Source organism: Campylobacter concisus, assembly GCF_002913945.1.
Classification (GTDB): Bacteria; Campylobacterota; Campylobacteria; order Campylobacterales; family Campylobacteraceae; genus Campylobacter_A; species Campylobacter_A concisus_P.
The window spans coordinates 57672-115342 of the sequence record NZ_POZK01000038.1; the positions used below are offsets into that span (position 1 = coordinate 57672).

Here is a 57671-nt window from a genome sequence, read left to right on the forward strand (position 1 = left end):
GCATTTTTGCCTTTTGTAGCTAAAATTTTAGTCTCATTGCCATTGCTTTCGAGGCTAAAGTTTATATTTTGATTTTTTAAAAATCTTGAAATATTTTCTTTTGGGGCTAGTGCATTTACTAAAATTTCTAAGCTTTCGCCTTCACTTAAACTATCAAGTGCATTTTTTGTCATTATGACTGGTTTTGGACACTCTAAATTTCTACAATCAATTGTTGTCATGATTTTTCCTTTTGCAATTAGTATTTCAAACCTTGAAACTAGTTTGGATTATAGCCAAAAAAATATTAATTATTTTAAAAATTTTAATGTATAAATTTGAGATAAAAGAGAGCTTTGACCCCGCTTACTAGCAAGGTCAAAGTAAAGTTAATTATTTTAAATTTGTATAAGACTTTTCATAATCAGATACTGGAATTTTATTTTCTCTAACGAGCTCTTGATACCAGTAGTGATGAAGAACATAAACTTCTTCTTCCTCTTTATATCCAGTAATCATCGACCAAATAGCACCATGAATAGCAATAGCTGCCATATAAATATGAACTAAGAAAAATACTGCACATGCGATGCCAAGGCAATTATGGATAATTACACTGTATCTTAAAAGATCGATTTGTGTAAGACCAAACCAAGAAGCAACCGCTGGCTCTTTGAAGTCCGTAAAATACATAATCGCGCCAGTAATTATCATAACGATACCACCAGGGATAGCGATCCAGTACCATGCTTTTTGACCAGCATTAAATTTACCAGCTGGAACAGGTCTCTTTTTCTTTGATAAATAGCCACCAACTATCATCATCCATTTGATATCATAAATTGCTGGAAGCATTCTCTTTGTCCAGGTAAATAACATAGGAAGCACAGAAATAGCAAAGATCACAGTTGCTGTATCGTGCAAGTATCTACAGAAACGCACAAATGTTCCACCACCAAGCTCTGCACCCCACATAATGATGATACCAGTTGGCACTAAAATGATCCATGAGATCGCTGCCAAGCCATGAGCTATACGTATGATCAATGAAAAAGCAAATACCTTTTTACCATCATGACTAAAATGTTTTGGTCCAATGATTAAAAAGTGTAATGCAAATGCTCCAATAACAGCCAAAATGATAGAAAGTGCTGCTATTGCAAAGTAGTCATTACCTTGGATAAAAGTAAATATCGGACCCCAGCTATGCTCATAAGGCTTGATATTTTCTATCCTCTGTGCTGCCCAAATGGTGCTGTCAAATTGATTGACACCAGTTGATCCCTCAATGGCCATTGCCGCAACATACAATGTAAAAAGTAGAGTAAGAATTCTCGTCATTTTATTCCTTTATTTGCATAAAACTTAATGATTTGAGCTTTTAGTTAAATATGCTAAAATCACATAGTTATGCTGTTTTGATCGCTATTATATCAGAGCTAATCACAAGTAAACCTTAGTAAAAAAAATTACTAATAATTTAATAAAATATATTTAAGTTTTGTTAATTTTTTACTAGAATATACCTAAAAATTTATTATCTAAATTTTAAAAACAATTTTCAGTTATCTCAATTTTTTAGATAAAAATTCTTTCAAAATTTATATTTTCCCCTTTATTTCTTAAAAATTTAAACTAAAATATCAAAGTATTTTTGAAATTTCTATCCAAAAGGCAGAGCGATGAATCTATTTTGTCTTCTTTTTGATGATTACGAGACACTTGATCTCATGGGTCCTGTAGAGTTTTTAGCAAGAGTACCTGGAATAAATCTAAATTTTGTATCGTTTAATGGTAAAGCAATAAAAAGCAAGCAAGGCTTTGAAATAAAAACAAAAAAGCTGGTCAATTTACCAAACAATAGTATTTTGCTGGTACCTGGTGGTCAGGGCACAAGAATTTTAGTAAAAGACAACGAGTTTATATCACATCTTAAAGAGTGTATTTTGGCTTCAAATTTTTGCCTTAGTGTCTGCACTGGATCAGCTTTGCTAGCTCGCATTGGAGTACTCGATGGGCTAAAAGCCACATCAAATAAAAAGTCGTTTGAATGGGTAAAACAGTGCCGTGATGCCGTAAAATGGCAATCGCACGCCAGGTGGGTAAAAGATGATAAATTCTACACCGCTTCAGGCGTGGCTGCTGGCATTGATATGGCTCTTGGCTTCATAAGTGACCATTTTGGTAAAGAATTAGCTCAAAATATCGCAAATGAAACCGAATACAACTGGCAAAAGAGTGCAAAGATAGACAAATTTGCCAAAATTTATGGATACTAATCTGTAAAAATTTTATAGATATAAATACAAATGAGCTTTTAGTATTTAGCAGCCAGAAACTAGCCGCAACACCAGCTATTAGTTTCTACGCCTATACTCTTCGTAGTCTAGCTCTCTAATCATCTTTATCTCTCCATTTTCTTTTAAAAGCAGTAGATCTGGCAGTTTTATGCCGTTAAATGTCGTATTTTTTACGATAGTGTAGTGAATTTGATCTTCAAAGATGACGCGATCATCAATTTTTAGCTCACTATCAAATTTATACTCCGCATCGCCCGCTTCAAGCCCCACTATATCGCCAGCCAGGCAGGTATTACCGCCAAATCTATAAGCAAATTTACCATTTTTACTCTCACCTCTAACGGCTGGACGGTAAGGCATGAGCACGGTATCAGGCATGTGCGCCTCGGCCGAGGTGTCAAGGATAGCGATATCTTTTTCGTTATGCACGATGTCAAGCACGCTGCTTATCAAAAAGCCAGTCTGCCAGCCAACCGCCTCACCAGGCTCCAGATAGACCTCTACGCCGTACTTCTCGCGGAAGCGCCTAACTATCTTTATAAGCAGCTCCACGTCGTAATCAGCCCTCGTGATGTGATGTCCTCCGCCCATATTTATCCATTTCATCTTTGGGATAAACTCGCCAAATTTCTCCTCAAACGCCTCTAGCACGGTCTGCAAGCTACTCGCACTCTCCTCGCAAAGCGCGTGAAAATGAAGCCCCGTGATGCCATCAAGAAGCTCAGGCTTAAAATTTGCCCTTGTAATGCCAAGTCTGCTAAATTTACCGCATGGATTGTAGCTGTCAGTTGGGGCTAGCGAGACCTCTGGATTTACGCGAAGGCCGCAGATTATGCCGTTTTGCAGGGCAATACCCTTGAATTTTTGCCACTGCGCAAAAGAGTTAAATATAATGTGCTTTGAAATTTTTAAAATTTCATCAAAATCCTCCTCCTTAAAGGCTGGACTATAAGTATGAATCTCGCCTTTTACGTATTCGTTTGCAAATTTAGCCTCATGAAGCCCACTGCAAGTCGCACCATCAAGATAAGAGCCCACCATATCCATCACTCCGCTAAATGCAAAGCCCTTAAGTGCTACTAAAATTTTGGCTCCGCTTTGTTTTTTGACATATTTTAAAAGCTCCAAATTTTTACGTACTTTTGCCTCTTCGCAGACGTAGGCTGGGGTTTTTATTTTCTTTAAAATTTCGTTCATTTTCTTTCTCTTTTGTAAATTTTCAAATAAGTATATCTAAATTTATTTTTAAGTAAAATCACCAAAAATTTAAAGGATAAAATGTGGTAGAGATCGAATTTCTTGGGCCTATCGGAGTAGAGAATTTAAAGGTAGAGGCTAAAAATTTAGGCGAGGTAAAAGCGGCTTTAAGCCAGAAAGAAGAGCTTAAAAAATGGCTAAATATCTGTGCGGTTGCCGTAAATGACGAGATCGTAAGCGATATAAATTTTGCTCTAAAAGAAGGCGATAAAATTTCTATCTTGCCGCCAGTTTGTGGGGGTTAAGATGCAAATTTATAACGGATGCTTGGATGTTCAAAGCATCACAAACGAGTGGTATGATGCATTTAAGGATAAAAACTGCGGTGCACTCATCACTTTTGTTGGAATCGTAAGAGAAGAAGGTGGCATTTCAGCACTTAGCTTTGATATCTATGAGCCAATACTTAAAAAATGGCTAGATGCTTGGGAAGAGCGAGCCAAAAAAGAAAATGCCTACGTGCTCTTTGCTCACTCAAAAGGCGACGTGGCGGTGCATGCGAGCTCTTATGTAGCAGGCATTGTGAGCCCTCAAAGAAAGGTCGCGCTAAGACTCATAAACGAATTTGTCGAGGACTTTAAGGCAAATGCACCGATCTGGAAATACGACGTGATAAATGGCGAGAGAATTTATGCAAAAGAGCGTAGCCAGGCGATAAATGGTGCTGGAATTTTAGCTTAATAAGGAGATATGGTGATAACAAAAGAGAGTAAAAAAGATCTATTTTTAACATTGGCGTTTGGCGTTGGACTATTTATATTTAGCATTTTTGGCTACTTTTATTTAGCTCTTGGCACACCATCTCTTCTTGGTATCATTGTTGGTGCTCTTTCGGCATTTTTTTGTATTAGAAAAATTTTACAAAACAACTTTTTGCGTATTAATGATGATGGATTTATCATCACAAAAGGATCAAAAAGCATCAAATTTTACTTTAAAGATATTGATGAGATAGCCATTAGGAGCTTTGGCGATAAGAAAAAAGTGGAAACTTTAAGCGTAAAATTTAGAAAAAATCGTCTTGATAGAGATGCTTGCTTTGGTCTTGCTCAGCCTATTGGTGATGACATGATCATTATTTTTGATAAATACGAACTTTCAAAATTTACCATCTCAAAAGAGCTAAGAGATAGACTTAGTAAATTTAAAGCATAGCTTGTTCATACCCTATTTTACTACTTAAAACTTTATATTTTTTGGCAGCCCTGTAAAAAGTAAATAATTTAATATTCCTCCATTTTATATGGTTTCTAAAAATTAAAATTTTAATTTTTAAAATAATGATTTATATCAACTCTTATAAATAAATTTAGTATTAGAATTATGATAAAAAAAATCATAATTATATTTTAAAAGGAGTTTTTATGAGGCCCATTTTAAGCCTGGCAGTTTTTTCATCGCTGCTTTTAGCAAATGAAGCAAATTTAGACATTATAAAGCCTATTAGAGAATTTGCACCGCCACCAGTCATCACGCCAAACATTGCGCAAAGTGCCTTTGTGGAAAATCAATTTGACCGCACTCAAAGAAGCGAATATCCATTTGTTACAAATTTGCTTGACAACTCAGCGGATATGTTTCATATCTCAGCTGGAATGTATGGCAAAAGCTTTTACAACTCATCGCTTTTTAAATATCGCGGCGCAAATTTTTATACCATTTTAAATGCAAATTTCACCAAAGCAAATAATTATAAAGATGGAAGTGGCAAAAGATGGGACTATGGTTACAATAGGCAAGGCCAAAGCGCTATCTTAGGTTTCGTGCCAAATGATCTTAGCGAGCTTAGGCTTACGTTTTTAAGGGATAATATTGATAAAGATAAGCAGCCGGAGCACGAGATGGACGCTTTTAAAACGACAAGAAAAGTCGGCAAGCTAAATATTCGCTTGGGCGAAGAAGATCTATCAAACACACTAAATCTTGAGCTTGCTGTAAAAAAGGTTGAGCGAAAAGCTGACAACTTTCATCTAAGGGATGCTACTCCAAATGTGAAAGTGGATTTAAAAAGGAATATATTTGAAGCAAATTTAAAGTATGACGCTGACTTTGCAAGCTTTCACAATCAAATAGGCACTGGCTTTGAAAAAGATAAACATGACGGCAAAAGATACATGAAGCAAGGCAACAACTGGGTCTTTAACGGATACAGATTTGCTGATGTTAGAAATGATAAATTTATGCTTTTTGACACACTTGCTTATAAATTTAATGAAGCTAACGAGGCCTCGCTAGCTCTAAAATACGAAGAGCAAAGAAGTAAATTAAATGGCATCGACACTAAATTTTTTGTGCAAAATCCGATCGCACCTAATACCACTCGTAAATTAGTTCGCCAAATTTACGGTGAAGACGTAAGCGATAAGATCAAAAAAGACGCTTTTAGTGCAAGTTTGAAATATAAATTCACACCAAATGATAAGGATAGCTATTTTGCAAAACTTGAGAGCTTATCTCGCTTGCCAAGTAATATGGAGCGTTTTAATGCACTTTATGGTGCAGGCGATAAAGGCTGGATAGCAAATCCAAATTTAGAGCCAGAAAGGCACAATAGAGCAGTTCTTGGCTTTAAATTTGGCAGCGAGTTTTACAAAGAATACCTAAACTCGCTTCAAAACAAAGATGCATTTAGCTTTGGAGGACATTTCATCGCTGATAGCGTTAAAAATTTGATCATTTTTGATAGACGCCACTCAAAAGCTGCCATGCCTCTAATAAACAAAAACGCAGTCATCTCAAGAAACGTTGATGCAACGCTTTATAGTGTAAATTTCAATACAGAATATAGCTTTGCAAGGCACTTTGGCTTAAAAAGCTCACTTTACTACAACTACGGACAAAACAAAACTGATGGCAGGCCGCTTTATCAGATAAGGCCTTTTGAGGCAAATTTTGCATTTGACTACAAAGACTATGCAAGCTTTGGTAGCTACAACCTAGGTACTGCACTAAGGCTAGTTTCAAAGCAAACTAGAGGCGATTTTAGCAAGCAAAATGGTCTAGGTATCGACAAAAAAGAGGCCGCAAAAGGTTTTGGCTTACTTGATCTTTATGGCGGCGTAGAGTTTAAAAACAAAGTCGGCATAAGATTTGGCGTAGCAAATTTATTTGATAAAGATTATGCAGAATTTATCAGTGGTGATCACGTAGCAGCACTTGATCCAGTAGTCGTTCATGCCTCTGGCAGAACATTTTTTATTAGCTTTCACAGCAGTTTTTAAAGGAGAAAAAGATGTTAGATAGAAGAAAATTTTTAGGACTTAGCACAGCTTTAGGCGTTAGCGCATTTGCACCAAATTTATTTGCAAAAGAGAGCTTTACTATGTGGGGCGCACCAGCGATCCCAAGCGTTATCATGGCAGTTGCTGCGCTGCAAGGCGAGTTAAATAAAACTTATGATGTAAGCCTAAATATCTGGAAAACACCAGATCAGCTTCGTGCAGGCGTGGCTAGCGGAGACATTAAGGTTACGATGTCACCATCAAATGTCGCTGCAAATTTAAGAAATCAAGGGCTTGATTTTACTATGTTAAATTTACTAACCCTTGGCGTTATGAACGCTATGGTTAAGGATGAAAAGATCAAAAATTTAGAGGATTTTGTAGGCAAAAAGCTAGTAATGCCATTTCGAGGTGATATGCCTGATCTTGTCCTAAGGGCACTTTGCAAGAAGCTAGGCATAGATGTTAGCAAAATAGACATTACCTATACAGCAACGCCGCCTGAGGCTCTGCTTTTATTTTTACAAAAAGATTTTGACATTTTAATAGTCCCACAACCTCTTGGCGAAGCGACTATTTTGCGCGGTAAAAAAGCAGGCGTTAGCGTGCATTACTCAGTTGATTTTCCAAAAATTTGGGGCGAGAGCTTTGGTACAAAACCGATAATCCCAATGGCTGGCATTATCGTAGAAAGAGGCTTTTACGAGAAAAACTTAAGTCTATTTGACACGCTTCATAGCGATCTTAAAAATGCTCTTTCTTGGATTCTTGAAAACAAACAAAGTGCAGCAAAGATAGGCTCAAGCTACTTGCCAGCTCCAGAAGTAGCACTCGCAAATGCTTTTGACAAGGCAAATCTAACAGTAACAAAAGCAAATGAACTACAAAATGAGATCATGGCATTTTTTGAAGAAATTTATCAGTTTAATCCAAAATTTCTAGGCGGCAAGATGCCAGATAAAGGTCTATTTTTATGATACTAATTGATGGCATCAAAAAAGATCGCTCAAGCTTTTTAAAAATAATTGACTATTTTTGGGGCGGATTTAGCGGATTTGCCGTAGTTTTTTTGATCTTAGCTATTTGGCAAGTGGGAAGCGAGTTTAGCTCCCCACTCTTGCTTCCGCCACCAAAAGATGTATTTTTAAAAGCCTGTGAAATTTTAAAAGATTATAAAAACAGCGAGATAAATATAACGCTTTGCAGATCACTGATCGGAGTTTGCTCGGCAACATTTTTTGGTATATTTTTAGGGCTAATAGCAGGTAGTTTTAAAAGTTTTGCAGCCTTTTTAAAGCCTGTTATTACCTTGCTTTTGTCAATGCCACCAATTATTTGGATAGTACTTGCTATTTTTTGGTTTGGATTTGGAAATTTTAGCACCGTTTTTACTATCTTTATAACCGTTTTACCGCTTACTTTTGCAAGCTCAGCAGTTGCTATGAGTAGCGTAGATGAGGAGCTAAAAGAGATGTTTGACGCTTATAATCTAGGAATTTTAAAAAAGATAAGACACCTTTACATCCCGCATCTTACAAGCTACATAATAAGCTCTATTAGCGTAGCTGTCGCAATGGGCGTAAAGATAGTCATAATGGCTGAGCTACTTGGCGCAAATAACGGCATGGGAGCAAAGATAGCAAATGCAAGAGCGATGCTTGAAACAACCGAGGTAATGGCGTATGTTCTTTTAAGCATCACTCTTATCATGCTTTTTGAATATCTCATCATCGAGCCATTAAAAATAGCTTTGATGCCTTGGAGAAGATGATGCTTGAGCTTAAAAATGTAGAGTATGAAATTTTAAGAGATAAGGTCGTAAGGAATTTTAGTCTAAATGTAAAAGGTGGCGAGGTGGTGACGCTTTTTGGACCATCAGGATGTGGTAAGACGACGATACTTCGGCTTATTAGCGGACTAAATGAGCCTAGAAAAGGAAAAATTTTTAATAATTTTAAAAAGACTACATATTTTTTCCAAGAAAATCGCCTACTTACATGGAAAAATGCTCTTGAAAATGTGCTTTTAGTTATGGATAAACCAGATGTTAACGCTGTTTTAGAGCTTTTTAAAAAGGTTGGACTAAGTCAAAAGGACACTTTAAAATACCCAAGTGAGCTAAGCGGTGGCATGAGACAAAGGGTCGCTTTCGTAAGAGCGGTTGTAACAAAGCCTGATCTACTTTTGATGGATGAGCCTTTTTCTGGGCTTGATTATGATATGAAAGAAATTTTGATTGAGATTATTGGCCAAAGAGTAAGTGAAGGTATGAGCGTGGTTCTCGTTACACACGATAGAATGGAAGCTGTGAAGATGTCAAATAGAATTTATTTCTTATCAAGTAAAGGTGCAGTTATACAAAAAGAGCTTATTTTAGATGAGGCTTTTAAAAACCGTGATTTTGAATTTATTAGCAAAACAATAGATGAAAATTTTAAAGGGCAAATTTATTATGATTAACAACTTTTTTACATATCCTATGAGGATATTTTTTCTTACCAGTGCTGCCTGTGCTGTGCTGGGAGCTGCTATATTTTTTACACCAACTGATTTTGTGAGTTTGCATAAATTTATATTTTTACATCTTTTTTTAGCACTTGCCTATGCTGGATTTTTACTCACTGGGCTAACCGACTGGACAAATTTCAGTTCCTCACTAAAAGTCCACGCTTACATTTTATTTTCACTCTTTGCAACTAGCTTTATAGCTGCACTTTTTAGCTTATTTTTAGCACATTTTTTTATTACGCTTTTTTGGGCATATCTAGTGATGCTTTGCCTTTATATGATCTGGCGAGATAAAAATCTTGATCAATTTGGCGTGCTTGGATTTTTATTTGGTATTTTAGGTTTTGAAATCTACTATCTAATAAGTGGCAACGAAAAATTTTTAAATTTGCAAATTTATCTTCATATCATCGCCATCTTACTTATTTCATATCGTGTTAGCGTTGTGCTTGGCAAAGAAGCACTAAAGCGAGAAAAAGATATGGATGAGGCTATTTTTGTACCAAATTTTATCTATAAAAATATCGCTATTTGCATGACTTGTACATTTTTGCTTTTAAATATATTTTTTGAAGCAAGCATGGGTGTCTATTATGCTGCGATAGCTTGCGGAAGTGCGGTACTTGCAAAGCTTAAAGAGTGGCACTATAAAGAGCTTTTTAAACATAGTTTTGTGCTTTTATACTATTTTATGCAACTATTTTTAGCGGTTGGTTTTTTAGGCATCGGCTTTAGCGGTATTTTTGAGCTCCATCTTGAAACAAATTTTATGCATCTAATAGCGATAAATGCAGTAATTTTTAGCGTAATGCTTATATTTAATGTCGCAGGACTTCGTCACAGCGGACAAGAGCTTGAGTTTTTACGCCTTAGTAAGCTTGCTTTTATTTTAGTTCTTTTAGCTGGTGTTAGCAGAGGAATTTTGGCTTATTTTTGGAGTGGATTTTACATTCATTTACCAGCAACACTCATAGCAATCGCTTTTGTTTTTTGGCTCATAAATTTTTATGCAATCTTTAGGGATAACGATTTTAGCGATGATCCAGAGTAAGAAGATATTAAAAATTTATTCATTAATTAAAAAGAGTTTTTAAGTCTTTTTTGAAGTAAGTGGATATATAATTTGCGATATTTATTATCAATATTATAAAAAGGATTCTTTATGAATAAACTTACTTCTGTTGCTTTAGCAGCTTCATTTTTTACAGTTACAGCTCTTGCATTTAGCGTAGAAGGTGAACCAAAGGTAACATTTACTGGTTACAAGCTAGCAAATAAAACAGCCGTACCAGGTACTTTTAAAACGATAAATTTTAAAAGTCAAGAGAATGCAAATTTTGCTGATTTTTTAAAGAGCTTTGAATTTAAGCTAGAGCCAAAAGATATTGACACAAAGCTGCCTGACCGCGATAAAAGGATTGGCATTATTTTCGATGGCAAGGCAGTAGATGGTAAGATCATAGCAGTAAATGGCGACGATAAGGCTGGAGAAATGGATGTTGAGCTTAGCATAAATGGCAATTCAAAAATTTTTAAAACAAAATATGAAGTGCAAAATGGCAAGCTAGTAGCAAAATTTTCAGTTGATCTTGTAGATGATTTGAAGTTAAATGAGAGCTTTGATAAATTTGCCGCTGCTGCTAAACCATTTCACGGTGGAAAGAGCTATCCAGATGTAGATGTTGGATTTGAAGCAGTGATAAAATAACTTTCAATTTCGGTGCCAGTAAGTTAGCTTGCGCCGAAATTACCTCTTTATCCTCATTTCTTATTCTGTGATGCCAAAAAATCGAAGATGACGGATTTTTCATACAAAAAAGGTGGCAAGAATGCGAAATTTTATTTTAAAGATATCGATGAAATCGACATCCCCGAGATAGACGCCAAGCGCAGAATTAGTGTTTTTAATATAAAATTTAAAAAAGGTGGGCTAGCATACGACCTCATGCAGCCTACCGGCGATGATAATGCCGTGATATACGACAAATACGAGCTATCCAAGCACGAAGTTTTTAAAATTTAAAGCAGAAATTTGAGAAGTGTAATTAAAAATAATAAGGTTTAACAATGAAGGTATCTAAAGTGCGTATACAAGAATTTAAACGTTTTAAGGATTTAACTATTGATTTAGGAGATAGCCCAAAGAAAATCGTTGCTATTGTCGGCCCAAATGGTTGTGGTAAAAGTAGTGTATTGGACGCTTTTATTGCATTAGGCCCATCTTTTGGTGCACGTATAGGAACAGACCCATCCGGTAGTGTTAAGAATTATTTTTTTAGATCAAATAATAAAAATTTCTATGAACTAATTGATATAGATTTTGTTGTAGGTGGTATTGTTTATAGAAAGGATGAACTGCGTAATATAGAAAAATATAAAAATAGTCTAAATAGTCTATTTTCGTTTAGAAGCCCATATAGATATAACAATGATTTAAATATTAAAGAAATTAGAGCAGTCAGCCCAATAGAGGAAAATAGATATGGTGCTAGCTATTCCGTTAGCATTGATGAAAAAATAGAAGAAAACTATAGGGGACTGCTTGCATATTTTAATTCATATAGAGATGACAATGATTTAAAACCGTCTGAAGCTAGAAAACATGTTATAGACCAACTAAATAATTCAATTAAAAACTGTTTAGATTTAGAAATAGTTAGTATGGGAGAAGTTGAAGGTGGCAATGGCACTTTATTTTTCAAAAAGCCTGATTCTGATGTAAAATTTTCTTTCAATAGTTTATCTTCTGGCGAAAAAGAAGTAGTTGATATACTTTTAGATTTATTTTTGAGAAAAGAAAAATATAAAGGCTCTATTTATTTAATAGACGAGCCGGAGCTTCATATAAATACATGTATACAAAGAAATCTTATGAAAGAGATAAATAATCTAATAGATGATGAAGGTCAAATTTGGATAACAACGCACAGTATAGGTTTTTTAAGGGCCTTACAAACGGACTTTATAGGCGATAGTCAAATCATTAAATTTCATAAAAACATTAATCTATCCGATAAAATAGAACTAAAACCCATTGATAAAAACTATAATGAATGGAAAGAAATTTTTGAAACTGCCTTAGACGATTTAACAGGCTTAATTGCACCTAAAAGAATAATTTATTGCGAAGGGAGAGCAGAATTAAAAGATAGCTATGAAAAAGGATTGGATGCAAAGGTATTAAATAATATTTTCAATAAAAAATATCCAGATACTTTATTTGTATCAAGTGGTGGAAATACTGAGCTAGACTATAGAAGTAGAATAGCGATAGCCATACTTGGAAAAGTATTTAAGGACTTGGAAATTTGGGTATTTAAAGATAGGGATATAGCTTCAGGCGGCAATGTGAGTGAATTTGATAGGCAAGAATACCTTGATGGTCAAGAAAATAGCTTTAGAGTTATGAAAAGATGGGAAATAGAAAATTATTTATTTGATAAAGAGATTTTAAAGGCTTATTGCGACAAAAAGGGGTGCCAATTTGATGAGAGTAGGTATGATGCTGTAGTAACAGATGTAGTAAATAACAATGTGAAGGATAAGGGTGGAGAAATTAAAAAGTGTTGTGGCATAACGACGCCTATTAATATTGAAATCTTCAAAGAAAATTTATCAAATTTTATTTTACCAGACACTTTGGTTTATAAAGAGCTTGAAGACTGCATATTTAATAGAAAATAAAAGATGGTAAAGAATTTTACCATCTTGTTAGAATATTTCTTACTTTACTTCATACCTCTCGCCGGGTTTCATTTCGATTATCTCCCACGGCAATCCCTGTTTATTTAGCTCGTCCATGAAAGGCTTGGCGTCGAAATTTTCCATGTTAAAGACGCCTTTTCCACTCCAGATGCCTTTTGCAACCATCATTGAGCCGATCATCGCAGGTACGCCCGTCGTATAGCTCACCGCTTGCGCGCCCGTCTCGGCGAAGCAAGCCTCGTGGTCGCAGACGTTGTAGATATAGACCTGGCGCTCTTTGCCATCTTTTAGGCCGCGGATCACGCAGCCGATGTTGGTTTTACCCTTCGTGCGAGGGCCGAGGCTTGCAGGATCAGGCAACAAGGTCTTTAGAAACTGTATCGGCACGATTTTCACGCCGTTATGCTCGACCTCGTCTATGCGCAGCATCCCCACGTTTTCTAGACACTTCATGTGAGTTAGGTAGCTCTGTCCGAAGGTCATGAAAAAGCGGATTCGCTTTAGCCCCTTGATGTTTTTAACAAGGCTTTCAAGCTCTTCGTGATAGAGCAGGTAGCTGTCCTTGACGCCGACTTTCGGATAGTCCCATTTGAACATTATCTCCATCGGCTCGGTCTCTTTCCACTCGCCGCGCTCCCAGTAGCGACCCCTTGCACTAACTTCGCGCAGGTTGATTTCTGGGTTGAAATTCGTCGCAAACGCATATCCGTGATCGCCCGCATTGCAGTCTAGGATGTCTATCTCATGGATCTCGTCAAAGAGATTTTGCTGCGCATAGGCGCAAAATACGTTCGTCACGCCCGGATCAAAGCCAGAGCCAAGAAGCGCCATGGTGCCCGCCTTTTTAAAATCCTCGTCTTTTGCCCACTGCAATTTGTATTCAAATTTAGCGGTATCGGGGTGCTCGTAGTTTGCAGTGTCGATGTATGGGATGCCGGCGCGAGAGCACGCGTCCATGAGGGTTAGGTCTTGATAAGGCAGCGCGACATTTAAAAGTAAATCGGCACCCGTATTTTTGATGAGCGCGACTACGGCATCGGTGTCGTCCGCGTCGATCTGGGCGGTGTCAATTTGCACGCCTAGGCGGTCTTTGATAAATTTGGCGATCGCGTCGCATTTGCTTTTTGTGCGGCTTGCAAGAGTGATCTTGCTAAAAACGTCCGCGTTCATCGCGCATTTTACGGTCGCGACTTGGCTCACGCCGCCCGCGCCTATGATTAAGATATTTGACATCTAAGCTCCTTTAAATTTTAGTGATTTTAGCAAAGTTAATATTAATTTTAAGAGACGGGGTGCAATTAATTATAAAGTTGGCTATGGCCGGCACAAAGTCTAACAAGAAAGACAAAAAACAGATAGCGCTAACACAGATAGTGGCATGTCGATTGACGGCGGCACAAAATTAAATTTACCTCCTGACAACGCACGATAATTTTTCTCTCAGATTCTATTTTTTAGTTTGAGATAGGTTGTATTAAGAAATAAGCTTAAATTTTTTAGGTTTAATTTTTTCACTAAAATTTGAGCGCCTAAATTTATCCTAAAGCATATCAACGATGTATTATCAAGTTGACTTGTTTTGGGTATAATCAGCATATTTAAATCTAAAAAGCTACCGCAACCGAGTTAAAAAACTTGGTGGATTAGCGCCTGGCAAGAAAACGCAAAAAGAGGCAACAATTATTGAAAATGGCAAGCAAAGACCGAATGAAAAAGAGATAGAAGCCTTAAGTCTTTTTTATAATAGATTTTATTTTTTATATGATGAAATTTCTAGTGAAAATTTCAAAACTCAAGAACCATGCTTTAGATTTTATAGGCTCAGAGAAGCATTTTCGGTATTTAAAGAGATTTCTAATTATGAACCAATTAAAGAATATTTAAAGTGGATGAAAAGAGGAGGACGACCTTTTTTTGAAGGAGTGATTGCCGATGATCTATTTAGTTTTATTAGAAACCTCTTATTGCACTTTCCTATTTTTGACACATGGGATGAAGTCTATATAAACAAAAGTCTTGCCACTTGGGATAAGGCTGGGCAAATAAATAAATTTCTCACCAAGGCAAAAGAATATAAAATTGATGATAAATCAGAGGTCAAATATAGAATATGGGAGACAAAAAAGAAGAAAATGACTTATTTTTCTGTTAAATTTCCCAGTGAATATAATGAAATAACAAATATTTATCTAAAAGATATAATCACAGAAGAGATGGGTATGAAATTTTGCGTGGCGCTAATGAGGCAGATAATTGATACTCAAATCGAGAATCCAGAAGAAGAAGACATAAAAATAATGTCACAAGTTTATTTGCCAAGAAATAATACTGATTTATGAGGCAATACGGGATAAAATTTGCTTTCAATCGTTACAATAGCGCGAAATTTTAAAGGTAAAAACATGAAGAAAATTTTGCCATTTTTAGCGCCTATTTGCCTCTTTGCAAGTAGCTGTGACGAGCTAATACAAGAGAGTGTGAGGGAGTTTTATAAAAGCGATAGAAATTTGGAGAGAGCCATAAATTTAGCCGAGCAAGCGACTGATGTCTGCTTAAAAGAGGGCAATACCGAGCAGGCGATCACTTCGCTCATAAATAGCGCTAGCATTTGCATGGTAAATAAAGAGCCACAAAAGGCGTTAGAGCTCTCACAAAGAGCCCTAGAGCTTGCGGCAAACGTTAGCGACAAGCTGCTACTAGCTCGCTCTTATCATAGCCTAGGTGCGGCACAAAAGGCGCTAGGCAGATACGACGAAGCACTTGCTAATTTTCAAGAAGCTCTAAAAATTTATGACAACGCGCCAAATGCCCCAATGAACGACGAACTCATCTGTATAAAAGGCATCGCTAGCGCCTACTACCTAAAAAACGACTTTGACAAAGCCCACGAAAACCACCTTTTAGCGCTAAATTTACTTGATATCACGCCGGAGTTAAGCGGCAACGAGCTTGTGCGATCAGAGCTTTTAGTAGAGCTTGCTAACGACCTAGCAAAGCTTAATCAAAAGGACGAAGCTACCCAAAACTACAAAAAAGTGCTTGAAATTTTAAATGGAAAAGAGCAAAATCCTCGCGCACTGGATCTTTTAGAGCGAGCCAACAAAGGACTAAAAGAGCTTAACTAAAGTTTTTCTTTAGACTTTTTAGCACGAAATTTGCAAGCTCAAGTCCCTTTGAACGGTGAGAAATTTTAAGCTTCGTCTCATTATCTAGCTCGCCAAGCGTTTTAGTAAAGCCATCTGGGATAAAGAGCGCGTCGTAGCCAAAGCCATTTGTACCACGCTCCTCATCTATCGCTTTGCCATACATAAAGCCATGAGTTGTGTAATCTCCAAATTTTGAGCTAATGGCGATACAGGCGGTGTAGTGAGCTGGTGAGCTCTTTAAATTTAGAACCTTTAGCTTGCCAATTAGCTTTGCTCTATTGTTTGCATCATTTGCGTTTTTGCCACATACTTTGCCATTTTCATCAAGGTCAAAATAGCGAGCTGAGTAGATCCCCGGCTCGCCACCAAGTGCATCCACGCTGATGCCGCTATCATCGCTAAGAGCGATAAACTCATTATCAAGCCCCTGCTCTTTAAGCTTTGCAAAGACAGCTCTTGACTTTATGAGCGCATTTTGCTGAAAAGTGCTGCCATCTTCAACGATCTCAAATGGCTTTACAATCTCGCTTAGAGCGTAAATTTCATAGCCTTTTAAAAACTCTTTTATTTCTTTTACTTTGTCTAAATTTGATGTCGCAAGCACAATCTTCATTGCAAGAGCTCCTTGATTTTTGGGTGTATTTTACAAAAAAGTAGATTAAATTTTTAAATTTAAATTAGCGTTAAAATGATAAACTTAGTCCTTTTAAAAATAAGGAAAATTTTATGTTAAAAAGCGTTTTACCATTATCTTTTATCATAGCAAGCAGATTTTTAGGTCTTTTTATAGTTTTGCCAGTGCTTAGCCTTTATGCCTTAAATTTACGCGGAGCAAACGAGTTTTTAGTAGGGCTAATAGTAGGCGTCTATGCGATCTCACAGATGATATTTCAAGTGCCTTTTGGAGCGCTCTCGGATAGGATAGGACGCAAAAAAACATTAACGATCGGACTTTTGGTTTTTATCATCGGCTCAATAATTTGTGCACTTACAAGCGATATTTTTACCATGCTATTTGGTAGATTTTTACAAGGTGTAGGTGCTATCGGAGCAGTTGCAACTGCGATGATAAGTGACTATATAACAGAAGAAAAACGCTCAAAAGCCATGGCGATAATGGGTGCTTTTATAGGGCTTAGTTTCACACTTTCTATGGTACTTGGGCCATTTCTTGCCAAAGACTACGGACTTTCAAGCCTCTTTTATCTAAGCGCCGCTCTTAGCCTGCTTTGCATTGTACTTCTTTATACCGTTGTGCCAAAAGAGATAAAAGTGAGCGCTAAAAGTGAAAAAGTACCATTTGGTAAGCTGTTTTTACAAAAAGACTACATGATCATAAATTTCACCTCTTTTATGCAAAAGATGCTAGCAAGCATCGCATTTTTGGTGATCCCTATCGTTTTAGTAAAAGAGTATGGTTACGAAAGTAGCGAGCTTTACAAGGTCTATACGCTTGGCGCCGTGCTTGGCTTTTTAGCTATGGGGCTAGCTGGCGCCCTTGGCGATGGCAAGGGACTTAGCAAGGTCATCTTGATAGCTGGCACGCTGCTTTTTGCCCTAACCTACACTATTTTTGCCATTAGCTTTACGCTTTTTATTTTTGTTTTGGGAGTTGCTATATTTTTTATAGGATTTAATCTTCACGAACCCATCATGCAATCAACTGCGACAAAATTTGTAAAATCCTCACAAAAAGGCTCAGCTCTTGGTGTATTTAATTCATTTGGCTATCTAGGAAGCTTTATTGGAGGTGCATTTGGTGGGTATATCTTGCACGCCTTTGGCTTTAAAATACTCGCCATTATCTGCGTGGTGCTTTGCGTGATCTGGCTTATTTTGCTATTTAGCCTAAGCGATCCAAGAATTTTTAAAAATATCTATCTAAGCCCTGAAGTAAGCTTAAATTTAGAGTTACTAAATAGCCAAAAAGGCGTGGTGGATTATTACAAATACGAGAAAAATCAAGTGATAAAATTTGACTCTCGCCTAACAAGCGAGGCGGCTTTAAAAGAGAGCTTGAAGTTTTGATCTACGACGTCATCATCATTGGTGCCGGTGCTAGCGGACTATTTTTAGGAGCAAATTTAAAGAGTAAAAAAGTTGCAATTTTAGAGAAAAATAGCAGCGCTGGCAAAAAGATCCTAGCAAGTGGTGGCGGCAGGTGCAACATCACAAACCGCTTTGTAAGCGCCAAAAACTACCTTGGCGAGCAAAAATTTATAGAGCAAATTTTAAAAGTACTGACCCCAGATCAAGTTTTAAAATTTTTTAGCGAGCTTAAATTTAGTGAGCAAAAGCAAAATCAGTTTTTCTGCGATAGTGGCGCAAAGAGTGTCTTGAGCGTACTTTTAAAAAGGCAAAATGCAGATATTTTTTATAACAAAGAAGTTCTTAGCGCTAAAAAAGTAGATGAAATTTTTGAAATTTTGACAAAAGATGAGAAATTCAGAGCCAGAAATTTAGTCATCGCAAGTGGCGGACTAAGCTATAAAGCCCTTGGCGCAAGTGACATTGGCTATAAAATAGCAAATGATTTTGGCATTGAAATCTCAGCTCTTGCACCTGCACTTGTTGGATTTAGCGTGCAAAAAGAAGAGTTTTGGTTTAAAGAGCTTAGCGGAGTTAGTCTAAATGCTGATGTTGAGATGAACGACAAAAACGACAATCATAAATTTAGTGACAATGTGCTTTTTACACACAGAGGCATAAGCGGCCCAGCGATACTAAACGCATCTTTGTTTTGGCAAAAAGGACGAATCTGCATAAATTTTTTGCCTAGATTTAGTGAGAAAAATTTAATAAATGGTAAAAAGCAGCTTAGCTCGGTTTTACCCTTACCAAAGAGATTTGTGCTAGAGTTTTTAAAAAATTTTGGCCTAAAAGATAGAGCTTTTTATGAATTTAGCGATAAAGAGAGACAAATCATAAAAAGGCTTTTTGCTTATGAATTTGCTCCAGCTGGGACATTTGGCTTTGAAAGAGCGGAAGTCACAAAAGGTGGCGTAAAGAGTAAATTTTTAGATGAAAATTTACAAGACTCTAACGTTAAGGGGCTTTATTTCATTGGTGAGGTCTTGGACATCACTGGCATGCTTGGCGGATATAACTTACATTTTGCATTTGCAAGCGCTCTAAAGGTGGCTAGGGTCTTAAATCTATGATCTCCTAGAAGTTAGCTAATTTTTAGATAAATTTTCATATTTTAAATAAGATAAAATTACCATGAAAGTAGCGTTTTTAAGCAAATTTATTCAGAGTAATTTAGATGTTAAAAATTCATAATAAATACTTTAAAAAGATTTTATGCCAAACAAAAGCAACGAATTTTTGGAATAAATTTTATAGCCAAGCAAACTAAACATTAGGTTGAATTTAATTTAAAGTATAAGTAACTTGGAAATACTAGATTATTAAACCTCTTTTATAAAGTTAACGGCTTCAAATGGATTTGAGAAAATATGTTTACTAAATTTCTCCAAATCACTCTTTTGACCATACCCACAAGTTAGACCCACGCCTGCAACAAAAGCAGCTTGTGCAGCCATTAGATCCATAATGGTATCACCTATCATAAATGCATTATTTTTATTTTTATTAAGTCTAATTAAAGCCAAATTTATAGGCTCTGGATTTGGTTTTGGATTAGTAACATCGTCTCTTCCAATAACAGTTTTTATATATTTCATAACTCCTAAATGCTCAAGCAAGATAATAGAAAATTTTGAAGTTTTCGTAGTAACTATACCCACATCAGCAAAGCTACTTGCCTCCTTTAGTGCTTCGTTTGCATAATTTAAGAGTACCGTCTCATCAAGATAAATTTTTTCATAGCAAGCTTTATACTCTTTTATATAGCTATCAATTAAATTTTTGCTTGCACCAAGTCTTTCAAACATTATTTCAAGCGGATGACCAACCAAAGACTTTAATGTATTATGGTCTGGCTCTTTTTTACCATGAGATAAGAAAGCTCTATCAAATCCTTTTAAAATAGCAGAAGTCGAGTCAATAAGTGTACCGTCCAAATCAAAAAGTATGGTTTTTTTCATTATTTTCTCCGTAGAAATAAAAAAGGGCCTAGCCGAAGCTAAGCCCCTAAAAGAAGTAACCTTAAATAATAAGATTATTTATTGAAAGTAGCTTCAACGCGTCTATTTTGCGCGCGGCCTTCTTTAGTTTTATTTGTAGCAATTGGTTTAAGCTCACCGTAGCCAACTGTTGAAATTTTATCCTCACTTACGCCATAGCCAGCAAGAACATCAGCTACTGCTTTTGCTCTTTTTTCAGATAGTTTTTGGTTATAAGCTTCTGCGCCTACGCTATCAGTGTGACCAGCAAGTACAACTTTATAATCTGGGTGTTCGCCCATAAAGTCAGCTACTTTTTTGATCTCAGCTGCATATTTTGGTCCAACTTTATAGCTATCAAATGCAAAGTTAACATCTAAATCTCTAAGAACGATAACTTTTTCGCATCCTCTTTCATCAACAACTACGCCAGCTGGAGTGTTAGGGCATTGATCTATATCATTTGGCACGCCATCATTATCATCATCAAGAACTGGAGTTGCTGCTGGAGTTGCTGCTGCAACTGGAGCTGCTGCCACAACTGGAGCTGCTTTTGAATCAAGACCGATGCCAAAGCCTAGTGAATAGAATAGGTTGTGATCAGCGTGCTCAAATTTGATAGCGTCTCTTGCCTCTGCCTTAAGAGCAAATCTATCAGTTACTTGGTATCTTAAACCAAAACCATATTGGCCAAAACCGCCATCTTCATTTTTAACAAAAATAGCTGGGACATCTTCATAACCAGCACCAACTAAGCCATATAGACTAACTGGTCCAAAATCAACTATATCTTTTACAAGATTTGCATGATATCTAAGAACTCTTCCTTCTCTTGTTAAGCTACCTGTTTTTTCTTTTGCTTTTTGAGTGTAATCAACACCAAGCTCTACTTGATCAAAGAAGAAATCTTCAAGATTTCTAGCAGCTCTAACACCAACGAAGTTATGGTCTTTTACACGTAGATTTCCCTCTGGGTGAACGCCACCAATAGTTGGAGTAACTTCATAATTATATGCTGCGTTAGACGCAAAAACCGCTGTTGCGGCAACCATAGCTAAAGCAATCTTTTTCATATTTAGAATTCCTTTCTTAGGATTTATTTTAAAGTGGTTTCATTTTAACTAAAAAAATATAAACCAACTCTAAATTCTAATTTAATTAATAATGTAAATTTGAAATTTACATAACCTAAATTTTGCAAATGCAAAAGCACTTGCAAAAAACCATTAACGTTTAGAGAATTGTGGGCTTCTTCTAGCCTTTCTTCTACCAAATTTCTTACGTTCAACAACACGAGAATCTCTAGTTAGCAAGCCTTTTGGTTTAAGCGCCGCTCTAAAATCAGCATCCATGTCAGCTAAAGCACGTGAAATGCCGTGTCTTAAAGCCTCAGCTTGTGCTGAATAACCACCACCTAAAGTTGTAGCTACTACATCTATTAAACTCTCTTGTTTAGTAACTAGAAGTGGCTGAATTACTTTAAGCTTTATAGCTTCATGTCCACCAAGCCAAGTATTAAGATCCATACCATTTACTACGATTTTACCGCTTCCAGCTTTTATCCAAACCTTTGCTACGGCAGTTTTTCTTTTACCAGTTGCATAAACTTTTGCCATAATTATTTTCCTTCTTTTTTAGCTATTTGTGCCGTATGAGGATGCTCACTGCCAGCATAAACTTTTAGTTTTTTTATCATCTCTCTTCCAAGTTTAGTTTTTGGAAGCATTCCACGAACAGCTAATTTAAATAGTTTTTCTGGCTTATTTGCTATCAAATCGCCAAATTTTTCACTCTTTACGCTACCAAAATATCCTGAGTGTCTGTGATAAAGTTTATCTTCAGCTTTGTTATTACCAGTAAATTCTACTTTTGAAGCATTTATGATGATAACATAGTCGCCACAATCTACGTTTGGCGTGAAGCATGGTTTGTTTTTGCCACGAAGTATAGTTGCTACCTCAGTTAGCAATCTACCAAAACGTTTACCAGCTGCATCAACAACGATCCAGTCTCGTTTAACTTCGTTTGGCTTTGTTATTTTTGTCATTTTCTTACCTTTGCCAAGTTAATTTTTGAGTTGTGATTGTATTTAAACAATGCTTTTATAAAGCTTAAATTAAGTAGCATTTAAACTTCAATATATGAAATTTTTCCATCAAGAGCGTAGAAGATGACGGCGATTATACTATGCTTTGGATAAAATTTACTTAATGCCTCTTTATATTCTCCAACTTGTTTTTTATTTTCCTCAATATTTTTATCTGTTGTTTTATAGTCTATCACACAAATTTCGCTCTCTCCAACACAAAATAAGTCCATCTGTTTTAACTCATTTTTTACTTTAAATGGCTGCTCTTTGTAAATTTCTTTATCTTTTATGCACTCTATAAATTTTGGCTCATTTATTAGCATTTTTGCCCGTTTAAAGGCATCTTCAAGCCTATCAGGTGAGAGAAATTTATAAAATTTATTTAGTATTAAACTCTTGGCTTTTAAAAGCGAATTTTCATCAAATTTCTCACTCATCTCAAGTAAATAGTGAAACGCTAAGCCAAAATAGATTGCCTCTAAATTTTTACCGCTCGTTTTTTGCTCTCTTGCCTCTATCTCTTGCCTTTCTATCTTTAAAATTTCAGGCATTTTTTCATCTTTTTTTGCCTCTTTTTGCTCGCTCTTGCTAGGTAAAATTTTGCCAAAACTAAACTCTTTTAGATCAAGATAGTCGTTTACTTCGCTTTTATCACTTCTAGTATAAAAAGAAAAAAAGCTAGGACTATTTCCACTTGGAGCAGCTTGTTTAATGATAATAAGCGACTTTGTAGCCCTAGTGAAAGCAACATAAATTTTATTGGTATTTTCTTGCTTCTCAAGCTCTCTTATTTGCTCTAACACGCCAGCATACTCAGGGTCAAAATTTTCTCTGCCAGAAATTCGGCTTTTTACTATCCACTCGCCTTTTTCGCTATATTCTGTTATAAAGTTTGAGTCATCGCCTCTGCCTTTACTCATCATATCACAAACTATCACGTGAGCAAACTCGAGCCCTTTTGACTTATGAACGGTCATTATCTTTACGCCGTCAGCATTTTTAGGACTGATTTTAGAACTGAAATTTTCAAGGTTAAAGATAAAATCGCTTAAATTTTTGTAGCCACTGCTTAGCTCAAAAAGCCTTAAAATATCAACATCAGCCATATTTATATATAAATTTTTAGCTAGATAAAATAGGCTTTTTGTCGCACTATCTTCAGCTTTTATTTTTAGCCTTTTAGGATTTGTATTTACAAGTGCTTTTACATTTTTTTCATAAATTTCTTCACCAAAAAGACAAAATTTCGCATACTCGATGATCGCTGCAACAAACGGCGTTCGCTTTAGCTCCAAGGTGCCTTCATTTACGCTTTTTATCCCCTCACTGCTAAGCACTTCTGAAATAAGGCTGATGTCACTATTTTTCCAGCAAAGCACAGTTATCTCACTTGCATTTACGCCAGCTGCAAGTAGCTCTTTTACTTGTGAAACGACTGCACCCGCGATATCTTCGTCACTTAGCACACGCAAGTAGCCGTAGTCATCTTCCTCGGCTTCAAAATAAGGACACTCACCACTTACTTTGTAGCTTAGCTCCTTATCTTTTTTAGCTGGCTCTTGTGGCTCAAAACTAAGCCCATATCTATGATAAATTTCTTCAAAAACAGCGTTATTAAATTTCACCAAAGCCTTTAAACTGCGGTAGTTACTTGGTAAATTTTCTATATCTATCTGACTAAAATCATCTCCAAGCTTATCGAAAAGCTCTTTTTTACCGCCCCTAAATTTATAGATACTCTGCTTCGTATCTCCAACGTAAAAAAAGCTTCCAAGTCCGTTCTGTCCGTATCCTGAAACGATTTCAGTGATGAGCGGCAAGATGATCTCATATTGGATCACGTTTGTATCTTGAAACTCATCTATCAAAAGGTGATTTATGCGTCCATCAAGCCTAAAGTAAAGCACATCTTTATCAAAATTTTCAACCAAAAGCTTAAAGACCAGCTTATTTATATCAGCAAAACTTAAAGCGTTTATCTCTTTATTTAGCTCTAAATTTGAGTATTTATAAATGTTTAAGAGCTTGCTAAAGCCGCTAAGTCTGTATCTTTCAACCTCCAAAATATACTCTTTTGCCGCCTCTTTTAGCTCGTTAAAGAGCCTATCAAGCTCACTTGTATAAATTTTGCTAAAAGTGCGGTAATTTAGGCTCTTTCTTTCAAAGACTTTGTTTTTAAAAAGCTCAAATAAATTTTGCTCTTTAAATGTCTTTTTGGCCGTATCGCTAGCACCATTTTGCAAGGCTATATGCTCATTTATCTCCTTTTGTGCTGCTCTTACCTTGCTATCATCTGGATAGCTTGCACCACTATCTTTTAGCTCACCACCAAAACTCTCATAAAATTTAGCCAAAGTCTGTGAGAAACTCGCCTCTTTTTGGCTTGAAATGATCATCATGAGTGCAAGCTCGCTAAGAAGCTTTTGATCTTTGCTTGCCTCTTTTACAAATTTTTTCCACGCCAGATCTTGCAGACTATCTCGCACGCTGTAATCAGGACTAAGTCCTAAATTTTGACTAAATTTCTTTAGGATTCCAGAGAAAAATGCATCAAATGTATAAATTTTTAACTCACTTTGCAAAAACCTATCAAGCTTCTCATCGCGTCTTTTTATGACCTCATCTTGGCTCAAACTAAGCTCTTTGCAAAGCTTATCAAGCTCGTCTTTTTTATTTTGCAAGTCCAAAAAAGTTGTGATTATGCGCTCTTTCATCTCATTGGCCGCTTTTTTGGTAAAGGTTAGAGCGATGATCTCGTTTATATTTTCGCCTCTAAGCACCAAAGCGATATAACGAACGCTTAAAGCAAATGTTTTCCCGCTTCCAGCACTTGCTTTTAGGGCTAAAAAATCTTTCATAACTCTCTCCTACAAAGTATGGCATACTCGCAAAATTTACAAGCTCCGCTCTTTCTTTCAAAATTTATCTTAGTATTATTTATACTCTTTAGATTTTCTATCTCAGCCCTTAGATCATCTACGCTTTTTTTTGAGCTAATAAGCACAGGTTCATTCTTTAGAGCAAAGTAAGCACTTTTTACCTCGCTACCATAAAGTGCTTCATAAAATGCAAGCTGAAGCGAGTTCGCATTTGCATCACCAGTTTTATAATCAAGTATAAAAGGCTCACCATCAGGGCTAGCATCGATCCTATCGATAATGCCTTTTATCTTTACATCACAAAAATCACTCTCTATATCTTTTTCACACTCAAGCACTCTAAAGCCAGCACTTAAACGTTCATTTTCAAACTCTGCGTATTCTTTAAATTTCTGCGACCAAATCTCAAGCTCAAGCGAAGAAAAATCTTGCTTTGCAAGTATTTCTTTAAAAATAGCCAAATCAAACATATTTTTTTGTCTATAAAAATCACTTGTGTAGTATTCATAAAGCGCCTTATGCACGCTATTTCCTTGCTTAGATCCTGGCTCAGTTGCTATTGCTTTTGCTCCTTTTATACCAGCTATCTTTGCGTAATAATACTTTCTTGGGCAAGTTAGAAATAAATTTAGTGTCGAAAATGATAGCGGTTTAGTGAAAAAATCATGCTCCAAAATAATCTCATTATCGCTTAAATTTAGGCTTGTACTTCCTTTTAAAAATAATTTTAAATACGCCTCGTCACTAAATTTCTCATCTTTTATTGTTTTGAAATTTTTTAAAAATCTTGAAGGAATACTCTCTTCGTTTAAAACACAGCTTATGGCGACCTTTTTGGCATTGTTTATAAGGCTTTCGTAGTAAAATCTCTGCAAATTTTCACGCTCAAGGTAGCTTATAAGCCCTGCCTTTTGCCTCACTTTTGAGTTTAAAAACATCTCATTTGTGCTTCTTGCTGGGATGAAGTTATCATTAAAATCAACTATGATCACGCCATCAAATTTCATTCCACGACTCTCTAGCATGCCCATGACACTGATCTTTCCACCGCCCACATCATCGATGCTAAGGCGCGAGATATTTAGCAAGAAAATTTCACTTAACTGCTTTAAGCTAAAGTCAAAATACCTGCATAAATTTTCAATCCTAAAAAGCTCAAGCGCGAGCTTTTCTTCACATCTTGGCTCATTTTCAAGTGTTAAAAGCTCATCTATTAGCCCTTTAAATTTAGCAAAGTCGCAAAGGTCAAAATAGCTTGATTTAAATTTATTAAAAAGCTCTTCGCTTACGCCAAGTGTGTTCAAGATAAAGCCAAGCTCCTCGTAGCTCTCACACTTACTTTGATCAAAAACCGGTATTACCTCTTCGTTTATCGCTCTTGTAATGTAAAAAAGCGTCTCATAAAATTTTGTATTTTTAAAGCTCTCACCCATAGCATAGTTAAAAATTTTATTGCTATCATGTAGCCTTAAAATTTCACTAAAACTCTCATCTGGCAATATAACAGCGATGTTTTCAGGCTTTATTCCATCACACACAAACTCGCTCGCCTTTGCCATAGCGTAGGCACATTGCAGGCTTCTAGTGGTAAATCTCTTCTCTAAGACTGGCTCAAATTTTTTGATATTTTCTAAGCAAATTAGCTCATTTGTCTTTAAATTTAGCTCATATTTTTTGTAATTTTCAATCTCGCTAATAGATGAAATTTGCTTTATTTTATTGATTAGCTTTGTGTTGAAAACACTAGTTTGAAAGATAATTTTTAGCGTAGTTAGCTTTGAGATTTTCTCTAAAATTTCCCACTCAAATTCGCTTAAAATTCCATCTATGTGTAGTGAAATTTCACTAAAGCTTTTGATGTAAGCTTCATTTATGTTATAAATTTTTGGCAAGGTTATATCATCGTAGAGATTTTCTCTATCAAGCAAGCTCTCATACTCTTTTAAAACCGCTTCAAGTATGTTTAAATGCTCCTCAAAATTAGCGTAAATATCGTTAAATTTGATCTCAGAGATACTCTTTTTACTAATAGCTAGCTCTTTAAAAAATGAAAAAAGATAGTCATTATTTTTCAAAAATTCAAAAAACTCAGTTGGAATTTTAAGAACAGAGTTTGCCTTTTTGACGCTAGCACAGGCTCTATTCATAAGCACTAAAGCATAGGTGCTATCAATCTCAAACCTACCATCTACATAAACTACCTTTTTATAAAACTCAGCAATACTTAGGCTTTTTGGGATTAGTTCGTCATTAAAACTTGCATTAAATTCACGAATCTTACGCGAGTTCGTAAAGACAAAAAGTTGGTTTAAGTTATGCATTTTTCTCTCTTAAATTTTTAAGCAATGATAGCTAAATGCTGATAAAAGAGCGCTTTTTACGCTTAGCTAAAGCTTTAAATTTTTATCTAAATACATTAAAATTTTAAGCCTTAAAGAGCCAAAAGCTACAATCACAAAAAAAGGAGCAAAAATGCATAAAGGGTTAAACAGACAAGGTTTTTACTACGGCTTTCCGGTTTTGCTGGCTACCACAAAAGATAAAAACGCAAACGATGATATCACGGTGCTTTCATCTTCTTGGACGTTAGGAAATACAGTAGTGCTTGGCATAGGCATTGAAAATCAAGGCTTTAAAAATATCAAAAATGGTTCAGATATCACGCTAAATTTATGTGATGAGAGTCTTCTAGAAGCTGTGCAAAAAATGGAAAAACTAACTGGCGATAGTAACGTACCAGAAGAAAAAAAGAATCTTGGCTACACCTACGAGCACGACAAATTTAATGTGGCAAATCTCAACAAAGAGCCTGGCATAAATGCAAAAACCGTCAGGATAAAAGAGTGCAAGATACAGATAGAAACGGTTGTAGAAAAGATAGAGTTAAAAGAGTGGTTTAGCATCGTTACTTGCAAGATTACAGGCATTTTTGTAGATGAGAATTTGCTAAAAGATGAAAAGATAGATACGCAAAAATGGCATCCACTAATCTATAAATTTAAAGAATATGTCGGCACTTGCGAGCGTTTGGGATTAAATTTTGGATTTAAAGAGATTTGATTTATAGCTTTATTTAATAAAAACTTGGTATTTTAGTTTTAGCCAAAAAGATTAGTTTGTTAAAATTTAAATCCAGCTTTGAAATCTTTTCCAGATGCCAAAGCTGCGATTTTAAGATCATTTTGTGACATTAAGGTCAAATTTATAATACCTTGTATCATTATTGTCACTTAACCTTAAAAGTAGCTGCCACCTGCCTTCTCTTAGACTTGTTTCTTCGCTTACTAGATCATTTTCTTGCCATGAAGCTCTTAAAATTTTATTTTCTTTATTTGTCTGTGGGCGAGTAAGTAAAATTTCATATTTTAAAGCCGAGATTTCTCCTTTTTGGGGAGTTAGATGAAATTTAAACTTAGCATTTAGGACATTAAAATTTGGCTCAAATTTTAGATCAAATTTCTCATCAAAGCGTTTTTCACTCTCTTTAATAAAGGTTATGTTTTCATCGACATTTTGGTAGCTTTGCATATAAGAGCTATCCATTTCGACTGGATGTTTCAGTGCTATGATGATCGTTACTGCGCAAGCGATAATGATAGCAATGAAGCTAAGTACGATAGCATAAGGCCAAAAGGTTTTTTTATCCATTTTTTACCTTTTTACAAAAGACAACAATTACAAAAAATGCAACCAAACCATAGATGAAAAATCTTAAAAAATTTAACGTAGTTTTGTTTGAATTTCCAACACTACTTTCAAGCTGTAAATTTAAGTTAGATGCGATTTGTTCGGCAATATCAGCGTAGCCATTTAATATAGCAGCATTATAGACATCTTTGCCATTTTTAGAAACTAAAATAGGAATTATCGTTCCTGATTCTGGATTTACACTTAAAATTTGTTCTTTATTAAAAAGCTTTGAAGTATTAGAATCGGCAAAAATTTCTACTTTCTTTTTATCCTTTATAAGTAGCAAAAAAGCATAAGGCGAGCTAAGGTTTTGCTCTTTAAAAAGAGCTTCTAGCTCACCATCTTTATATACGCCAACTACTAAATTTATACCGCTTTTTGCATAAAGCTCACTGCCGATCTCATTTAGCTTTACACTTACTTTTTGGCTTAGAATTTCATCATTATTTATCACAAAATTTGCTCCCAAAGCCAAACTTTGTGAGAGCAAAAATATAAAAATGAGTATAAATTTTCTCACACCTAGCCTACAAAAAGGTGGTTTGATGTAAGCACTGACCACGCACAAATAGCTCCTGCAACAACTATCAGCAAGATTATGGCTTTTTCTATTATGCCTAGCATCACTACTCCTTTATAATGACGTGTTTAGCGTTATCAACGCTTTTCATCTCAATGCTACTTGCATCTTTTAATGAGTAAGGTTTGGTTGCTACATCTTTTTGCAAGCCAATACCAATATAAGTAAGTACGCCAAGGATAGATAGTAAAAGCAAAACTGCCACCAAATAACCGCTAATGCCATTTAAAGCAAAGATGTTTCTATTTTTATTTTCCATTATTCGCCCTTTGATAGCGATATGACATATTCGCCAACTGCTTTTTGTTGTATCTCGTTTAATCTACCATCATTAAATTTAGGCATAACACCGATGTTGCCGTTTTTACCACGATTTAGTACATCTACGATGAACTCACTTGAACCATATTTACTAAGATCAGCCGACATACCATCCATGCCTTTGCCATCATCTCCGTGACAAGCTGCACAAGCTGCGTAAAGCTCTTTTCCCATAGCTACTAAATTTTCATTTTTTGTACTTTTTATAGCACTTATCTCTTTTGCGACATAAGCTGCGATAGCCTTTGCTCCATCAACATCAGCTAGCCCTGCTGGCATCTCACCCATAGGATAATCAAGCCCTTTTGAGCCATTTAGTATCGTATCAACTATTCCTTGTTCGCTACCCCAAATTTGTAAATTTGCAGCTTTGCCACCAATGCCATCGCCTGTGATACCATGACATGCTGAGCATTGCACTAAAAATACGCTCTCTCCCATAGCGTGAAGCGTTTCTTTGCTTGGGTTTGCATACTCTTTTTCAAATTTAGCGTTTGCCTCTTTTACTTCTTTATTATATTCACCGATTTGTGAGTAAGAATTTAGTGGATAACCAAGTAAATAATACCAAATCGCCCAAACAAGTGTTAATAAAAAAACTACTGCCCAACCAAATGGAACTGGATTTTTATACTCGCCTATTCCGTCCCAGTTATGCTCACTAAGCTCTACGCTTTCATCTTTTTTAACTTTCATTTGACCAACATACTTGCCAGCTACAACGACAGTTAGTACGATAATTAAGATGGCACCTATTAACGCAAGTAAATTTATATTATCTTCTAAATTTAGCCATTGCATACGCTCTCCTTTGTAGCCTTTTGCTCTAAAATTTTACTACCGATCTCATCATCTAGGGCTAATCTTGAATACTTCTCATAATTTCTTCTACCTTGCTTTTCACTTTTATAAAGATGAAAAAAATAAGCGTACAAAGTGATAGCTAAAAATGCTGTCAAAATAAAATAGCCATAAGCTTGAAGTTCTCTAATATCCATTACTAACTCCTATTTTAGGCTATTTAGATAGGCGATAAGTGCCACGATCTGGCGAATTTCCCCTTTTGCAAAAGCACTTTTTACTTGCTCGTCTTTCATACTTTCAACGATACTTGCAGCCTGCTCTTTTACATTAGCATTTGCTTGCTCAAAAGTGCCAAGAGCTGGCATATCTTTCTCATCATAAGGTGTGTTAAAAACCTTTTTAACAGTTAGTGCTTCAGCGTAAGCAGTCTCGATATCAGCATTTTTCTTAAATAAAAATGGATATGCTGGCATGATCGAGCCTGGCACTACAGAGGCTGGGTTTAACATATGATTTTCATGCCAATCTGTCGTTCTATAATTACCCACACGCATAAGATCTGGACCCGTTCTTTTTGAACCCCAAAGATGAGGACGATCATAAGCAAATTCGCCGCTTAACGAGTACATGCCGTATCTATCAGTCTCTGCTTTAAACGGACGTATCATCTGTGAGTGACAAGTGTTGCAACCATTTTGTATATATATATTTTTTCCAGCAAGCTCTAAGACTGTATAAGGTTTTGTACCCTCAAGTGGCCTAGCTCTATTTGCAAAGTCAGGTAAAATTTCTACCACGCCAGCATAAGCTATGACTATAAAGACGCAAACTGCAAAAAAGAATGGATTTTTTTCTAACCAAGCAAACATTACATCACCTCCGCATTGGCTTTAGCACCGCCCATAGGCGTTGCACTTTTTGGCTCTGCCAAAATAGCTTTAGCAGAAGTTGATTTGTAGATATTATAAGCAAACATCAAAAAGCCAATCAAATACAAAAGTCCGCCAATAGCTCTAATGTAATAATAAGGTATAAGCACTACAACAGTATCAATAAATGAGTAGAGTAAATTTCCATAGCTATCAGTTGCTCTCCACATCATACCTTGCGTAATACCAGCAATCCACATCGAAGCAAAGTATAAAACGATACCTGTTGTTTGTATCCAAAATTGAGCTTCCATTAAGGATTTTGAATAAATTTCACGCTTAAAGACACGTGGCGTCATGTGATAAAGTGCTGCCATAGTCATAAAACCAACCCAGCCAAGTGCACCATCGTGTACGTGTCCTGGCACCCAGTCAGTATAGTGAGCTAGTGCATTTACAGATTTGATAGCTAAGATAGGGCCTTCAAGAGTTGAAAACATATAAAAGGTTGAAGCTAAAATCATAAATTTAATAAGCGGGCTCTCGCGAAGTTGTGTCCATTCGCCTTTCATTGTAAGAAGCATATTAATAGCTGAACCCCAAGAAGGCAAAATCAAAACAATAGAAAAAACCGAACCCATAGTCTGCATCCAATCAGGCACAGCAGTATATATTAGGTGGTGGCCACCAGCCCAAAGATAGATAAACATAAGACCCCAGAATGAAAATAGCGAAAGCTTATAAGAAAATATCGGCTGTCCGCTCTCTTTTGGTAAGAAGTAATAAATTTGGGCGATGATCGCTACTGTAAATACAAACGCAACTGCGTTGTGGCCGTACCACCACTGAACCAAAGCATCATTTGAGCCAGCATACATCGAAACTGAGTGTAGCCATGAGCCATATCCACTAACTAGTCTTGTTGGAATTTCCATGTTATTAAATAGATAAAGCATAGCAACGCCAAGGAATGTAGCAATGTAATACCAAACCGAGATATAAAGTGTTTTCTCGCGGCGTATACCAATAAGTCCAAATATACTTACGCCCCAAAGCACCCAGACTACTACTACAGCAATATCTAGTGGCCACTCAAGCTCGGCATACTCTTTAGATGTACTCTCGCCCATAAAAAGTGTCACGACAGCTAGAATCATAACAAGTATATAAAGCCAAAAATGAAGCTTACCAATGAACATCAAAAACGGAGATTCACTCATTGATACTTTTAGGACACGCTGTCCTATGTAATACCAAGTGGCAAATATACCAGAGAGCATAAAACCAAAAATGATACCGTTAGTATGAAGAGGACGCAATCTACCAAATGCCGAATACTCACCAGCTATATAGTTTAGATCAGGACAGGCAAGCTGAAAAGCCACCAAAACACCAATAGCCATGCCAACAATACCAAAAAATATCGTGGAGAACATAAAGAGTTTTGCCACACTATAATCATAATGTAGCAACTGGGATGGTCGCATAAATTTTCCTCCTAGTTAAATTTATATTAATTTTCGGTTATTTTAGAGTAGAAAAACTATAAAAAGACTTAATTAATATAAATTCTCTTTTACTAGGAGAGTCTTCTATCTATTTTGTAACCAAGTCCAGGAACATTTTTTATAAAATTACTACCGACTTTATCTCTAACACGTTTAACAAAGGTCCTAATAGCAGCCTCTGTCACACTCTCGCCAACCCAAACAACATTTTTTATTTCATCGTGAAGTACAAGCGTACCAAGTCTTTTTATGAGTAAAGATATAAAAGCAAGTTCTTTTTTTGTAAGAGAAATTTCAACACCATCTCTGATAAGCACACGTTTTATTTTATTAAAACTATATCCATTTGTAACCTGAATAATATTTGCTGTTTCTATTTTATTTTTAGCGACATTTTCTAAAGTAACCAAAAAATCATCAAGATCAATCGGCTTTAAAACGTATTTATCAATACCAACATCTATCGCTTTTAGAAGTGTCTCTTTTTCACTATTTGTGCTAAAAACTATAATAGGTGTATCTTTTGAAATTTCTTTAATGCTTTTAGCCATATCAAGACCATTCATTATAGGCATAAAAACATCTGTTATAACCATATTTGGATTATATTTTTTAAATTTCTTAAGTCCTTCATCGCCATTTTGAGCAGTGATAACTTTTTCGAATTTATCTCGCATAACTTCTTGTACTATTTTTTTACCATCTCCCTCATTCTCAACGATAAGAACAGTTAGATTATTAAGAATCTTGCTCATTTATTCTTCCTTTTTGGTTATATTTATCAAACATCATAAATTTTGACGCAACTAACAATTATTTCTCTTATTTTTCTATCTTAAGCATTTGCTCTATATCCTAAAAATGATAAATAAATTCCATTTATTATCATTATGCTAGCTGAGATCTTAAACATTATGTCTTTAAATTTTTCATTTAAAATCCCAAATACAAAGCTAGCTAAAAGCATGGCTGGCAATGTACAAAGACCAAATACAAGCATTATAAAAGCCGAATCAATAAAATTTGCACTTAAAATCCCAAGTGCCAAAAAATAATAAACCACACCACAAGGCAAAAAGCCATTTAAAAAACCAAGTAATAAAAAATTTGCTAAATTTTTCTTTTGAATCCTTGTTTTTGCAATTCTTACTACAAAATTAAGCGCCTTTTGATTCTCTACAAATTTTAAAAGCTCGCCCCTAAAAAGTAAGGCAATGCCGATAAACGCGATCATTAAGCCAACTATGAAAAATATCACACCTCTTGCTTGCATGCTAAAGCTAATAACAGCTCCAAAGGCACCAAACAAAGCTCCTAAAACTACATAAGCAAAAATTCTAGCTAGACTATAAAGCGTACTTAGCATTAGAATTTCTCTCTTGCTTTTGCCTTGAAAAAATAGAGTCTGCAAGCTCAAAAATCCGCTACACATACCTACACAATGACTAAAGCTACTTAAAAATGCAACTGAGATAATCATGTAAAGGTTTATGTTTTGCATCTTATAAAATTTCTAAAAACTGCTTAAATATATATTTACTCTCGCTTGGACCACCACTTGCTTCTGGGTGGTGTTGAACTGAAAAGATCGGATAGTCTTTGTATCTCACACCTTCAATCGTATTATCAAATAAATTTCTATGAGTCACAACAGCTACTTCTGCAATACTCTCAGGTACGTTGTAGTTGTGATTTTGTGTTGTTATCTCGATCGCTTTTGTCTCTAAATTTAGCACTGGGTGATTTGCCCCGTGCTGACCAAATTTAAGCTTATATGTCTCGTATCCAAAGGCGTTTGATAGTAGCTGATGTCCAAGACAGATACCAAATATAGGTATCCTAGCCTCTATCATCTTTTTGATCTCGCCTATTTCAGCCTTTAAATTTTTTGGCTCACCAGGACCATTTGATAAGAATACCCCATTTATCTCGCCATTTTTAAATTTTTCTATCAAAATTTCAGCCTTAGTGTCGTGTGGCACGACAATGACTTCAAGACCAGTTTCACATAGCTCATTTAAGATATTTCTCTTTACACCAAAGTCAAAAACAGCTATCTTTTTACCAATACTTTTTAACGGCTTATATGACTTTAAATTTCTATCCCAAGCGCCTTTTTTATGCTCGTACTCATCCATCGCACTAACTGTTTTTACGTAGTTTATATTTTCGATACGCCCACTACTTTCAAGCCTGCGTTTTAGCTCGTCTTTATCACTTATTTGCGTTGAGATATAAGCCATCAAGGCACCTTCATCGCGTAGCATCTTTGTGAGGTATCTAGTATCAATGTCATAAACGCCAAATTTACCTTGCTCTTCGAAAAATTTTCCCAAAGATTTTTGCGAGCGGTAGTTTGACGGGGTCTCGTTGTAGCTTCTCATTATAACGCCACTTGCATGAATTCTAAGACTCTCCATATCATCTTCATTTATACCTACTATACCTATTTCTGGCATCGTAAAGACGATAAACTGACCAGCATAGCTTGGATCGCTCATGATCTCTTCATAGCCAGTCATCGAGGTATTAAAAACGAGCTCACCTGCACACTCGCCGTGAGCACCAAAAGCTTTTGCTTCTAAAAAAACACCATTTTCAATATAAATGTAAGCTTTCATTAAAGCATGCCTCTTTTTTTAAGCTCATCTTGATACAAACGCTCAAAGACAAGATCATATTCATCAGTTCCTGGGATTAGCTTGTGTTTATAATTTTGTATCATTTCATAGACATCATCTTCTATCTTCTCATAGCTTTTTAAGTACTCGTCTATTGAGTTATAAATCACATTTTTTACACGATTTTCAGATACATTATAGTCAACAAGGCCGCTCTTCCAAATAGTTTCAAGCACTTTGTGAGCGATATTACTAAATCTATCTTCGTGGGTTAAGATTACATCAAATTCACCTGCGAGCTTCTTTTTAACGAGCCAAAACATATTTTTGCGGTCAATTTGCATAGTTTGCATCTCGTCTTCATTTTTCTCCAAAAGCTCATTTACTCGCTCATCTAAAGCTCTTTCTTTTTGAATATCGACTGTTAAAATTTCACTTGTTTTTGCTACGATTGGCTCAATGCCTTTATTTAATCTTACGAAACCACAATTTAGGAGATCTATTGCTATTTTATGTGAAATATACGGAACGTGTGGGAGTTTTAAACGCATTTTAAACCTTTAAATTTTTATGCCATTTTAACTAAATAAAGGTAAAACTTTACTTTGAAATTTTAACGACTTTATTATTATCGCTTCTTAAAAAATAAATTTCTCTTCGTCCATCATAAAGTATCTTTCCATCAGTCTTTTGCTTATTTTCTAAATTTGATGAGATATCTAAAGATAGCGATTTACTCATAAAATAATTCTCTCCTAAAGTGCGTCCAAAGTCAGGATACCAACTAAAAGCACAAACTATCAACAAAACTAAATAAAAGGCTCTAAAAATTTTTCTAAATGGTGCATAAAAAAAGAAATACCCAAATATAAAAAATACGGGCAAAAGCCATAAGAAAGGCACGTTATCAACAAAAATAACATTAAAATACTCGCTTATGCCATAGTAAGAAAAGTAGTTGTTGTAAATTCCAACAAATAGCGTAAAAATAGGAGCAAGGACAAATATAATACCTGTAAAAAAAGCATTTAAAATTTTCATAATCTCTCCTTTTGAGTGAGATTATATTAAACATAAGCTTTAATATTACTAGATTGATGAAAGCTGGACTAAAATTCAAAGCAAAATGCCATATATGGACATCTGTTGCTTCTAATAATACTTTAAAAAACAGTTTAGCTATAAGCTAAACTGTCTTAAATTTATTATTTTTTAGATAAATACTCTTGCAAGCTTTTTACTTCAAGTGCTTTGCCAGTTTGAACTGAGCTTAGCGACTTAGCGGCTGCGAGTGCTGCACGGATCGTTGTAAAGTAAGGAATTTTAAATCTAAGCACATTTTGGCGGATCTTTTTGCCATCATCCACACTTGATTTTGTATCGCTTGTATTGATGACAAGTGCGATATCGCCGTTTTTGAGCCTATCTTCTACGTTTGGTCTGCCCTCACTTATCTTATAGACAAACTCAGCCTCAACGCCAGCTTCGCTTAAAATTTTATGCGTACCGCCAGTTGCGACGATACTAAAGCCAAGCGCTATTAGCTCTCTCGCAAGATCAGGTGCGTAAGATTTATCAGCGTCAGCTAGCGTTAAAAAGACCCTACCCTTGCTTGGCAAAGTATTGCTCGCAGCGATCTGACTCTTTGCAAATGAGCTTGCAAAATCGTGACTTATGCCCATTACTTCACCCGTACTCTTCATCTCAGGGCCAAGGATGAGATCGGCGCCGCTTAGCTTGTTAAACGGCAATACGCACTCTTTTACGCAAATATGCGAGCTAACGCGAGGTTTTAAGATGTCGCCGTCCTCATAAACAACTTTGTAATCATCATAAAATTTAAGCGCCTCACGTAAATTTCCCTGCCACATGACTCTTGTCGCTACCTTTGCCATAGGCACGCCAGTAGCCTTGCTCACAAACGGCACAGTCCTACTCGCACGAGGATTTACCTCGATCATATAAAGCTCGTTTTCATAGATAGCAAACTGGATATTCATAAGGCCGACAACGCCTAAATTTAGCGCGATATCTCTGGTTTGCTTCTCCACTTTTTTTATCATTTCATCACTTAAACTCATCGGTGGCAATATGCAAGCCGAGTCGCCAGAGTGAATTCCAGCCTCTTCGATATGCTCCATTATAGCGCCGATATAGACCTCTTTGCCGTCACATATAGCATCTACGTCAAGCTCTTTTGCATCTTGTAAAAATTTATCAAGTAGTACTGGCGAGTGATTACTAACCTTTACCGCTTCACTCATATACTCTTTTAGCTCGCTCTCGTTGTGTACCCTTCTCATCGCCCTACCACCTAGGACATAGCTTGGGCGAACTAGCACTGGATAGCCGATAGTAGCGGCTTTTTGCAAAGCTTCTTCTAGGCTAGTGGCGGTGTCATTTTTAGGTTGAAGGACGCCTATTTTATTTATAAATTCGCTAAATTTCTTTCTATCCTCGGCCACATCGATCACTCTTGCAGTTGTTCCAATGATCTTTGCACCGATCACGCTTAAGCGTTTTGCAAATTTAAGCGGAGTTTGGCCGCCAAAATGCACGATCACGCCGTCTGGCTTTTCACGCTCGATGACCGATCTCACGTGCTCAAAATCGATCGGCTCAAAATATAAAATATCACTCGTGTCGTAGTCGGTTGAGACGGTTTCTGGGTTGCAGTTGTACATTATCGTTTTTATGCCAAGGTCTCTTAGAGCGTAGCTTGCATGCACGCAGCAGTAGTCAAACTCTATACCCTGGCCGATCCTGTTTGGACCACCGCCTATTATCATTACCTTTTTAGCGTCTTTTACAAGCTCTTTTTTAGGAAATTTGGTGATATTTGTGGTTGAGTAAAGATACGGCGTTAGCGCCTTAAATTCGCCCGCGCAAGTATCAACCTCGTTGTATTCAAGCTCGATACCAAGCTTTTGCCTAGCAAAATAGATATCATTTTGACTGAGCTCAAGATCGTCTTTTTCATTTATAAGCACAGCTATCATCTTGTCTGAAAAGCCCATGCTTTTGGCCTCTCGAAGTAGCTCTTCGTTATTCAAGATATCCATGTCGATCTTATCTTCAAATTTAACTATCTCATAAATTTGCTCTAAAAACCAAGGATCGATCTTACTAAACTCATGCACCTCAGCCACATTAAAGCCATCTCTAAAGGCTTGTGCTAGATATAAAATTCTCCTCTCATTTGCATTTCTGATGCCATAAATCAAAGCGTTTCTTTCTAAACTAAGGCTGTTAAATCCGCAAAGATCGCGCTCTAAGCTACAAAGCGCCTTTTGGATGCTCTCTTTAAATGTCCTACCTATCGCCATGACCTCGCCAACTGACTTCATCGCAGTGCCTAGATATGGGTTTGATCCTGGAAATTTCTCAAATGTAAAACGTGGAATTTTTGTCACGATGTAGTCAATCACCGGCTCAAAGCTAGCAGGCGTGCCCGTGATATCGTTTTTGATCTCATCTAGGCTAAAGCCAACCGCTAGAAGTGTCGCTACCTTTGCGATCGGATAGCCAGTAGCTTTACTAGCAAGTGCTGAGCTTCGGCTAACGCGTGGGTTCATCTCGATAACGATCATGCGGCCACTTTTTGGGTCTATGGCAAACTGCACGTTGCTGCCGCCCGTATCAACGCCGATCTCGCGAAGTATGGCAAAGCTAGCGTCTCTCATAGCCTGATACTCTTTATCTGTGAGTGTGAGTGCTGGTGCAACCGTGATGCTATCGCCTGTGTGAACGCCCATTGGGTCGAAATTTTCGATCGAACAGACGATAATGCAGTTATCGTTTCTATCTCTGATGACCTCCATCTCGTACTCTTTCCAGCCAAGCAAGCTCTCTTCTATCAAAATTTCATGTATCGGGCTTGCGTCAAGGCCGGTGTTGGCTAGCTCTTTAAACTCATCCATATTGTAAGCCACGCCGCTTCCTGCGCCACCAAGCGTGTAGCTAGCTCTTATGATGAGCGGAAAGCCTATCTCATTTGCCGCATTTAGCGCGTCGTCCATGTTATAAGCGTATCTACTCTCAGGCAAATCCATGCCGATCTTTTGCATAGTTGCTTTAAAAATTTGTCTATCTTCGCCCTTTTTTATTGCTTCTGGGTTTGCACCAAGAAATTTGATATCCTTTAAAAGTCCGCTCTCAAAGACCTCCATAGCGGCATTTAGCGCCACTTGACCGCCCATCGTTGGCAAAATGGCGTCAATATTTTCTTTTTCGATGATCTTTAAAATGCTATCTTTTGTGATCGGTTCTATATACGTTGCGTCGGCGAAATTTGGGTCAGTCATAATGGTGGCTGGGTTTGAGTTGATAAGCACTACGCGGTATCCAAGCTCTTTTAGCGTCTTGGCTGCTTGCGTGCCTGAGTAGTCAAATTCGCAGGCTTGACCGATGACGATAGGGCCTGAGCCGATTAGCAAAATGGTATTTATATCTGTTCTTTTTGGCATCATTTTTCCTTTGTTACAACGTATAGATAGTTTGGTATGTTTAGCTTTGCATAGGGCTCAACTATCACGCTTTGATAGGAGCTCTCTTTTAAAATTTTACTCACGCGCCCTACTGGCACTCCACTAAAAAATATCCCATCAAGCCCGCTCGTAAAGACCTCGTCGCCCTCTTTTGGGCTGAGCCATTGTGGGATAAATTTTACCATTATTTGGCCTTGATTTCCATGCGCGACGCCTGGAATTTTGTCATTTCCTATATAGACTGCAAATATACTTTTTGGATCATTTTGCAAGTAAGCTAGCGGTTTGCCATCTTTTGCGATGACGATACCAGCACTATTTCCTTGATAGATGAGCCCGTAAATTTTATTTGGATCGTATCCTTCAAACTCACTTATCCAAATTTTATTATAATCCCCGATATGCACGTAACTAAGCCCTTTTACTAGCTTTACAGCTGGGGCGTAGGCAGTTGAGTTTTTATCTTTTAAAATTTGATTTAGCTCGTTCGCAAAAGTAGAAAGAAGCGTAGCTGAGCGCTCTAACTCTTCATTTTGCGCTCTTAGCTTTTCTATCTCACTAGCCTGCCTAAAATATTCGTTTATATAGTCTTTCACGCCTTTAGCAAAATTGTCGTATGAATTTGTAGCATAGTTACTAAACCCAATAGAAAGATTACTTAAAATTTCTCCCTTGAAAACTGAGACCGTAGCAAGCAATGCTATAAAAACAAAAAGAACAATCTTACTCTTCATTTGTCAGCTGTTGTAAAAGCCCAATCTCTTCAAGTGCCTTGCCCGTTCCTCTAGCAACCGCAAGGAGTGGCTCGTCAGCTACAAAAACTGGAAGTTTAACGATATCAGATAAAAATTTATCAAGTCCTCTAATAAGCGCTCCGCCGCCAGTTAGTACGATACCAGTCTCCACGATATCACCAGCAAGATCAGGCGGCATCATCTCAAGCACGGTTTTAAGCGCATCTGCGATCTCTTTTAGTGGCTCTCTCATCGCCTCTCTTACATCTTCGCTTGTTAGCTCGACTCTACTTAAAAGACCACTTACTTGGTCGCGACCTTTTACCACTACGCTTAGCTCTTTTTCAAGCTGCACAGCAGAACCTACAGCAATCTTTATCTCCTCGCCAGTTCGCTCACCTATTAGTAGGTTATATTTCTCTTTTATGTAATTAACAATACTAATATCAATCTTATCACCAGCTGTGCGGATTGATTTTGAGATGACTAGACCGCCGAGTGAGACGACACCAATCTCAGTCGTACCGCCACCGATATCAACTACTAGGTTGCCTTGTGGCTCACGAACTGGTAAATTTGCGCCAATCGCTGCTGCCATAGGCTCTTCGATCAAAAATACCTCTCTTGCTCCAGCACTTAAGGCACTTTCTCTAACAGCCTTTCTTTCGACCTGAGTAAGTCCATAAGGAACTGAGATGATGATCCTTGGGCGTAAAAAGCTTTTTCTTTTGTGAGTCTTTTCTATAAAATAGCGTATCATACGCTCAGTCATATCAAAATCCGCAATAACGCCATCTCTCATTGGCCTTATCGCCTCGATATCTCCTGGAGTTTTTCCTACCATCTCTTTTGCAGCATGTCCGACCGCTAAAATTTTTTGTTTGCCATATTTCTCACGCCTTACCGCAACAACAGAAGGCTCGTTTATTATTATGCCTTTATCCTTTACCAAAACAAGTGTATTTGCAGTACCGAGATCTATGCCCATATCACTTGAGAAAAAACCTATAACCTGATCTAAAAACATCTATTTCCTTTACGCTATTTTCTTATCGTGCTTTATTAAAATTGGCTTTGCCTTATCTTTTACAGTCTCTTTTGAGATAACAATATCATATTCTTTTAACTCTGGTAGCTCATACATTATGTCTGTCATGAGCTCTTCCATTATACTTCTAAGCCCTCTAGCTCCGGTTTTTCTCTCAATAGCCAGACTTGCTATCTCTTCAAGTGCTTCATCATCAAATTTAAGCGTAGCACCATCAATCGCACAAAGCTTTTGATATTGTTTTAATATCGCATTTTTTGGCTCAGTTAAAATTTTTACCATATCTTCTTTTGTTATCTCATTTAGAGTAGCTACCACGTGAAGTCTGCCAATAAGCTCTGGGATGAGGCCATATCTTACAAGATCGTCTGGCTCAAGTAGGCTTAGTAAATTTTCTTTTTCGTTTTTGCCACGTTTTTCTTGGTTAAATCCAAGTACGTTTTTACCAACTCTTCTCTCGATGATATCAAGAAGTCCGTCAAATGCACCACCGCAAACAAATAAAATATTTGTCGTATCTATCTGGATGAAGTCTTGGTTTGGATGCTTTCTGCCACCTTTTGGTGGGATGTTCACGACGCTACCTTCGATGATCTTTAATAGTGCTTGCTGTACGCCTTCACCCGAAACGTCTCTTGTGATGCTTCTATTTTCACTCATTCTAGCGATCTTATCGATCTCATCTACAAAAACAATGCCCTGCTCCGCCTTTTTAACATCACCATTTGCAGCTTGCAAGAGCCTTGTAAGGATGTTTTCAACGTCCTCGCCGACATATCCAGCCTCAGTTAGGCTTGTCGCGTCACAAATCGCGATAGGCACGTCAAGAAATCTCGCCAAAGTCTGAGCCATCAATGTCTTGCCGCTACCAGTTGGACCAACAAGCAAGATGTTTGATTTTGAAATTTCGGTGTCGTCTTTTATGTCGCTTTGTTTAAAAATTCTCTTATAGTGGTTATATACGCCGACGCTAAAGACCTTTTTAGCCCTGTCTTGACCGATCACGTAGTTATCAAGTACCGCTTTTAACTCCTTTGGTGTGAGCTTTTGATACTCTATCGTTTCGTCATTTTTACTCTCTTCTACGCTAGTATCTCCATGTATCATATCGTATGCGGCTGCTATGCAGTACTCGCATATATAGGCATTTCCTTCGATATCAGCGAGTAATCTTCTCTCAGCAGACTCTGCCTCTCCACAAAAATTACACTTTCTAGCCATTAATCTCTTCCTTTTGCAAGCGGAATTCCTCTTGTCGTTTCTAATATAAATTTACACATTTTCTTTACGTTTTCGTCGCTGGTTTTTGCGATCAGCTCATTTGCTTGATCTTTTAAGCTTATGCCTTGATTAAACAAAAATTTATAAGCGCGAACCAGCTCCTCAACTTGCTCTTTGTCAAATCTGCGTCTAATGCCAACTAAATTTAAGCTTCTTATATATGCTCTGTTGCCCTCAGCTAGGCAAAATGGCACAACATCTTGACTAAGCGCGCTTGCACCTGCGATCATGCAGCTTTCACCCACTCTAACAAACTGATGAATTGGCGTAAGACCGCCCACAACAGCATAGTCGCCAAGCTCAACGTGACCTGCCAGGGTTGCGTTATTTGCCAAAATGACGTTGCTGCCTATTATACAGTCATGCGCGATGTGAGAATATGCCATGATAAAGGCATTATCACCGATCCTTGTTATACCATCGCCTTTGTGCGTGCCTGAGTTTATCGTGCAAAACTCACGTATAGTTGCGTGCTCTCCGATAATAACGCCGGTATCAATCTCATCTTTATAGCTGATATCTTGTGGGATGTCGCCTACGATCGCATAGCTAAATACACGAGAGTTATCGCCGATCTTGGTCTTGCCAAGCACCCTTGCGCCTTGTTTTATCGTGACGTTGTTGCCAAGGACCGCATCTTTACTTACAAATGCATAAGCCTCGATATTTGCGTCATCTCCAATGATCGCTCCATCTTCTATAACGGCTGTTTGGTGGATATTTTTCATTGTCTCTCTTTTTTTTAAAGCCTATTTATCTACTATCATCGCTTTTAGTTCAGCCTCAGCGCAAAGTGCGTCATCTACATATGCCTTACCTTCAAGCACCCAGATATTTCCCTTGTGCTTTAGCACATTTAGTCTATACTCTAGCCTATCTCCAGGACGGACTGGATGGCGAAATTTTGCTCCGTCTATGCTCATAAAATAGACTACTTTATTTTCAATGCCAGCTTGATGCTCGTCGCTCATACTCTTAAATGCTAGCACGCCGCCAGCTTGCGCCATGCCTTCGATTATCATTACGCCAGGATATATCGGATGGCCCGGGAAGTGCCCCTGAAATATCGGCTCACCAATGGTTACATTTTTGTAAGCTACGATATTCTTAGCTGGCTCTAGCTCGACAACTCTATCTATAAGTAAAAATGGAAATCTATGTGGGAGAATTTTTTGAATTTCTACGACGTCTATCACGTTTTAGCCTTAGTAATGTAAATTTGTGGCGATTGTAACAAATTTATACTAAGAAAAAAATTATTAGCCTCTTTTAAAAATCTCTAAATTTCGCCTTATGTGGCAAAAATTTAATTCACTGCTTTAAGATAAATTTTATAAACTCACCTTTTAGTCTAAAACCAAAATTTCTTCGCTATCGTTATAAAAAACAGCCTTTGCGTAAATTTCGTAGCTGCCCTTTTTGACCTCGTCTAAGATGACGATAGGATTTTGCGAAAATTCTCCGCTTATATCACGGCGAAATTTCAGCTCCTTACCAAGCTCAAGCGGTCTTTTGCAAAGCTCATCCACGCTTTTAAATTTGCTATTTGTAAATTTATTAAAGCGCTCTATGCCCATAAATATCGCGCCCTCTTTTAGTTCATCGTCCATCTCGCAGTCACGTTCTACGTTAAGCTTTAAATTTTCTCTTTTAAAACCAGAGTAAAGCACAAAGTAGCTCGGTGTCACATGACCTTCAAATTTTACATAAGCACGTAAAAGTCTATAGTTTAAAAATCGCCTCCTAAAAAGGTGAAATTTCTCTCCTCTCGCCTCGCACTCGCGCACCTTTTTATAAAGCTCAAGCCTCGCTTCTATGCTGCCATAAAGCGCCCTTGCGTGTAGTTCGCTCATTAGCTCACTTTGAGGTAAATTTTGCGAGTCCCTCTGTTTTTTTAGCGCAAAGACGCAACCACAGTAGTTTTGGTGATAGAGCTTGTCTTTTTTAGCGAGGATAAACTGCTCGCTTGTACCGCCATTTTTTCTATAATCAACTGCAACGGCCTCCAAATTTGAGCCAGCCACCGCCTCATCAAGCGCCTTTTTAAGCTGAGTAAAGTCCTTTTTTGGACTCATCAAAAGTGTCGTCGTTATCTTACTAAGACCTAGCTCAAGTGCCTTTTTAGCAGAGTCTTTCATACGAAAATCAAAACAGTATTCGCACCTTTTGCCCTTTTCTGGCTCATTTTCAAGCCCCTTTGTGCCACCAAGCCACGCTTCGTAGTCATACTCGCCGCATATTAGCTCGATGCCAAGCTTCTCGCAGCTTCGCTTCACGTCCTCAAAACGCAGTAAAAATTCGCTATACGGATGTATGTTTGGATCATAAAAATAGCCTACTATTCGTTCATTTGGATAGTCTTTTCGTAGGCGTCCTAAAAAGTAGTGGCTATCGACCGAGCAGCAGATGTGAACTATCAAATTTGACCTTTTTTGCTTGCATTATATCAAAGTTTACCGTCATAAAATTTAGCCGCGTCAATGTATTTTTTAAGGACATTTTGGCTTACTAGGTCATCAAATTTACCAAAAGCCATTTGATTGCCTGACTCGATTATAAGTACTTTTTGCGCTATCTTCATCGCACTTAAAATATCATGCGTTATGAAAATTATACTGATCTTTTCATCTAAGCTTAAAAGCAAATTTATGATCTTTTGCTTTATCGCATTGTCAAGCCCGCTTGTTATCTCGTCGCAGATTAAAATTTTTGGCTTTGAAAGAAGAGCTAGCAATATCCCAATCCTTGTCGCCTCGCCACCACTTAGCTGAGAGGGAAATTTCTCTAAAATTTCATCTTTTAAATTTAAATTTGCCAGAAGCTCTTTAAGCTCATTTTTGCTAAAGCTAAGCTTGAGATATGATCTCACGTGAGCGATAGCTGTTTTTACCTTAAGCGCTGGGTTTAGCGCTTGTTTTTGGTTTTGTAAGATATATCTGATATCTTTTTTGAGCTCATTTTTGTCCGTGATCTCCTCATCGTTTATATAAATTTTGCCCCCACTTTTTGGCTCACTGAATGATATGAGCTTTGCAAGTGTGCTTTTGCCACTGCCGCTTTGGCCCAAAATGGCTAAATTTTCGCCATCATCAAGCTCAAAATTTATCCCATTTAAAAGTTGTAAGGTTTCACTTTTTGCATTAAAATGCTCCTTAAAGCTTAAACTTTTTGAGACGTTTTCAAGCCTTATTTTCACACATTTCCCTTTAAATTTAGCCGCCCATCTCTCATCTGCCAAATCTCATCACTAAGATAGTTTGTCAGCGCCTCATCATGCGAGACAAAGATGACACTTATCTTGCCTTTTAGGCTCTCTAAGATGCCTGATACTTGGCCTCCGCTAATGCTATCAAGCCCACTTGTTATCTCGTCGCAGATTAAAATTTTTGGCTTCAGGCAAAGTGCCAGAGCTATCTGCACGCGGCTCGCCTCGCCACCACTTAGTTCGTATGAGTATTTGTGCCAGATGAGATTTGCATTACCCAGCCCAAACTCCCTAAAATAAGCAAATGCAAGCTCTTTATTTGATTTATTATCGCCGCCAAGATAGGCGTTGAAGTGATCGCCGACGTTTAAGAGCGGATGAAGGCTAGCAACGGAGTTTTGAAAGATGAGCGCGGCGACCTTTCTTCGGTGCTCTTTTAGCTCATTTTGGCTAAGTTTTAAGATATCTTTTTTATAAATGCTAAATTTATCTGCCCTCACTCTAAAATCATCATCAAAAAGCCTTATTAGGCTCTTTGCAAAGAGTGATTTACCACTGCCACTTGCACCTGTGATACCTATAAATTTACCCTCACTCATAGTAAAATCAAGCTCATGCAAAAGCTTCTTATCCTTATAAAAAACGTTTAAATTTTTAATCTCTATCATATTTTTATATTGCCATTTTTTGAATTTGATGTGATAATCGAGGTTGCGAGAATGAGCAAAAAGAGCGTCACGCCAGGGAAAAGCACCATCCACCAAGAGCCAAGGAAAAGTGCTTCTTTACTCTCATTTAGCATGATGCCAAGGCTTATCTTGTTCGCGTCGCTGCCCACGCCAAAAAAGCCAAGTGTGGCCTCCATGACGACTGCGTTTATCGCGTTTATGCCAAAGATACTAACTATTAGATGCTTTAAATTTGGCAAAATTTCAAAGCAGATCAGGCTAAATTTACCAGCTCCATTTATCACGGCTTGCTCGGCGTAGTCGCACTTTTTATTAAGTCTAAAATTTTGCATAAAAACTTTTGCGCCTTGCATAAAGGAGCAAATGGCGATGATAAAAGAGGTTATAAGCAGATCTCCGCTACTAAATGAGCTAAAAAGCATGATAAAAACGATGTTTGGGATACTTAAAAAGGCATCAAGTCCCTTATCAAAAAGGCTCTCGCAAACCCTGCTCTTGCTCGTGCCAAAATATGCATATATGAGTGAGAAAAGCGTCGTTAAAAAGCCAGCTAGCAGTAAGATAAGAAGCGAGTTTTTAAGCGCGTAGGCAACTCTTATGAGATTGTCCCTGCCTAGGATATCAGTGCCAAAGATGTGCTCGCTACTTGGGGCTAAATTTACCGCCATAAAGTCAGTAAAATTTGGCTCAAATTTAGAAAAAAATGGCGTCACAAAAGCAAATGTTACAAGCGCTAAAAAGACAAAACAGGCTAAGAAAAATATGACTTTTCTCATAAATTTCTTTTATCTGCCAAGATGGCGAAAATTTTAGCCAGTAAATTTGCAAAAACAACAAAAACAGCCGTTAGCAAAATGGTCGCAAGTGCGACTGGATAGTCTTTGGCGATCACCGCATCAAGGCTAAGCTTGCCTATGCCTGGAAATGAAAAAATGCTCTCGATGACGTATGATCCAGCAAAAACGCCGGCCACAAGGGTTGCAAAATAATAGACTATATCGGTGCTTGCGTGCTTTATGGCAAAGAGATAAATTTTGCCGCGCCCCAAACCTCTAGCGTGAGCTGTCTGGATAAAATCAGCGTTTAGGCTTTGATTTAGCCTGTCTCTTACAAATTTCACGTTTGCGCCAAGGTGTGGCAAAATGATGGCAAGCGTTGGCAAGATGATAAATTTAGCTCCGACGCCGCTAGATCCTAGTTCGTTTGCCCCAGAGCTTGGAAGCACGTTTAGATATACACTAAAGATCGCTATAAGCACGAGAGCTACGTAAAAATGCGGCAGTGAAGCCAGTAAAAATGAGCTAAAATTTATAAAGATATCGGCAAATTTATTCTTATAAATGGCGCTTAAAAATCCTAAGAAAAATGATAAAAAAACTATCAGAAAAAACGAAGCAAAAAATAAAATAAGCGAGTTTAAAAGCCTCTCTTTAATGAGCAAAAAAACGCTTGCCCCACTTACAAAGCTAGTGCCAAAATCCCCTGTCACAAAGTGAGTCAGCCATCTAAAATACTGCACAAAAAAGCCATCTTTTAGCCCCAAATTTTCTAAAATTTGCTCTTTTATAGCAACGCTTAGCGCTTCACTTCGCAAAAATATCGCGTCAGTGACATTGCCTGGCAAAAAATATATGAGCAAAAATAGAAAAAATGAGATGAAAAACAGTAATCCAAGGCTTGAGATCGCTGTTTTTAAAATGGCTCTAAACAAAGTTTTTATCCACTATTTTACTTGCCACTCTCTTATGTTCCATAAAAATCCAGCCCCATGGTGACCTAAAATTTGAGTCTTGATGCCTGAAATTTTATTGTTAAAGACGAGCGGATAGTCAAGATAGGCTATGAAAATATAAGGTGGATTTTCAAAAAGCGCTTTTAGAAATTCTTTGTAGTATTTTTTTCTAAGCTCCACATCCTTTGTATATCTTGCATTTTTTAGGGCAAGATCGACATTTGCGTCTTTGTAGTGGTTAAAATTCCAGCCATTTTCATTTATGCTCACATCGGCAAATCCACCAAAGATCCTATACGTGTGAAAATCTGGGTCAAACGGGCTTCCCCAGCCAATAATAAAGCTATCAACCTCGCTTATGCTAAAGGCTGTTCTTGGCTTTGCGTAGGCCTTGGCTCTCACGCCAAATTTATTTAGCTCACTGCTTAAAATTTTGGCTAGATTGACCCTTAAGATGTCGTTATTAAAGGCATAGATATCAAAGCCAAGCTCCTTGCCGTCTTTCTCGAAAAAGCCAGCCTTGTTTTTCTTAAAGCCACTCTTTTCAAGCAGCTCCCTAGCCTTTTGCAGATCGTAGCTAAATTTAAACTCGCCGTCGTTTGCAAAGCTTTTTTCTATTGGATTATTCGCCACACTTGCATATCCGTGAAATAAATTTTTAACTATCTCATCTTTATTTACCGCGTAGTTTAGGGCTATCCTTACATTTTTATCTTGAAAAAGAGGATCTTCAAAGTTAAACATCAGCGCTCTATAGTCCGCACTTTTAAACTTAAGCAGGCTAAGCTTTTTATCATCTTTTATGAAATTTACGCCAGTTGGAGAGATGAGTGCGACATCTATCTCGCCACTTTTAAGCCCAACGAGCCTTAAATTTTCATCACCAACAATTTTAAAAAATACCCTTTTTATCTTTGGCTCGCCCTTGTAAAATTTCTCATTTGCCACAAATTCCAAGCTCTCATCTTTTTTCCACTTTACAAGCTTGTATGCGCCAGTTCCTACTGGAGCCTCATTAAATTTATCGGTTGAGATATCTTTGCCCTTTAAAATGTGCTCAGGCAAAACACCAAAACTAAGTGCATCAAGAAATGGCGGAAACGGCTCATTAAGCGTAATCTTTACTTTGTAATCGCCTAAAATTTCAACGCTTTTTACGACTTCATAATTTGAGATAGCAGGCGCGTTTAGCTTCTTATCTTGAGCCGCTTCAATGGTAAATTTCACATCTTTTGAGCTAAATTTTACCCCGTCATGCCAAAAGGCATCATCTCTTAGCTCAAAAATATACTCCAACCCATCGTTGCTTACTTGCCAAGACTTCGCAAGCTCTGGCACGACATGGCTATTTTCATCGTGGCTTGTAAGGCCAGAGAAAACCAACGAAAGCGTAGGATCGTGATCCTCGTCGTAAAGTGGATTTATACGAGGTGTTTGCTCCTCGATAGCGACCACGACTTTGCTCTCGTTTGCGTAAAGGCAAACGCCAAATAACAAGAAAAATACGAATAAAATTCTCTTCATCACTGCATCCTTTGTTTAAAAAGTATTTGTGAAATGGTAATACGAATTTTATAAAAGTATTATTAACTAAAATGTAAATTTACGCGTCTAAAAATTTGGAAATTTCTAACTAGAATTTAACCTTATTTAAAGTAAAATCAAAGTTTATTTTAGATCACTTCAAGGTAAAAATTTAAATGAATAAAAATAAAAAAATAGCTCTAATTTCAGGCATAAGTTTAGTTTCACTTTTACTTATTTACACGCTTCTTGGCTTTTTTGGTGTTCCTTATGCTATCAAAAATATTGCTCCAAAGTATCTAAAAGACTACAACGCAACACTTTTTGTGAAAGAGGCTAAATTTAATCCATTTACTTTTGAGCTAAACGCTACAAATGCTGAGCTAAACAGCACTTCGCCACTTTTTAGCACAAAGCAAGTCGATGTCAAGCTAAAGCCATTTTCTATCTTTAAAAAATTAGTTGAAGTTGATATTTTTAGGCTTCAAGAGCCAAATGTCAAAATTTTACGAGATAAAAATTCAAAATTTAACTTTAGTAATTTTATAAGCGACGATAACGCAACTACCGAAGATAACAGTACTAGCTCTATAAATTTTGCCCTAAATAACGCAAAAATCATCAAAGGCTCATTTTCATATAGCGATCAAAACCTCACAAATCCATTTAACGTAAATTTTGACGATATAAACTACGAGCTAAGCTCGCTAAATACTAAGAAAAATAGTGCAGGCAGCCATATTTTTGACTCAAACTCAAGCCTAGCTCACAAGATCGATCTAAATGGCGAAATCAAGCTAAATCCACTAAAAATCGAGGGCAATATCAGCATAAAGGATTTTAGTATCGATCCAGTGGCGATTAGCTTTATCGATAACGACACACTAAATCTTAAAAATGCGGTCATAAATTTAGGAATAAATTACGCTTTAATTGCCGACGAGAACGCTACAAATATAAATTTAAAAGACAGCTTTTTAAATGTAAAATCACTAAATTTAAACGAGGCTGAAAATGAGATAAGCCTTGGGGAACTTGATCTGCCAAAATTTGACCTAGATAGCAAAATAGCCGACAAAACAGATGCTACCATAAATTTAAGCGCCATAAATTTAAACGATATTGCCTTTAAAAGTGCGGTATCAGCGAGCTTAAAAGAGCTAAATTTAAAAGATATCTCACTTCTTGCAAATTTAAACGCAAAGAGCGAACTGGACGCCAAAGCGGAGCTAAAAAATATAAGCGCAAGCAGCCTAAAGGTAGATGAGGTCAGTAAAAATTTAGCTACATTAAAAGACCTCAATGCTTCAAATTTAAAGGCAAATTTGCTAAATGAAAAGATCGAGCTTAGCCTTGAAAAAACTGCGCTTAGTGGCATAAATGCACCACTTAGCAAGGATGCGACCACAAACGTAACAAACATACAAATTTTAGGCACAAGTTTTACACAAGATAGCAACAAAAGTGAGGCTAGTGTTAATGAGCTTAATGCAAATGGCATAAATTTAAAAGCTAAAAACAAGGAAATTTTAAATGTGACAGAAGTCATTGCAAAGAGCATAGGCTTTGATATCTTAAAAACAGCTCTAAATATCGCTAGCATTGATGTAAATAAACCTAAATTTACTTCTGAGCTAAGTGATAATGGGCTAAGCGCCATAAACGAGCTAGGACTTGGCGAAGAAAAACCAACAAAAACAGCCAAAAAAGTATCAAAAGATGAGAAAAAAATGCAGAGCAAAGCTGCTTCAAAAATCAAAGATAGCGAGTTTAAATTTGATATAAAAAATATCAATGTAAATAACGCCGATATCGCTTTAATACACCTTTTTGAAGGCGAGAAGATCGCTCATAAATTTGATAATCTATTTATAAAAGTTGCGAATTTAAGTAGTGATTTTAGTAGGCCATTTGATACAAAAGTGGATATGAAAAGCTCACAAAAGCTAAACCTCAATGTAGACTCAAAGATCAAGATCAAGCCACTTGACGTAAATGCAAAAATCAAACTAAATGATACAAATTTGCCAAAGTATTTTGCCTACGCAAAGCCGTTTTTAGAAGCAAATCTTGCTAGTGGAGAAATGAGTGCTGATGCCGAGCTACACTACGCAAAAGATGCTAAAGCAAACGCAAAAATCAGTATAAAAAATATCGCCTTAAACGACAAAGACCACGAAAAGCTTTTTGCATTTAAAAGCTTGAATATAGATAAAATTTCATTTTTCAAAAACGACCTAGAACTATCTGGCGTAAGCTTAAACTCGCCTTTTATCAAAGCTCATCTAAGCAAAGAGCGAGAATTTAACCTAAGTAAAATCGTAAAAGAAGATAAAAGCAAAGCCCAAAGCGAGCAAAAAACTGAGAGTAAAAAAGCAGCCAGCAAAAAAGACGATGAACTAAATTTCAGTGTTAAAAATTTCTCACTTAACAACGGCGAGGTTGATTTCTCAGACGCATCTTTATTTATGCCATTTGCTACAAAAATTTCAAATCTAAATGGCAAGCTAACTGACATCGATAAAAAACGTCCAAGTTCGGGTGAGTTCAAAGGCACAGTTGGCAGAAATGGCTTTTCTCAGATTACAGCAAAATTATTTCCTTTTGAATTAAAGCAAAATACCGACATTAAGCTAGATTTTAAAGACATCGATCTAATCGACATAACACCATATAGCGGACAATTTTTGGGCTATAAAATAAAAAAAGGTAAGTTAAATTTAAATCTAAATTATAGCGTTGTTGATTCAAAACTAAATGGTTCAAATCTTATAAATTTTGACACACTCACACTTGGAGAAAAGGTCGATTCAAAAGATGCTGTAAATTTGCCACTTTCGCTTGCTATATCGATATTAAGCGATCAAAATAATCAAATAAATATTGACCTGCCAGTTGAAGGAAATTTAGACGATCCTGACTTTAAATATGGTGGCGTCATTTGGGCTGCTGTTAAAAAACTCTTTGCAGACATTACGTTAGCTCCGTTTAGATTTTTAGGTAATGCTCTAGGGCTTGGCAGCAAGGATCTTAGTTCTATTGATTTTCTTGCTGGAAGTAGCGAGCTAATAAGCTCAGAAGCACCAAAAATAGCTGATTTTATAAAATTAACTACTGCAAAGCCTATGATGAAACTTAGCATCACACCTACTTACTCCGAGATAGATGTGCTCTACTTTAAAGAAAAAAAGCTTGATCAAAAGATAAATCAAATAATCGCCTCAAGTGGCAAAGATTATATTACCGTGCTAAATTCTCTCGTTCCAAACGCTAAAGACAAAAGCGATAAAGCCTTAAGAGAAGAGGCAATAAAAGCTATCGAAGTGGATAAGGAAAAACTAGTTGAGCTAGCAAATGAGCGTGCAAATACAGTAAAAGAAGCACTCATAAAGGCTGGGCTTGAGACTGGCCGCATAAATATAAATGATGCAACAAGCTCAGAACCTAAGCAAAACACCTACACAAGCGTGCTTATGGGAGTAGCGAACTAAATTTCATTTATCTCGCTACTTCTTGCGTTGTAAACAAACCAGCTAAGAAGCATAAGCATCATAAATGCGCCAAAAACTAGGCTTGCGTAAAAATATAAGCTAAAGCCTTCGCCTAGTAAGTTTGCATTGTGAAGAGCGATCATAACGCCAGCAAGTGAAATTAAATAGCCAATTAGCTTGATGATGAAAATTTTAGGATTTACAAGGATCAGCAAAAGGCCGAAAAGTATGATGCCAAGGGCTATTTGTAAATTTGAAACGTCAGCTTGAGCGCTTGAACCAAATGTCAAAAAACCAAGCAAAAATATGACTAAAACCATCAAAACAGCATAAACTGCCCTGCTTCGTCCAAAGCCGTACATAAAGCAAACAAAGCCTTTGTTATGTTTGTTGTAGTCCATTTTTCGCTCCTATGTAACAAGTTTTTGTATTTTAATGCCAAATTCTTAAATAAAGGCTTTAATCTGAAATTTCACTCAATTTAGTTAATATTTCACATCTTAAAAAAGGAGTAAAAATGCCTTATGTTAATATCAAAATAGCAGGTCCAGAGCCGACAAAAGAACAAAAAGATCAAGTCTTTAAAGAGGTGACTGAGACGCTTGTAAGAGTACTTGGCAAGAAAAAAGAGGCGGTGATGATTTTCATAGAAACTCACGATGCTAGCAACATCGGCGTAGGTGGCGAAAGCGTAGAAGATAAGAGAAAGGGGATAAAATGAGCGAATTTAGTAAAGCAGATATTGAACGAAAAATAACACTTGAAGTTGGTGACAAGGCGCCAGAGTTTGAAGCACTAAATCAAGACGGTATAAAGGTCGCACTAAAGGACTTTATAGGCAAAAATGTGGTGCTTTACTTCTACCCAAAGGACAACACTCCGGGCTGCACAACTGAGGCTTGCGAATTTAGCGCAAACTACGATCAGTTCATCAAAAATGATACCGTCATCATCGGCGTTAACCCAGATAGCGTGAAATCACACGTTGGCTTTATAGCAAAGCAAAATTTAAAGCACATTCTATTAAGTGATGAGGATAAAGAAATTTCAAAGCTTTATGGCGTTTGGCAGGTCAAGAAAAACTACGGTAAAGAGTATCTTGGCATCGTTAGAAGCACCTTTGTGATCGGCAAAGACGGCAAGATCGCTAAAATTTACAAAAGCGTAAAAGCCAAAGACCACGCCGCAAAAGTGCTAGCTGATCTAGCAAAATAAGGAGCAAAGATGAAGCTTATAAAAATGCTAATTTTAAGTGCGTTTTTCGTGCTAAATTTATCAGCACTGACTGAAGGCGTGGAGTATCAAACTCTAGCAAAACCGCTTAATGTGCCTAAAAACTCAGTCGTCAAGGTCTTTAGCTATGACTGCCCTCACTGCTATAAATTTGACCGAACGATCACAAGAAAGCTGATGTCAAAGCTTGACGGGGTTAAATTTATCCCATATCACCTAAGCACCAAAGGCAAGCTTGGCGAGACAACAAGTAAAATTTTCGCCGCTCTTATATCGATAGATGAGGCAAATGGCACTGATCTACTAAGCGATGAGTCAAAATTTAAGCAAGCAAAATTTGCGATCTATAAAGCAAGACATGATGAAAAAGATGATTTTAGTGATGGCAAAGACAAAGAGAAATTTATAAATTTAGCCCTTAAAGCAGCTCACGTGAGCAAGGACGACTACGAAAAAGCACTAAATAGCGAAAGAGCAAAAGAGCTTTTAGACGCATGGTTCGCCTCTTATGATGTGGCAAGTATCAGCGGTGTGCCAGCTTTTGTAGTAAGCGGCAAATACTTAATAAACTTAAGCGCAGCTTCATCAATCGATGAGATGGCAAAGATCATACAAGAGCTTTTAGATAAGTAGTTTTGGCGGGTAATATCTGCAAATTTTGGTCTTAGAAATGTAAATTTAAAGCAATTTTAGATAAACTCAGACCAAAATTTCTAAGAAAAAAGAAAGGTTTAACAATGAATGCTTCAGAATTTATCTGGATGGATGGAAAACTAGTTAAATGGGACGATGCAAAAGTACACGTTCTAACTCACTCTTTGCACTACGCTAATGCCGTATTTGAAGGCACAAGAGCTTATAAAACAAAAAAAGGTCTAGCTATTTTTAGACTTCAAGATCACACAAAAAGGCTTTTAAGATCAGCAAAAATGACTGTTTTAAATGTACCTTATACCGAGGAAGAGCTTGAAAAAGCGCAAATAGAGCTTCTTCGTGCAAATAAATATAATGGCAATGTTTATATCCGCCCACTTATATTTTTAGGATACGGCGTAATGGGTGTAGCTCACACAAAAGCACCGGTGCAAACTGCTATCGCTTCATGGGAATGGGGTGCTTATCTTGGCGATGAAGGCCTAGAAAAAGGCATCAGAGTTAAAATTTCAAGCTTTGCCAAACTCGCACCTGCTGCTCAAATGAATAGAGCAAAAGCTAGCTCAAACTACCTAAGCTCACAAATGGCAAACTACGAGGCAAAAGAGGCTGGATACGACGAGGCGCTACTTCTTGATAGCGAAGGCTTTGTGGCTGAGGGTCCAGGCGAGTGCTTCTTTATCGTTGAAAATGGCGTTTTAATCACTCCTCCAAACGACAACAGCCTACTTAGCATCACTCAAGATACAGTCATAAGACTTGCTCACGATCTTGACATAGAAGTAAGAAGAGAGCGCATCACAAGAGATCAGGCTTACACAGCTGACGAGGCGTTTTTCACAGGCACAGCAGCTGAAGTAACACCGATAAATAGCATAGATAACCGCATCATTGGTAACGGCGCTAGAGGCGAAGTGACAAAGAGACTACAAAAAGCTTATTTTGACGTAGTTTATGGACTAAATAAAAAATATGAATCATTTTTAACATATATTTAAAAATTTAAAGGAACGAAATGCCCGCTGATTTAAACGATTATTTCAATAAAAAAAAGCCAGGTAATGACAACAGAGGCTCAGGTCAAAATAGCGACAAAGAGCCGCCTTTCAAAAAGGACTTTAAAATGCCAAATTTACCAAGTGGTTTTGGTAAATTTGGAGCACTTGCCTACATTGTAATTGCGATTATTGCTATTTTTGCTATCACTCAGCCATTTAAAGTGATTCACTCAGGCGAAGTTGGCATTAAGTCTACAGCAGGTAAATATGAACCAAATCCTTTGCAACCAGGCTTTCACTTCTTTTTACCTTTTATCCAAGATATCATCATCGTGGACACCAGAGTTAGGATCATAAACTATACTTCTGGCGAGGATATGGGCGAATCAATGCAAAAATCATATCAAGGCGTTGGCGCTGGAATTTTACGTAAAAATTCTATTTCAGTACTTGATGCTAGAAATTTACCAGTTAGCATTGATATTACTGTGCAATACCGTTTAAATCCAGAAAATGCCCCTCAAACTATTGCCTCTTGGGGTCTTAGCTGGGAGAGCAAGATAGTTGATCCTGTCGTTCGTGACGTGGTTCGCAGTATCGCTGGTAAATACACAGCAGAAGAGCTTCCAACAAAAAGAAACGATCTAGCAAGACAAATCGATGATGGCATAAGAAAAGATATCGACTCTCAGCCAAATAAGCCAGTTGAGCTTTTAACAGTGCAGCTTCGTGAGATCATCTTGCCTTCAAAGGTAAAAGAGCAAATTGAGCGCGTCCAAATCGCAAAACAAGAGGCTGAGAGAACAAAATACGAAGTAGAAAGAGCAAATCAAGAAGCCTTAAAACAAGCTGCACTTGCAGAAGGTACCGCTAAAGCTGCGATCATTGAAGCAAAAGGTAAGGCTGATGCCATTAAAATCGAGGCTGACGCAACCGCTTATGCAAATAAAGAGGTTGCAAAAAGTGTCGATCAAAATCTACTAAATTTAAAGCAGATCGAGACGCAAAACAAATTTAACGAGGCTCTAAAAGAAAACAAAGATGCTAAAAT

At 37.0% G+C, this 57671-nt stretch carries 59 protein-coding genes (2 of these 59 cut by a window edge); 23 read left to right on the top strand and 36 right to left on the bottom strand.

The features are described 5' to 3' along the window. Positions 1-221, bottom strand: the 5' portion of a protein-coding gene (gene yedF / locus CYP64_RS09195) for a sulfurtransferase-like selenium metabolism protein YedF (RefSeq protein ID WP_084041655.1). It extends 379 nt beyond the left edge of the window; only the first 221 of its 600 coding nucleotides appear in the window; the start codon lies at positions 219-221; its stop codon lies off the left edge, out of view. Positions 222-372: 151 nt separating this feature from the next. Then, positions 373-1320, bottom strand: coding sequence for a formate dehydrogenase subunit gamma (locus tag CYP64_RS09200; RefSeq protein WP_103649522.1), 948 nt, complete (start codon positions 1318-1320; stop codon positions 373-375). A gap of 341 nt (positions 1321-1661) precedes the next feature. Between CYP64_RS09200 and CYP64_RS09205 the strand changes: the two genes are divergently transcribed. Next, positions 1662-2258, top strand: coding sequence for a DJ-1/PfpI family protein (locus CYP64_RS09205; protein ID WP_103649523.1), 597 nt, complete (start codon positions 1662-1664; stop codon positions 2256-2258). Positions 2259-2336: 78 nt separating this feature from the next. On the opposite strand, the gene nspC is transcribed toward CYP64_RS09205, so the two are convergent. Beyond that, the gene (gene nspC / locus CYP64_RS09210) at positions 2337-3476 is read right to left on the bottom strand and encodes a carboxynorspermidine decarboxylase (RefSeq protein ID WP_103649524.1); all 1140 of its coding nucleotides are present in this window, start codon (positions 3474-3476) and stop codon (positions 2337-2339) included. Between the two features lie 83 nt (positions 3477-3559). Here nspC and CYP64_RS09215 point away from each other — a divergent pair, with 83 nt between their 5' ends. From CYP64_RS09215 to CYP64_RS09265, 11 genes are all read left to right on the top strand, one after another. Next, positions 3560-3781 (top strand): MoaD/ThiS family protein, encoded by a 222-nt coding sequence (locus tag CYP64_RS09215; RefSeq protein WP_103649525.1) that lies wholly within the window; start codon positions 3560-3562, stop codon positions 3779-3781. A gap of 1 nt (position 3782) precedes the next feature. After that, positions 3783-4217: a molybdopterin synthase catalytic subunit gene (locus CYP64_RS09220; protein ID WP_103649603.1), complete on the top strand. Its 435-nt coding sequence runs from the start codon at positions 3783-3785 to the stop codon at positions 4215-4217. A gap of 12 nt (positions 4218-4229) precedes the next feature. Continuing rightward, positions 4230-4691 (top strand): molybdate transport repressor, encoded by a 462-nt coding sequence (locus tag CYP64_RS09225; RefSeq protein WP_103649526.1) that lies wholly within the window; start codon positions 4230-4232, stop codon positions 4689-4691. A gap of 209 nt (positions 4692-4900) precedes the next feature. Beyond that, on the top strand, positions 4901-6757 hold the full coding sequence (locus CYP64_RS09230) for a TonB-dependent receptor domain-containing protein (RefSeq protein ID WP_103649527.1): 1857 nt from the start codon (positions 4901-4903) through the stop codon (positions 6755-6757). An 11-nt stretch (positions 6758-6768) separates the two neighbouring features. Beyond that, positions 6769-7734: an ABC transporter substrate-binding protein gene (locus CYP64_RS09235; RefSeq protein ID WP_103649528.1), complete on the top strand. Its 966-nt coding sequence runs from the start codon at positions 6769-6771 to the stop codon at positions 7732-7734. After that, on the top strand, positions 7731-8528 hold the full coding sequence (locus CYP64_RS09240; protein ID WP_054196111.1) for an ABC transporter permease: 798 nt from the start codon (positions 7731-7733) through the stop codon (positions 8526-8528). Before CYP64_RS09235 ends, CYP64_RS09240 begins: the two co-directional genes overlap by 4 nt. Then, positions 8528-9217, top strand: a complete 690-nt coding sequence (locus CYP64_RS09245; protein WP_103649529.1) for an ABC transporter ATP-binding protein — start codon at positions 8528-8530, stop codon at positions 9215-9217. Before CYP64_RS09240 ends, CYP64_RS09245 begins: the two co-directional genes overlap by 1 nt. Then, positions 9210-10316, top strand: a complete 1107-nt coding sequence (locus tag CYP64_RS09250; RefSeq protein ID WP_103649604.1) for an NnrS family protein — start codon at positions 9210-9212, stop codon at positions 10314-10316. Before CYP64_RS09245 ends, CYP64_RS09250 begins: the two co-directional genes overlap by 8 nt. A 111-nt stretch (positions 10317-10427) precedes the next feature. Beyond that, positions 10428-10973: a hypothetical protein gene (locus tag CYP64_RS09255; protein WP_103649530.1), complete on the top strand. Its 546-nt coding sequence runs from the start codon at positions 10428-10430 to the stop codon at positions 10971-10973. A gap of 87 nt (positions 10974-11060) precedes the next feature. Continuing rightward, positions 11061-11288 (top strand): hypothetical protein, encoded by a 228-nt coding sequence (locus CYP64_RS09260; RefSeq protein ID WP_258033000.1) that lies wholly within the window; start codon positions 11061-11063, stop codon positions 11286-11288. A gap of 44 nt (positions 11289-11332) precedes the next feature. Further along, entirely contained in the window at positions 11333-12949 is a 1617-nt protein-coding gene (locus tag CYP64_RS09265) for an AAA family ATPase (RefSeq protein WP_103649531.1), read from the top strand. A gap of 39 nt (positions 12950-12988) precedes the next feature. On the opposite strand, the gene CYP64_RS09270 is transcribed toward CYP64_RS09265, so the two are convergent. Beyond that, a complete protein-coding gene (locus tag CYP64_RS09270; protein WP_103624606.1) occupies positions 12989-14203 on the bottom strand; it encodes a saccharopine dehydrogenase family protein in 1215 nt (404 codons plus the stop codon). Positions 14204-14859: 656 nt separating this feature from the next. Here CYP64_RS09270 and CYP64_RS09275 point away from each other — a divergent pair. Together CYP64_RS09275 and CYP64_RS09280 are read left to right on the top strand one after the other, a co-directional pair. Next, entirely contained in the window at positions 14860-15309 is a 450-nt protein-coding gene (locus CYP64_RS09275; RefSeq protein WP_219336681.1) for a hypothetical protein, read from the top strand. Between the two features lie 63 nt (positions 15310-15372). Next, positions 15373-16095, top strand: a complete 723-nt coding sequence (locus CYP64_RS09280) for a tetratricopeptide repeat protein (protein ID WP_103649532.1) — start codon at positions 15373-15375, stop codon at positions 16093-16095. Here the strand turns inward: CYP64_RS09280 and CYP64_RS09285 are convergent. After that, positions 16088-16729, bottom strand: coding sequence for a non-canonical purine NTP pyrophosphatase (locus CYP64_RS09285; protein WP_103649533.1), 642 nt, complete (start codon positions 16727-16729; stop codon positions 16088-16090). The genes CYP64_RS09280 and CYP64_RS09285 overlap by 8 nt on opposite strands. Positions 16730-16842: 113 nt before the next feature. On the opposite strand from CYP64_RS09285, the gene CYP64_RS09290 reads away from it, so the two are divergent. Both CYP64_RS09290 and CYP64_RS09295 read left to right on the top strand, forming a co-directional pair. Then, entirely contained in the window at positions 16843-18144 is a 1302-nt protein-coding gene (locus CYP64_RS09290) for an MFS transporter (RefSeq protein ID WP_103649534.1), read from the top strand. Then, positions 18141-19277, top strand: coding sequence for an NAD(P)/FAD-dependent oxidoreductase (locus tag CYP64_RS09295; RefSeq protein WP_103649535.1), 1137 nt, complete (start codon positions 18141-18143; stop codon positions 19275-19277). Before CYP64_RS09290 ends, CYP64_RS09295 begins: the two co-directional genes overlap by 4 nt. A gap of 249 nt (positions 19278-19526) precedes the next feature. Here CYP64_RS09295 and CYP64_RS09300 read toward each other — a convergent pair whose 3' ends face one another. The 6 genes from CYP64_RS09300 to CYP64_RS09325 form a co-directional block, all read right to left on the bottom strand. Next, entirely contained in the window at positions 19527-20165 is a 639-nt protein-coding gene (locus tag CYP64_RS09300) for an HAD family hydrolase (RefSeq protein WP_103649536.1), read from the bottom strand. Between the two features lie 74 nt (positions 20166-20239). Next, positions 20240-21256, bottom strand: coding sequence for an OmpA family protein (locus CYP64_RS09305; RefSeq protein WP_084041636.1), 1017 nt, complete (start codon positions 21254-21256; stop codon positions 20240-20242). Positions 21257-21409: 153 nt separating this feature from the next. Then, positions 21410-21799 carry a 30S ribosomal protein S9 gene (rpsI, locus tag CYP64_RS09310; protein ID WP_021084780.1) on the bottom strand — a complete coding sequence of 130 codons (390 nt, stop codon included), beginning with the start codon at positions 21797-21799 and terminating at the stop codon, positions 21410-21412. 2 nt (positions 21800-21801) lie between these two features. Next, a complete protein-coding gene (gene rplM, locus CYP64_RS09315; RefSeq protein ID WP_002939292.1) occupies positions 21802-22230 on the bottom strand; it encodes a 50S ribosomal protein L13 in 429 nt (142 codons plus the stop codon). 80 nt (positions 22231-22310) lie between these two features. Then, positions 22311-25130 carry a RecB-like helicase gene (locus CYP64_RS09320; protein WP_103649537.1) on the bottom strand — a complete coding sequence of 940 codons (2820 nt, stop codon included), beginning with the start codon at positions 25128-25130 and terminating at the stop codon, positions 22311-22313. Continuing rightward, positions 25127-27472 carry a PD-(D/E)XK nuclease family protein gene (locus CYP64_RS09325; RefSeq protein ID WP_103649538.1) on the bottom strand — a complete coding sequence of 782 codons (2346 nt, stop codon included), beginning with the start codon at positions 27470-27472 and terminating at the stop codon, positions 25127-25129. The genes CYP64_RS09320 and CYP64_RS09325 overlap by 4 nt, the downstream gene beginning before the upstream one ends. A gap of 151 nt (positions 27473-27623) precedes the next feature. Between CYP64_RS09325 and CYP64_RS09330 the strand changes: the two genes are divergently transcribed. Further along, positions 27624-28211 (top strand): flavin reductase, encoded by a 588-nt coding sequence (locus tag CYP64_RS09330; RefSeq protein WP_103649539.1) that lies wholly within the window; start codon positions 27624-27626, stop codon positions 28209-28211. Positions 28212-28328: 117 nt separating this feature from the next. On the opposite strand, the gene CYP64_RS09335 is transcribed toward CYP64_RS09330, so the two are convergent. From CYP64_RS09335 to CYP64_RS09450, 24 genes are all read right to left on the bottom strand, one after another. Continuing rightward, on the bottom strand, positions 28329-28799 hold the full coding sequence (locus CYP64_RS09335) for a FixH family protein (RefSeq protein ID WP_103649540.1): 471 nt from the start codon (positions 28797-28799) through the stop codon (positions 28329-28331). Further along, on the bottom strand, positions 28792-29361 hold the full coding sequence (locus tag CYP64_RS09340; RefSeq protein ID WP_103649541.1) for a hypothetical protein: 570 nt from the start codon (positions 29359-29361) through the stop codon (positions 28792-28794). The genes CYP64_RS09335 and CYP64_RS09340 overlap by 8 nt, the downstream gene beginning before the upstream one ends. 106 nt (positions 29362-29467) lie before the next feature. After that, the gene (locus tag CYP64_RS09345; protein ID WP_021090794.1) at positions 29468-29680 is read right to left on the bottom strand and encodes a DUF4006 family protein; all 213 of its coding nucleotides are present in this window, start codon (positions 29678-29680) and stop codon (positions 29468-29470) included. After that, entirely contained in the window at positions 29680-30543 is an 864-nt protein-coding gene (locus CYP64_RS09350) for a cbb3-type cytochrome c oxidase N-terminal domain-containing protein (protein ID WP_103649542.1), read from the bottom strand. The genes CYP64_RS09345 and CYP64_RS09350 overlap by 1 nt, the downstream gene beginning before the upstream one ends. After that, entirely contained in the window at positions 30531-30740 is a 210-nt protein-coding gene (locus tag CYP64_RS09355) for a cytochrome c oxidase, cbb3-type, CcoQ subunit (protein WP_021090915.1), read from the bottom strand. Before CYP64_RS09355 ends, CYP64_RS09350 begins: the two co-directional genes overlap by 13 nt. Before the next feature lie 9 nt (positions 30741-30749). After that, positions 30750-31415, bottom strand: a complete 666-nt coding sequence (gene ccoO, locus CYP64_RS09360; RefSeq protein WP_084041629.1) for a cytochrome-c oxidase, cbb3-type subunit II — start codon at positions 31413-31415, stop codon at positions 30750-30752. Continuing rightward, the gene (gene ccoN / locus CYP64_RS09365) at positions 31415-32902 is read right to left on the bottom strand and encodes a cytochrome-c oxidase, cbb3-type subunit I (RefSeq protein WP_035167282.1); all 1488 of its coding nucleotides are present in this window, start codon (positions 32900-32902) and stop codon (positions 31415-31417) included. Before ccoN ends, ccoO begins: the two co-directional genes overlap by 1 nt. A 92-nt stretch (positions 32903-32994) precedes the next feature. Next, positions 32995-33678, bottom strand: coding sequence for a response regulator transcription factor (locus CYP64_RS09370; protein WP_021090989.1), 684 nt, complete (start codon positions 33676-33678; stop codon positions 32995-32997). A gap of 80 nt (positions 33679-33758) precedes the next feature. Next, entirely contained in the window at positions 33759-34424 is a 666-nt protein-coding gene (locus tag CYP64_RS09375) for a sulfite exporter TauE/SafE family protein (protein WP_258033001.1), read from the bottom strand. Between the two features lies 1 nt (position 34425). Then, the gene (carA, locus tag CYP64_RS09380) at positions 34426-35544 is read right to left on the bottom strand and encodes a glutamine-hydrolyzing carbamoyl-phosphate synthase small subunit (protein ID WP_085657829.1); all 1119 of its coding nucleotides are present in this window, start codon (positions 35542-35544) and stop codon (positions 34426-34428) included. After that, positions 35544-36095 (bottom strand): DUF507 family protein, encoded by a 552-nt coding sequence (locus CYP64_RS09385; protein WP_087578297.1) that lies wholly within the window; start codon positions 36093-36095, stop codon positions 35544-35546. The genes carA and CYP64_RS09385 overlap by 1 nt, the downstream gene beginning before the upstream one ends. Before the next feature lie 49 nt (positions 36096-36144). After that, positions 36145-36585: an isoleucyl-tRNA synthetase gene (locus CYP64_RS09390; protein WP_103649543.1), complete on the bottom strand. Its 441-nt coding sequence runs from the start codon at positions 36583-36585 to the stop codon at positions 36145-36147. Between the two features lie 164 nt (positions 36586-36749). Next, entirely contained in the window at positions 36750-40010 is a 3261-nt protein-coding gene (carB, locus tag CYP64_RS09395; protein WP_103649544.1) for a carbamoyl-phosphate synthase large subunit, read from the bottom strand. After that, positions 40010-40765 carry a rod shape-determining protein MreC gene (gene mreC / locus CYP64_RS09400; RefSeq protein ID WP_103649545.1) on the bottom strand — a complete coding sequence of 252 codons (756 nt, stop codon included), beginning with the start codon at positions 40763-40765 and terminating at the stop codon, positions 40010-40012. Before mreC ends, carB begins: the two co-directional genes overlap by 1 nt. Further along, a complete protein-coding gene (locus tag CYP64_RS09405; RefSeq protein WP_021090637.1) occupies positions 40755-41792 on the bottom strand; it encodes a rod shape-determining protein in 1038 nt (345 codons plus the stop codon). Before CYP64_RS09405 ends, mreC begins: the two co-directional genes overlap by 11 nt. A gap of 9 nt (positions 41793-41801) precedes the next feature. Next, entirely contained in the window at positions 41802-43034 is a 1233-nt protein-coding gene (gene clpX / locus CYP64_RS09410; RefSeq protein ID WP_021090629.1) for an ATP-dependent Clp protease ATP-binding subunit ClpX, read from the bottom strand. Beyond that, complete coding sequence (lpxA, locus tag CYP64_RS09415; protein WP_084041622.1) at positions 43034-43822, bottom strand: acyl-ACP--UDP-N-acetylglucosamine O-acyltransferase; 789 nt, start codon at positions 43820-43822, stop codon at positions 43034-43036. The genes clpX and lpxA overlap by 1 nt, the downstream gene beginning before the upstream one ends. Positions 43823-43843: 21 nt before the next feature. Continuing rightward, on the bottom strand, positions 43844-44290 hold the full coding sequence (gene fabZ, locus CYP64_RS09420) for a 3-hydroxyacyl-ACP dehydratase FabZ (RefSeq protein WP_021091063.1): 447 nt from the start codon (positions 44288-44290) through the stop codon (positions 43844-43846). 150 nt (positions 44291-44440) lie between these two features. Then, positions 44441-45514 carry an epoxyqueuosine reductase QueH gene (locus CYP64_RS09425; protein WP_103649546.1) on the bottom strand — a complete coding sequence of 358 codons (1074 nt, stop codon included), beginning with the start codon at positions 45512-45514 and terminating at the stop codon, positions 44441-44443. Between the two features lie 26 nt (positions 45515-45540). Beyond that, the gene (locus CYP64_RS09430; protein WP_103649547.1) at positions 45541-46290 is read right to left on the bottom strand and encodes an ATP-binding cassette domain-containing protein; all 750 of its coding nucleotides are present in this window, start codon (positions 46288-46290) and stop codon (positions 45541-45543) included. After that, complete coding sequence (locus tag CYP64_RS09435; protein ID WP_103649548.1) at positions 46287-46967, bottom strand: ATP-binding cassette domain-containing protein; 681 nt, start codon at positions 46965-46967, stop codon at positions 46287-46289. The genes CYP64_RS09430 and CYP64_RS09435 overlap by 4 nt, the downstream gene beginning before the upstream one ends. After that, positions 46964-47764 carry an ABC transporter permease gene (locus CYP64_RS09440; protein ID WP_103640563.1) on the bottom strand — a complete coding sequence of 267 codons (801 nt, stop codon included), beginning with the start codon at positions 47762-47764 and terminating at the stop codon, positions 46964-46966. The genes CYP64_RS09435 and CYP64_RS09440 overlap by 4 nt, the downstream gene beginning before the upstream one ends. After that, positions 47761-48699 carry an ABC transporter permease gene (locus tag CYP64_RS09445; protein WP_103640564.1) on the bottom strand — a complete coding sequence of 313 codons (939 nt, stop codon included), beginning with the start codon at positions 48697-48699 and terminating at the stop codon, positions 47761-47763. The genes CYP64_RS09440 and CYP64_RS09445 overlap by 4 nt, the downstream gene beginning before the upstream one ends. Before the next feature lie 12 nt (positions 48700-48711). Continuing rightward, the gene (locus CYP64_RS09450) at positions 48712-50244 is read right to left on the bottom strand and encodes an ABC transporter substrate-binding protein (protein ID WP_103649549.1); all 1533 of its coding nucleotides are present in this window, start codon (positions 50242-50244) and stop codon (positions 48712-48714) included. Between the two features lie 176 nt (positions 50245-50420). On the opposite strand from CYP64_RS09450, the gene CYP64_RS09455 reads away from it, so the two are divergent. Beyond that, positions 50421-53735: a DUF748 domain-containing protein gene (locus CYP64_RS09455; protein ID WP_103649550.1), complete on the top strand. Its 3315-nt coding sequence runs from the start codon at positions 50421-50423 to the stop codon at positions 53733-53735. On the opposite strand, the gene CYP64_RS09460 is transcribed toward CYP64_RS09455, so the two are convergent. Next, positions 53732-54136: a hypothetical protein gene (locus tag CYP64_RS09460; RefSeq protein ID WP_103640567.1), complete on the bottom strand. Its 405-nt coding sequence runs from the start codon at positions 54134-54136 to the stop codon at positions 53732-53734. The genes CYP64_RS09455 and CYP64_RS09460 overlap by 4 nt on opposite strands. Positions 54137-54252: 116 nt before the next feature. Here CYP64_RS09460 and CYP64_RS09465 point away from each other — a divergent pair, with 116 nt between their 5' ends. The 5 genes from CYP64_RS09465 to CYP64_RS09485 form a co-directional block, all read left to right on the top strand. Further along, on the top strand, positions 54253-54456 hold the full coding sequence (locus tag CYP64_RS09465; RefSeq protein WP_021090801.1) for a tautomerase family protein: 204 nt from the start codon (positions 54253-54255) through the stop codon (positions 54454-54456). Beyond that, positions 54453-54950: a thioredoxin-dependent thiol peroxidase gene (gene bcp / locus CYP64_RS09470; protein ID WP_103640568.1), complete on the top strand. Its 498-nt coding sequence runs from the start codon at positions 54453-54455 to the stop codon at positions 54948-54950. Before CYP64_RS09465 ends, bcp begins: the two co-directional genes overlap by 4 nt. A gap of 9 nt (positions 54951-54959) precedes the next feature. Continuing rightward, positions 54960-55601, top strand: coding sequence for a thiol:disulfide interchange protein DsbA/DsbL (locus CYP64_RS09475; protein ID WP_103649551.1), 642 nt, complete (start codon positions 54960-54962; stop codon positions 55599-55601). A 104-nt stretch (positions 55602-55705) separates the two neighbouring features. Further along, positions 55706-56620 (top strand): branched-chain amino acid transaminase, encoded by a 915-nt coding sequence (locus CYP64_RS09480; RefSeq protein WP_054196075.1) that lies wholly within the window; start codon positions 55706-55708, stop codon positions 56618-56620. Positions 56621-56637: 17 nt separating this feature from the next. Then, positions 56638-57671, top strand: partial view of a prohibitin family protein gene (locus CYP64_RS09485; RefSeq protein ID WP_103618761.1) — the 5' portion only. It continues 85 nt past the right edge of the window; the window shows 1034 of its 1119 coding nt (coding positions 1-1034); its start codon is at positions 56638-56640; the stop codon falls past the right edge of the window.

Excerpts from the sequence above, each read along its gene's own strand:
- CYP64_RS09200 (WP_103649522.1), bottom strand. The coding sequence starts at position 1,320 with ATGACGAGAATTCTTACTCTACTTTTTACATTGTATGTTGCGGCAATG.
- CYP64_RS09205 (WP_103649523.1), top strand. The coding sequence starts at position 1,662 with ATGAATCTATTTTGTCTTCTTTTTGATGATTACGAGACACTTGATCTC.
- nspC (WP_103649524.1), bottom strand. The coding sequence starts at position 3,476 with ATGAACGAAATTTTAAAGAAAATAAAAACCCCAGCCTACGTCTGCGAA.
- CYP64_RS09220 (WP_103649603.1), top strand. The coding sequence starts at position 3,783 with ATGCAAATTTATAACGGATGCTTGGATGTTCAAAGCATCACAAACGAG.
- CYP64_RS09230 (WP_103649527.1), top strand. The coding sequence starts at position 4,901 with ATGAGGCCCATTTTAAGCCTGGCAGTTTTTTCATCGCTGCTTTTAGCA.
- CYP64_RS09235 (WP_103649528.1), top strand. The coding sequence starts at position 6,769 with ATGTTAGATAGAAGAAAATTTTTAGGACTTAGCACAGCTTTAGGCGTT.
- CYP64_RS09240 (WP_054196111.1), top strand. The coding sequence starts at position 7,731 with ATGATACTAATTGATGGCATCAAAAAAGATCGCTCAAGCTTTTTAAAA.
- CYP64_RS09245 (WP_103649529.1), top strand. The coding sequence starts at position 8,528 with ATGCTTGAGCTTAAAAATGTAGAGTATGAAATTTTAAGAGATAAGGTC.
- CYP64_RS09250 (WP_103649604.1), top strand. The coding sequence starts at position 9,210 with ATGATTAACAACTTTTTTACATATCCTATGAGGATATTTTTTCTTACC.
- CYP64_RS09255 (WP_103649530.1), top strand. The coding sequence starts at position 10,428 with ATGAATAAACTTACTTCTGTTGCTTTAGCAGCTTCATTTTTTACAGTT.
- CYP64_RS09260 (WP_258033000.1), top strand. The coding sequence starts at position 11,061 with ATGACGGATTTTTCATACAAAAAAGGTGGCAAGAATGCGAAATTTTAT.
- CYP64_RS09265 (WP_103649531.1), top strand. The coding sequence starts at position 11,333 with ATGAAGGTATCTAAAGTGCGTATACAAGAATTTAAACGTTTTAAGGAT.
- CYP64_RS09270 (WP_103624606.1), bottom strand. The coding sequence starts at position 14,203 with ATGTCAAATATCTTAATCATAGGCGCGGGCGGCGTGAGCCAAGTCGCG.
- CYP64_RS09275 (WP_219336681.1), top strand. The coding sequence starts at position 14,860 with ATGAAAAGAGGAGGACGACCTTTTTTTGAAGGAGTGATTGCCGATGAT.
- CYP64_RS09280 (WP_103649532.1), top strand. The coding sequence starts at position 15,373 with ATGAAGAAAATTTTGCCATTTTTAGCGCCTATTTGCCTCTTTGCAAGT.
- CYP64_RS09285 (WP_103649533.1), bottom strand. The coding sequence starts at position 16,729 with ATGAAGATTGTGCTTGCGACATCAAATTTAGACAAAGTAAAAGAAATA.
- CYP64_RS09290 (WP_103649534.1), top strand. The coding sequence starts at position 16,843 with ATGTTAAAAAGCGTTTTACCATTATCTTTTATCATAGCAAGCAGATTT.
- CYP64_RS09300 (WP_103649536.1), bottom strand. The coding sequence starts at position 20,165 with ATGAAAAAAACCATACTTTTTGATTTGGACGGTACACTTATTGACTCG.
- CYP64_RS09305 (WP_084041636.1), bottom strand. The coding sequence starts at position 21,256 with ATGAAAAAGATTGCTTTAGCTATGGTTGCCGCAACAGCGGTTTTTGCG.
- rpsI (WP_021084780.1), bottom strand. The coding sequence starts at position 21,799 with ATGGCAAAAGTTTATGCAACTGGTAAAAGAAAAACTGCCGTAGCAAAG.
- rplM (WP_002939292.1), bottom strand. The coding sequence starts at position 22,230 with ATGACAAAAATAACAAAGCCAAACGAAGTTAAACGAGACTGGATCGTT.
- CYP64_RS09320 (WP_103649537.1), bottom strand. The coding sequence starts at position 25,130 with ATGAAAGATTTTTTAGCCCTAAAAGCAAGTGCTGGAAGCGGGAAAACA.
- CYP64_RS09325 (WP_103649538.1), bottom strand. The coding sequence starts at position 27,472 with ATGCATAACTTAAACCAACTTTTTGTCTTTACGAACTCGCGTAAGATT.
- CYP64_RS09330 (WP_103649539.1), top strand. The coding sequence starts at position 27,624 with ATGCATAAAGGGTTAAACAGACAAGGTTTTTACTACGGCTTTCCGGTT.
- CYP64_RS09335 (WP_103649540.1), bottom strand. The coding sequence starts at position 28,799 with ATGGATAAAAAAACCTTTTGGCCTTATGCTATCGTACTTAGCTTCATT.
- CYP64_RS09345 (WP_021090794.1), bottom strand. The coding sequence starts at position 29,680 with ATGGAAAATAAAAATAGAAACATCTTTGCTTTAAATGGCATTAGCGGT.
- CYP64_RS09350 (WP_103649542.1), bottom strand. The coding sequence starts at position 30,543 with ATGCAATGGCTAAATTTAGAAGATAATATAAATTTACTTGCGTTAATA.
- CYP64_RS09355 (WP_021090915.1), bottom strand. The coding sequence starts at position 30,740 with ATGGATATTAGAGAACTTCAAGCTTATGGCTATTTTATTTTGACAGCA.
- ccoO (WP_084041629.1), bottom strand. The coding sequence starts at position 31,415 with ATGTTTGCTTGGTTAGAAAAAAATCCATTCTTTTTTGCAGTTTGCGTC.
- ccoN (WP_035167282.1), bottom strand. The coding sequence starts at position 32,902 with ATGCGACCATCCCAGTTGCTACATTATGATTATAGTGTGGCAAAACTC.
- CYP64_RS09370 (WP_021090989.1), bottom strand. The coding sequence starts at position 33,678 with ATGAGCAAGATTCTTAATAATCTAACTGTTCTTATCGTTGAGAATGAG.
- CYP64_RS09375 (WP_258033001.1), bottom strand. The coding sequence starts at position 34,424 with ATGCAAAACATAAACCTTTACATGATTATCTCAGTTGCATTTTTAAGT.
- carA (WP_085657829.1), bottom strand. The coding sequence starts at position 35,544 with ATGAAAGCTTACATTTATATTGAAAATGGTGTTTTTTTAGAAGCAAAA.
- CYP64_RS09385 (WP_087578297.1), bottom strand. The coding sequence starts at position 36,095 with ATGCGTTTAAAACTCCCACACGTTCCGTATATTTCACATAAAATAGCA.
- CYP64_RS09390 (WP_103649543.1), bottom strand. The coding sequence starts at position 36,585 with ATGAAAATTTTAAATGCTTTTTTTACAGGTATTATATTTGTCCTTGCT.
- carB (WP_103649544.1), bottom strand. The coding sequence starts at position 40,010 with ATGCCAAAAAGAACAGATATAAATACCATTTTGCTAATCGGCTCAGGC.
- mreC (WP_103649545.1), bottom strand. The coding sequence starts at position 40,765 with ATGAAGAGTAAGATTGTTCTTTTTGTTTTTATAGCATTGCTTGCTACG.
- CYP64_RS09405 (WP_021090637.1), bottom strand. The coding sequence starts at position 41,792 with ATGTTTTTAGATCAGGTTATAGGTTTTTTCTCAAGTGATATGGGCATA.
- clpX (WP_021090629.1), bottom strand. The coding sequence starts at position 43,034 with ATGGCTAGAAAGTGTAATTTTTGTGGAGAGGCAGAGTCTGCTGAGAGA.
- lpxA (WP_084041622.1), bottom strand. The coding sequence starts at position 43,822 with ATGAAAAATATCCACCAAACAGCCGTTATAGAAGATGGAGCGATCATT.
- CYP64_RS09435 (WP_103649548.1), bottom strand. The coding sequence starts at position 46,967 with ATGATAGAGATTAAAAATTTAAACGTTTTTTATAAGGATAAGAAGCTT.
- CYP64_RS09440 (WP_103640563.1), bottom strand. The coding sequence starts at position 47,764 with ATGAGAAAAGTCATATTTTTCTTAGCCTGTTTTGTCTTTTTAGCGCTT.
- CYP64_RS09450 (WP_103649549.1), bottom strand. The coding sequence starts at position 50,244 with ATGAAGAGAATTTTATTCGTATTTTTCTTGTTATTTGGCGTTTGCCTT.
- CYP64_RS09455 (WP_103649550.1), top strand. The coding sequence starts at position 50,421 with ATGAATAAAAATAAAAAAATAGCTCTAATTTCAGGCATAAGTTTAGTT.
- CYP64_RS09460 (WP_103640567.1), bottom strand. The coding sequence starts at position 54,136 with ATGGACTACAACAAACATAACAAAGGCTTTGTTTGCTTTATGTACGGC.
- CYP64_RS09465 (WP_021090801.1), top strand. The coding sequence starts at position 54,253 with ATGCCTTATGTTAATATCAAAATAGCAGGTCCAGAGCCGACAAAAGAA.
- bcp (WP_103640568.1), top strand. The coding sequence starts at position 54,453 with ATGAGCGAATTTAGTAAAGCAGATATTGAACGAAAAATAACACTTGAA.
- CYP64_RS09475 (WP_103649551.1), top strand. The coding sequence starts at position 54,960 with ATGAAGCTTATAAAAATGCTAATTTTAAGTGCGTTTTTCGTGCTAAAT.
- CYP64_RS09480 (WP_054196075.1), top strand. The coding sequence starts at position 55,706 with ATGAATGCTTCAGAATTTATCTGGATGGATGGAAAACTAGTTAAATGG.